General features: G+C 41.9%; 48 protein-coding genes, 2 pseudogenes and 1 riboswitch (1 of these 51 running past the window's edge). Of the genes and pseudogenes, 39 read left to right on the forward strand and 11 right to left on the reverse strand.

Annotation, left to right across the window (positions count from 1 at the left end; genetic code table 11):
* Nucleotides 1–214: 214 nt before the first annotated feature.
* Nucleotides 215–1,198, reverse strand: coding sequence for a LacI family DNA-binding transcriptional regulator (locus tag AS888_RS01085; RefSeq protein WP_061140367.1), 984 nt, complete (start codon nt 1,196–1,198; stop codon nt 215–217).
* 307 nt (nt 1,199–1,505) lie between these two features.
* Between AS888_RS01085 and AS888_RS01090 the strand changes: the two genes are divergently transcribed.
* The 7 genes from AS888_RS01090 to AS888_RS01120 all read left to right on the forward strand — a co-directional run bounded on the left by AS888_RS01090 (nt 1,506) and on the right by AS888_RS01120 (nt 10,173).
* Entirely contained in the window at nt 1,506–2,804 is a 1,299-nt protein-coding gene (locus AS888_RS01090) for an ABC transporter substrate-binding protein (protein WP_061140500.1), read from the forward strand.
* A 10-nt stretch (nt 2,805–2,814) separates the two neighbouring features.
* Nucleotides 2,815–3,759, forward strand: a complete 945-nt coding sequence (locus AS888_RS01095; protein WP_061140368.1) for a carbohydrate ABC transporter permease — start codon at nt 2,815–2,817, stop codon at nt 3,757–3,759.
* Complete coding sequence (locus AS888_RS01100) at nt 3,759–4,607, forward strand: carbohydrate ABC transporter permease (RefSeq protein WP_061140369.1); 849 nt, start codon at nt 3,759–3,761, stop codon at nt 4,605–4,607. The genes AS888_RS01095 and AS888_RS01100 overlap by 1 nt, the downstream gene beginning before the upstream one ends.
* A gap of 112 nt (nt 4,608–4,719) precedes the next feature.
* Entirely contained in the window at nt 4,720–5,973 is a 1,254-nt protein-coding gene (locus AS888_RS01105; protein ID WP_061140370.1) for an MFS transporter, read from the forward strand.
* Between the two features lie 13 nt (nt 5,974–5,986).
* Nucleotides 5,987–7,459 (forward strand): glycoside hydrolase family 32 protein, encoded by a 1,473-nt coding sequence (locus AS888_RS01110; RefSeq protein ID WP_061140371.1) that lies wholly within the window; start codon nt 5,987–5,989, stop codon nt 7,457–7,459.
* Between the two features lie 54 nt (nt 7,460–7,513).
* Nucleotides 7,514–8,509 (forward strand): carbohydrate kinase family protein, encoded by a 996-nt coding sequence (locus AS888_RS01115; protein WP_061140372.1) that lies wholly within the window; start codon nt 7,514–7,516, stop codon nt 8,507–8,509.
* Between the two features lie 236 nt (nt 8,510–8,745).
* Complete coding sequence (locus AS888_RS01120; RefSeq protein WP_061140501.1) at nt 8,746–10,173, forward strand: aldehyde dehydrogenase family protein; 1,428 nt, start codon at nt 8,746–8,748, stop codon at nt 10,171–10,173.
* Nucleotides 10,174–10,390: 217 nt separating this feature from the next.
* Here AS888_RS01120 and AS888_RS01125 read toward each other — a convergent pair whose 3' ends face one another.
* Together AS888_RS01125 and AS888_RS01130 are read right to left on the reverse strand one after the other, a co-directional pair.
* A complete protein-coding gene (locus tag AS888_RS01125) occupies nt 10,391–10,594 on the reverse strand; it encodes an alpha/beta-type small acid-soluble spore protein (RefSeq protein WP_061140373.1) in 204 nt (67 codons plus the stop codon).
* A 349-nt stretch (nt 10,595–10,943) separates the two neighbouring features.
* Nucleotides 10,944–11,579: a 2OG-Fe(II) oxygenase gene (locus AS888_RS01130; protein ID WP_061140374.1), complete on the reverse strand. Its 636-nt coding sequence runs from the start codon at nt 11,577–11,579 to the stop codon at nt 10,944–10,946.
* Between the two features lie 334 nt (nt 11,580–11,913).
* Here AS888_RS01130 and AS888_RS01135 point away from each other — a divergent pair, with 334 nt between their 5' ends.
* Both AS888_RS01135 and AS888_RS01140 read left to right on the forward strand, forming a co-directional pair.
* Nucleotides 11,914–13,134, forward strand: a complete 1,221-nt coding sequence (locus AS888_RS01135) for a styrene monooxygenase/indole monooxygenase family protein (RefSeq protein ID WP_185113005.1) — start codon at nt 11,914–11,916, stop codon at nt 13,132–13,134.
* A 71-nt stretch (nt 13,135–13,205) separates the two neighbouring features.
* A complete protein-coding gene (locus AS888_RS01140; RefSeq protein ID WP_061140375.1) occupies nt 13,206–13,709 on the forward strand; it encodes a DinB family protein in 504 nt (167 codons plus the stop codon).
* A 104-nt stretch (nt 13,710–13,813) separates the two neighbouring features.
* Here the strand turns inward: AS888_RS01140 and AS888_RS01145 are convergent, their stop codons facing one another.
* Nucleotides 13,814–14,212, reverse strand: a complete 399-nt coding sequence (locus tag AS888_RS01145; RefSeq protein WP_061140376.1) for a DoxX family protein — start codon at nt 14,210–14,212, stop codon at nt 13,814–13,816.
* A 163-nt stretch (nt 14,213–14,375) separates the two neighbouring features.
* Between AS888_RS01145 and AS888_RS01150 the strand changes: the two genes are divergently transcribed.
* On the forward strand, nt 14,376–14,957 hold the full coding sequence (locus AS888_RS01150; protein WP_081092257.1) for a hypothetical protein: 582 nt from the start codon (nt 14,376–14,378) through the stop codon (nt 14,955–14,957).
* 268 nt (nt 14,958–15,225) lie between these two features.
* Here the strand turns inward: AS888_RS01150 and AS888_RS01155 are convergent, their stop codons facing one another.
* Nucleotides 15,226–16,719, reverse strand: a complete 1,494-nt coding sequence (locus tag AS888_RS01155; RefSeq protein WP_061140378.1) for a DHA2 family efflux MFS transporter permease subunit — start codon at nt 16,717–16,719, stop codon at nt 15,226–15,228.
* A 909-nt stretch (nt 16,720–17,628) separates the two neighbouring features.
* Here AS888_RS01155 and AS888_RS01160 point away from each other — a divergent pair.
* The 7 genes and pseudogenes from AS888_RS01160 to AS888_RS01190 all read left to right on the forward strand — a co-directional run bounded on the left by AS888_RS01160 (nt 17,629) and on the right by AS888_RS01190 (nt 24,885).
* Nucleotides 17,629–18,173 (forward strand): annotated as a pseudogene (locus AS888_RS01160) (TetR/AcrR family transcriptional regulator).
* Between the two features lie 18 nt (nt 18,174–18,191).
* The gene (locus AS888_RS01165; RefSeq protein WP_061140379.1) at nt 18,192–18,653 is read left to right on the forward strand and encodes a GNAT family N-acetyltransferase; all 462 of its coding nucleotides are present in this window, start codon (nt 18,192–18,194) and stop codon (nt 18,651–18,653) included.
* A gap of 646 nt (nt 18,654–19,299) precedes the next feature.
* Nucleotides 19,300–19,620 carry a PadR family transcriptional regulator gene (locus AS888_RS01170; RefSeq protein WP_061140380.1) on the forward strand — a complete coding sequence of 107 codons (321 nt, stop codon included), beginning with the start codon at nt 19,300–19,302 and terminating at the stop codon, nt 19,618–19,620.
* A 68-nt stretch (nt 19,621–19,688) separates the two neighbouring features.
* Nucleotides 19,689–20,042: a DUF1048 domain-containing protein gene (locus AS888_RS01175; RefSeq protein WP_061140381.1), complete on the forward strand. Its 354-nt coding sequence runs from the start codon at nt 19,689–19,691 to the stop codon at nt 20,040–20,042.
* 194 nt (nt 20,043–20,236) lie between these two features.
* Complete coding sequence (locus AS888_RS01180; protein ID WP_061140382.1) at nt 20,237–20,998, forward strand: ABC transporter ATP-binding protein; 762 nt, start codon at nt 20,237–20,239, stop codon at nt 20,996–20,998.
* Nucleotides 20,999–21,748: an ABC transporter permease gene (locus tag AS888_RS01185; protein WP_061140383.1), complete on the forward strand. Its 750-nt coding sequence runs from the start codon at nt 20,999–21,001 to the stop codon at nt 21,746–21,748.
* A gap of 779 nt (nt 21,749–22,527) precedes the next feature.
* Nucleotides 22,528–24,885, forward strand: coding sequence for a universal stress protein (locus tag AS888_RS01190; RefSeq protein WP_061140503.1), 2,358 nt, complete (start codon nt 22,528–22,530; stop codon nt 24,883–24,885).
* A 151-nt stretch (nt 24,886–25,036) separates the two neighbouring features.
* On the opposite strand, the gene AS888_RS01195 is transcribed toward AS888_RS01190, so the two are convergent.
* A complete protein-coding gene (locus AS888_RS01195) occupies nt 25,037–25,411 on the reverse strand; it encodes a Na-translocating system protein MpsC family protein (protein WP_061140384.1) in 375 nt (124 codons plus the stop codon).
* A 280-nt stretch (nt 25,412–25,691) separates the two neighbouring features.
* Nucleotides 25,692–25,832, forward strand: a riboswitch (cyclic di-AMP (ydaO/yuaA leader).
* 392 nt (nt 25,833–26,224) lie between these two features.
* Between AS888_RS01195 and AS888_RS01200 the strand changes: the two genes are divergently transcribed.
* The 8 genes from AS888_RS01200 (at nt 26,225) to AS888_RS01230 (ending at nt 35,942) form a co-directional block, all read left to right on the forward strand.
* Nucleotides 26,225–26,608: a hypothetical protein gene (locus AS888_RS01200; protein WP_061140385.1), complete on the forward strand. Its 384-nt coding sequence runs from the start codon at nt 26,225–26,227 to the stop codon at nt 26,606–26,608.
* Nucleotides 26,609–26,776: 168 nt separating this feature from the next.
* Nucleotides 26,777–26,851, forward strand: coding sequence for a potassium-transporting ATPase subunit F (locus tag AS888_RS27095; protein ID WP_397250522.1), 75 nt, complete (start codon nt 26,777–26,779; stop codon nt 26,849–26,851).
* A gap of 25 nt (nt 26,852–26,876) precedes the next feature.
* Complete coding sequence (gene kdpA, locus AS888_RS01205; RefSeq protein ID WP_061140386.1) at nt 26,877–28,550, forward strand: potassium-transporting ATPase subunit KdpA; 1,674 nt, start codon at nt 26,877–26,879, stop codon at nt 28,548–28,550.
* Nucleotides 28,551–28,573: 23 nt separating this feature from the next.
* The gene (kdpB, locus tag AS888_RS01210) at nt 28,574–30,613 is read left to right on the forward strand and encodes a potassium-transporting ATPase subunit KdpB (protein ID WP_061140387.1); all 2,040 of its coding nucleotides are present in this window, start codon (nt 28,574–28,576) and stop codon (nt 30,611–30,613) included.
* A 24-nt stretch (nt 30,614–30,637) separates the two neighbouring features.
* Nucleotides 30,638–31,195: a potassium-transporting ATPase subunit KdpC gene (gene kdpC, locus AS888_RS01215; RefSeq protein WP_061140388.1), complete on the forward strand. Its 558-nt coding sequence runs from the start codon at nt 30,638–30,640 to the stop codon at nt 31,193–31,195.
* Between the two features lie 230 nt (nt 31,196–31,425).
* Nucleotides 31,426–33,600 (forward strand): DNA topoisomerase III, encoded by a 2,175-nt coding sequence (locus tag AS888_RS01220; RefSeq protein ID WP_061140389.1) that lies wholly within the window; start codon nt 31,426–31,428, stop codon nt 33,598–33,600.
* Nucleotides 33,601–33,703: 103 nt separating this feature from the next.
* A complete protein-coding gene (gene mntR / locus AS888_RS01225) occupies nt 33,704–34,132 on the forward strand; it encodes a transcriptional regulator MntR (protein ID WP_061140390.1) in 429 nt (142 codons plus the stop codon).
* 463 nt (nt 34,133–34,595) lie between these two features.
* Nucleotides 34,596–35,942: an FAD-binding oxidoreductase gene (locus AS888_RS01230; protein ID WP_061140391.1), complete on the forward strand. Its 1,347-nt coding sequence runs from the start codon at nt 34,596–34,598 to the stop codon at nt 35,940–35,942.
* Nucleotides 35,943–36,317: 375 nt separating this feature from the next.
* On the opposite strand, the gene AS888_RS01235 is transcribed toward AS888_RS01230, so the two are convergent.
* From AS888_RS01235 to AS888_RS01245, 3 genes are all read right to left on the reverse strand, one after another.
* A complete protein-coding gene (locus AS888_RS01235; protein WP_061140392.1) occupies nt 36,318–37,613 on the reverse strand; it encodes a hypothetical protein in 1,296 nt (431 codons plus the stop codon).
* A 228-nt stretch (nt 37,614–37,841) separates the two neighbouring features.
* Nucleotides 37,842–39,161, reverse strand: coding sequence for an argininosuccinate lyase (gene argH, locus AS888_RS01240; RefSeq protein ID WP_061140393.1), 1,320 nt, complete (start codon nt 39,159–39,161; stop codon nt 37,842–37,844).
* Between the two features lie 32 nt (nt 39,162–39,193).
* A complete protein-coding gene (locus tag AS888_RS01245; RefSeq protein ID WP_061140394.1) occupies nt 39,194–40,765 on the reverse strand; it encodes an APC family permease in 1,572 nt (523 codons plus the stop codon).
* A 919-nt stretch (nt 40,766–41,684) separates the two neighbouring features.
* Here AS888_RS01245 and AS888_RS01255 point away from each other — a divergent pair.
* The 6 genes and pseudogenes from AS888_RS01255 to AS888_RS01280 all read left to right on the forward strand — a co-directional run bounded on the left by AS888_RS01255 (nt 41,685) and on the right by AS888_RS01280 (nt 47,288).
* Nucleotides 41,685–42,728: a LacI family DNA-binding transcriptional regulator gene (locus tag AS888_RS01255; RefSeq protein ID WP_061140396.1), complete on the forward strand. Its 1,044-nt coding sequence runs from the start codon at nt 41,685–41,687 to the stop codon at nt 42,726–42,728.
* Nucleotides 42,729–43,081: 353 nt separating this feature from the next.
* Complete coding sequence (locus tag AS888_RS01260; protein ID WP_061140397.1) at nt 43,082–43,819, forward strand: class I SAM-dependent methyltransferase; 738 nt, start codon at nt 43,082–43,084, stop codon at nt 43,817–43,819.
* A gap of 403 nt (nt 43,820–44,222) precedes the next feature.
* Nucleotides 44,223–45,047, forward strand: coding sequence for an SAM-dependent methyltransferase (locus AS888_RS01265; RefSeq protein ID WP_061140398.1), 825 nt, complete (start codon nt 44,223–44,225; stop codon nt 45,045–45,047).
* Nucleotides 45,048–45,264: 217 nt separating this feature from the next.
* Nucleotides 45,265–45,465, forward strand: a pseudogene (locus AS888_RS24800) (zinc-binding dehydrogenase); the annotation flags it as partial.
* Nucleotides 45,466–45,897: 432 nt separating this feature from the next.
* Nucleotides 45,898–46,593: a class I SAM-dependent methyltransferase gene (locus AS888_RS01275; protein WP_061140400.1), complete on the forward strand. Its 696-nt coding sequence runs from the start codon at nt 45,898–45,900 to the stop codon at nt 46,591–46,593.
* A complete protein-coding gene (locus AS888_RS01280) occupies nt 46,593–47,288 on the forward strand; it encodes an AIM24 family protein (protein ID WP_061140401.1) in 696 nt (231 codons plus the stop codon). Before AS888_RS01275 ends, AS888_RS01280 begins: the two co-directional genes overlap by 1 nt.
* A 115-nt stretch (nt 47,289–47,403) precedes the next feature.
* Here the strand turns inward: AS888_RS01280 and metA are convergent, their stop codons facing one another.
* Nucleotides 47,404–48,312 (reverse strand): homoserine O-acetyltransferase MetA, encoded by a 909-nt coding sequence (gene metA / locus AS888_RS01285; RefSeq protein ID WP_061140402.1) that lies wholly within the window; start codon nt 48,310–48,312, stop codon nt 47,404–47,406.
* Nucleotides 48,313–48,474: 162 nt separating this feature from the next.
* On the opposite strand from metA, the gene AS888_RS01290 reads away from it, so the two are divergent.
* The 7 genes from AS888_RS01290 to ilvD all read left to right on the forward strand — a co-directional run bounded on the left by AS888_RS01290 (nt 48,475) and on the right by ilvD (nt 56,342).
* Nucleotides 48,475–49,008, forward strand: coding sequence for a longin-like domain-containing protein (locus tag AS888_RS01290; protein ID WP_061140403.1), 534 nt, complete (start codon nt 48,475–48,477; stop codon nt 49,006–49,008).
* An 84-nt stretch (nt 49,009–49,092) separates the two neighbouring features.
* On the forward strand, nt 49,093–49,569 hold the full coding sequence (locus AS888_RS01295; protein WP_061140404.1) for a glutathione peroxidase: 477 nt from the start codon (nt 49,093–49,095) through the stop codon (nt 49,567–49,569).
* A 112-nt stretch (nt 49,570–49,681) separates the two neighbouring features.
* Nucleotides 49,682–50,527 (forward strand): DegV family protein, encoded by an 846-nt coding sequence (locus tag AS888_RS01300; protein WP_061140405.1) that lies wholly within the window; start codon nt 49,682–49,684, stop codon nt 50,525–50,527.
* A 53-nt stretch (nt 50,528–50,580) separates the two neighbouring features.
* Nucleotides 50,581–51,225: an HD domain-containing protein gene (locus AS888_RS01305; RefSeq protein ID WP_061140406.1), complete on the forward strand. Its 645-nt coding sequence runs from the start codon at nt 50,581–50,583 to the stop codon at nt 51,223–51,225.
* Entirely contained in the window at nt 51,222–53,099 is a 1,878-nt protein-coding gene (locus tag AS888_RS01310; protein WP_061140407.1) for an ABC-F family ATP-binding cassette domain-containing protein, read from the forward strand. The genes AS888_RS01305 and AS888_RS01310 overlap by 4 nt, the downstream gene beginning before the upstream one ends.
* A 129-nt stretch (nt 53,100–53,228) precedes the next feature.
* The gene (locus tag AS888_RS01315; RefSeq protein ID WP_061140408.1) at nt 53,229–54,368 is read left to right on the forward strand and encodes a conserved virulence factor C family protein; all 1,140 of its coding nucleotides are present in this window, start codon (nt 53,229–53,231) and stop codon (nt 54,366–54,368) included.
* A gap of 288 nt (nt 54,369–54,656) precedes the next feature.
* Nucleotides 54,657–56,342: a dihydroxy-acid dehydratase gene (gene ilvD, locus AS888_RS01320; RefSeq protein ID WP_061140409.1), complete on the forward strand. Its 1,686-nt coding sequence runs from the start codon at nt 54,657–54,659 to the stop codon at nt 56,340–56,342.
* Nucleotides 56,343–56,612: 270 nt separating this feature from the next.
* On the opposite strand, the gene AS888_RS01325 is transcribed toward ilvD, so the two are convergent.
* Complete coding sequence (locus AS888_RS01325; protein ID WP_397250525.1) at nt 56,613–57,047, reverse strand: hypothetical protein; 435 nt, start codon at nt 57,045–57,047, stop codon at nt 56,613–56,615.
* Between the two features lie 283 nt (nt 57,048–57,330).
* On the opposite strand from AS888_RS01325, the gene AS888_RS01330 reads away from it, so the two are divergent.
* Nucleotides 57,331–57,671: the 5' portion of a BrxA/BrxB family bacilliredoxin gene (locus AS888_RS01330; RefSeq protein ID WP_061140411.1), read on the forward strand. It continues 100 nt past the right edge of the window; the window shows 341 of its 441 coding nt (coding positions 1–341); its start codon is at nt 57,331–57,333; its stop codon lies off the right edge, out of view.

The following is a 57,671-nucleotide window of genomic DNA, read 5'->3' on the forward strand; positions in this document are numbered from 1 at the left end:
TGGCCACTTGGACATGGCAAGGTCCTAAAACGGCTTAACATAGTGGCTCGAAGAGCCCAAATCTCGTAACCTTTGGTCAAAATTTCAAAGGAATTTCAAAGGAATTTCAAAAGGGGTTCGGAATTGTTTAATTCCGAACCCCTTTTGTCTACAAACTGAAAGCCTGTATCCAATTTGGATCAGGCTTTTGCTAATGTAAGGCTTTCATAATTTTTTACGTGCTTCCACCTTCGATAAGAGTGACGGGGAGGCATGTTTCCAGCGGCAGATCGTTGAACTCCCCTTCAATTTCTTTTAATAAAATATCGATGGCCGTCTTTGCGATTAAATCAATCGGCTGTTGGATCGTTGTCAATTCCGGTAATAAAATCTGACCTGTTTCCGTACCATCATATCCGACAACTTTCAATTGCGATGGTATGTCTTTTTTGCGTTTTTTAGCTTCAGCCATTACGGAAGCCGCGATTAAATCATCGCTTGCAAAGATACCATCCACCTCGGGCTGTTCATCAAATAGCTTACAAATCAGCTCCCGGTGGATCATCTGGTCAAATGTATTGGAAACTTCATATGTAATGGGTGTTCTTCCATTTTTCATCATGATATCTTCGTACGCTTTTCTCCTTAAATTTGCGGGCGTTTCCAGTTCAATAGGGCCATTAATATGAATAATATGCTGGCAGCCCTTTTTCAATAATAGTTCGGTGGCCTGTTTTCCGCCGTCATAATTATCAGAGCCAACGACAGGAATCGTTTCTGATAGGTAATGGTCAACCGCAACGACAGGGAAATTTTCCCGATGATAATTCATGACCCCTCGGTTATAGGTTACGACGATTACCCCATCGACCTGATTTCGCAGCAGCATTTCAAGATATTTTTCCTCTTTGTCCATTCGGTTGACACTGTTGCAGAGCAATACCTTATAACCGAATGAAGCGCAAATGCTTTCTATGTGGAAGGAGAGTTCACCGAAAAATGGGTTACTCGTTTTGGGGACGATCAGACCTATGATATTGGTTCGTTTATTGAAAAGAGAACGAGCCAAGTCGTTAGGGATATAATTGATTTCCTTCATTGCCTTGTATACATTGTCTTTCGTTTTTTGACTGATGTAACCGCGATTATTCAAGACACGTGAAACCGTTGTTCTTGAAACACCTGCAGCTTCTGCTACATCATCAATGCTGGGCTTCATTTCCATTCCTCCCATCTTCTAAATTACCATTCATAATTGTACCTACATTTTTCTTGAAAAGTAACTGTATAAGCTTTATTTGCGTTTTGATAACAATGTCACTTGGTTTAAGAAGTATTTTTCAGCAAGCTGATTTTGGCTTGATTATCATATGGTTTCCAACTTCATCCTCTTTTTGAAGTTTACCATAAAATTTAAATTTTTCAAAAAAAACATGTCAACCGATTGACATATGGTACCGGTTGACATAAAATTCTAGTTGAAAGCGCTTTTATCGATGGATTCATAAGAAGGGGGAATGATGGTCATGAAAAAATTACTTTTTGTCGGGGTATCATTATTATTGATGTTTGCAGCGGTAGGTTGCAGTAATAGTGAAAGCGTGGATGGAGATGGGAAAAAGAAAATCACGATGTGGGTCCACGTTTCTGATGATAATGAAGAAGGAAAGGTATACAAAAAACGCGTGGAAGCGTTTAACAAGGAATATGCCTCTGATGATATAGAAGCTAAAATTGAATTCATTCCGCGCAGCGGAAATGGCGGGGGCTACGAAGATAAAGTGAATGCAGCCCTTACGACCAGCACCCTGCCGGATGTCATCACATTGGATGGGCCCAATACAGCCGCGTATGCCAAATCCGGTGTCATTTCGCCGTTGGATGAATATGTGAAAGACCAGGATGACTTGCTTCCAAGCATTAAGCAGCAGGGAACCTATCAAGGCAAGCTTTATGCGATCGGTGTGAGTGAATCATCCGTGGGCATTTACTACAACAAAAAAATGTTCCAAGAAGCCGGAATTGATTTGAAAACGCTGCCAACGGTCGATTCTCCTTGGACGTGGACCCAATTCCTTGAGCTTTGTAAAACGCTAACAGATAAATACAAAAAACCAGCGATAGATATGCAATTACAAGCGAAAGATGAAATGCTGACATACGCACTGACGCCCTTTGTTTGGTCAGCTGGGGGTGACCTTGTTTCGAAAGATGGCAAGAAGGTCGAGGGTGTCTTCAATCAAGCTCCTACCGTCGAAGCCATGGATTTCGTCCAAACGATGCTGAAGGAAGGATATACGACACGGACTCCGGTCAAACAAGCGTTTGAAACAGAAAAATATCCTATGAAATTCAGCGGTGTATGGACCGTAACCGATTTGAAGACCAACTTCCCGAAAGTGGAGTATGGCGTGATGCCTTATCCGGTCTCACCAACTACAAAGAAATTGGTTTCTCCTTCAGGCAGCTGGCAATTTGCGATGACGCAAACCTCGGAAAATAAAGAATGGTCGGCAAAATTGGTCGATTGGATGACGAATAAAGAATCCAATATCGAGCTGAGCCGTTCGATTGCAGCATTGCCCGTTCGGTATTCTTCGGAAAAAGTAATGACGAAAGAATTTTCCGAGCAAATGAATGTCTTCATGAAGCAATTAAAGGAAACAGGGCATGCACGCCCCGTGACACCAGCTTATCCGCAAGTGACGCGTGCCTTCCAGCAAGCGATCGATGATATCAGCTTCTATGATCAAAATCGTGATATTCAGAAAGTTCTGGATACACGTGCTGAAGAAATGCAATCAGCTGTCGATAAGGCCAATTAGAGGAGGAAATATGAGTAAAATGGGATGGAAAACGAACGGCTTGGCCTACACGTATCTGAAATCGGAGAAAGGTTTGAGGGCTCGGATCCACTGGAAGGATAATATGATCGCTTATGCGTTTTTGGGTCCCGCATTATTGATTTTGTCGATGTTTCTCGTAATACCGGTAATCATGGCAGTCTATTATGCATTTACCGATTATTATTTACTTACACCCGATATGCGTAAATTTGTGGGTCTGGATAACTTTTTCCATTTATTCAAAGACCCGATATTCCTTAAAAGTCTGTTGAATACACTCAAATTCGTAGTTTTCGTGATTCCATTGCAGGTAGGGTCAGCGCTCGGTATGGCCCTCCTGTTAAATAAACAACGAAGGGCCAATACGTTTTTTAAAGTAGCCTATTTCAGTCCCGTCGTCATGTCACTTGTGGTCATATCCGTTCTTTGGCTATATTTGCTGAATCCGAATGAAGGCATCATCAATAACGCACTTAGATACATCGGGATTTCAGCCCAACCATTTTTGACGAGTCCAAAGCAGGCAATATTTACGATCGTTGTTGTTTCGGCTTGGCAAGGGGCTGGATTTCAGATGCTGATTTTCCTGGCTGGATTGCAGAATATCCCAATGGATGTATACGAAGCGGCACAGATGGATGGCATGAACAAATGGCACAGATTCATTTATATCACCTTACCTTTATTGAAGCCGACTTCCGTGTTTATCTTCATCACCACGTTGATCGGGGCATTTAAACTGTTGGTCCAACCGATGGTCATGACACAAGGTGGGCCGATGAATTCCACCATGACGGTTGTCTATTACATTTATCAAACAGGGTTTACGGATCGGATGGTCGGTTATGCCAGCTCGATGGCGCTTTTGTTCGGTACCATCATTGGAATAGTTACGCTTGCGCAACGAAAATTGGTCAAGGAGGACGATGATTGATGCAAAGGAAATTCGGGCCCTTAACCATTCTTGAATACGTTTGCTTGGTTCTGTTAGCGGTACTATTCATTTTCCCGCTGATTTGGATGGTAGCATCCTCGATGAAACCAGAGGCGGAAGTTTACAATAATATGAATACATTGAAGGCCTTCCTGCCATCCTTTCATATCTCGGAATGGTTTGTATCCTACAGTCAGGTTCTGTCACGCTTTCATTTAATCGGTTACATCGGCAATAGTTTGTTTTATGGAGCGTGTGTGGCGATCGGTTCGATCATTATCAATGGGATGGCCGGGTATGCATTCGCTAAGCTCAAATTCAGCGGAAAAAAATGGTTGTTCGGGATCTTGTTGGCGCTTTTGATCGTACCATTCGAAACGATCTTAATCTCCCAATTCACCATAATTCACAAACTAGGGTTAGTGGACACACGTCTCGCCGTTATCTTGCCGGCATTGGCAGGAGCATTCAATATTTATTTGTTCAGGAACTTCTTCATGGCGATTCCGGAATCCGTTATCGAATCGGCTAAATTGGATGGTGCGAACAATTGGCAGGTCTTCTGGCGAATCATGCTGCCGATGTCAAAGCCGGCTGTCGCCACAGTTGGAACATTGGCGTTCATCGGAAGCTGGAATGATTATATCTGGCCGCTGATGGTCTTGACGGACAAGTCGAAATTCCCCATCCAGGTGGCGATAACGGCCATCAACAGTACCGATCCAGTTTACATCAATCAGGTCATGGCTGTATTGACGATATCCACGATTCCCTTGATTCTTATTTATATCGTGGCACAGCGATACATCTTGGAAGGCCTCGGGGGCTCGGGAACTGGCATTAAGTAGGCTTTGCCTGTGCTCAGACTAACAATCAGGAATGATTACGGCATTTCAAAGATAGCGGGAATGGATTGGTCCCGAGTTGGATTTTTAACTATTCGGTAAAAGGGGCTATCATATGGCAACTACAAGGAATGATTCAAAAAGGCTGTACTGGAAATTGAGTGCCTATTTTTTCTTTTTCTTTTTCACATGGTCTTCCAGTTACTCGTTATTTTCCATTTGGTTGGGACAGGAGATACACTTGGATGGGGCAGCGACAGGAATCATCTTCTCCATCAATGCTATTTTTGCCTTATGCATGCAGCCAATATATGGTTATATTTCCGACAGGATAGGTTTAAAGAAGAACATCTTGTTCTTCATCAGTATGTTGCTCATCTTTGTAGGACCGTTTTATATTTTCGTTTACGGGCCGCTCTTGCAATACCATCTTTTTTTAGGGGCAGCGGTTGGGGGAATTTACTTAGGCATATCGTTCCTGGCTGGAATTGGCGCGATTGAATCGTACATTGAAAAAGTCAGTCGGAAATATGAATTCGAATATGGAAAGTCGAGAATGTGGGGTTCATTGGGATGGGCATCAGCGACATTTTTTGCCGGTCAGCAATTCAACGTGAATCCGGATATCAATTTTTGGGTGGCATCGGCATCAGCGATCATATTGGTTGCCATCATCCTGTCTGTAAAGATAGAAATGACAGATTACGAGATGGACAAAGCGGATTCTGTAGCCTTGAAGGATGTTGGAGGACTTTTCTTACTGAAGGATTTTTGGTTTTTGATGATGTACGTTATGGGAGTGACCTGCGTCTACGCCGTGTATGATCAACAATTCCCACTTTATTACGCATCCTTATTCCCGACTGTTGCCATGGGGAACCAAGTATTTGGCTATCTGAATTCGTTCCAAGTATTGTTGGAGGCAGGCATGCTATTCGCTGCTCCATTCATCGTGAATAAAATCGGGGCAAAGAACAGTTTGATTTTAGCCGGGGCATTGATGTCCTTCAGAATCATTGGTTCAGGCCTTGTGGATGGCCCGATCGGAATTTCATCCATGAAATTAATTCATGCCCTGGAATTGCCGATCATGTTGATTGCCATTTTCAAATATTTAGCTGCTAACTTTGATACACGTTTATCCTCCATTTTATATTTGGTTGGATTTCATTTCACCTCCCAGGTAGGGGCATCGATCCTTTCACCGATCGCGGGGCAATTATACGATAGTATAGGCTTCCGCCAGGCATATATTATCATGGGAATCGTGGCATTATGCTTTACGTTCCTTTCCATATTCACTCTCTTGAACCCTAAAAAGAATACAAACTTCAATAATAATGAGAAGAATCTATCTCAAGTAGTCTAGGAGGATTTTTAATATGTTACAGAAAAGTAGAACGAACCGAGCGGAAGAGGCACTTAGCGAAGCAAAAGGAAAAATGAATGATCGCTATCGATTAGGCTACCATATCATGGCCCCTGCTAACTGGATAAATGATCCCAATGGTTTAATCTATTATAAAGGCGAATATCATGTGTTTTACCAACATAATCCTTTGGATGAAAATTGGGGACCCATGCACTGGGGGCACGTGAAAAGTAAGGACCTTGTCCATTGGGAGCACCTGCCTATTGCTTTAACTCCCGGAGACGCTTGTGATACCGATGGTTGTTTTTCCGGCAGTGCCGTAGATAACGATGGTGAATTAACGTTAGTTTATACAGGTCATCACTATACGGATAAAGAAAAAGACATCTTCTATCAAAATCAAAACATTGCCGTCAGTAAAGATGGAATTACTTTTGAAAAAGCAAGTGAAAATCCAGTCATTGACCATCCACCCGCAGATAGCGCGCATCACTTCCGAGATCCAAAGGTCTGGAAGCATGATGACACATGGTATATGGTTTTAGGCAACGCGACTCAAGATAAAGTAGGAAGGGTAATCCTATACCGCTCGCCTGACCTTCGTCATTGGGATTACAGAGGAGTGCTTGCACAAAGTGACGGTACGCTTGGGTATATGTGGGAATGTCCTGATTTTTTCGAATTGAATGGTAAACATATTTTAATGATTTCACCCCAAGGAATCGAAGCGGAAGGGGACGCCTATAATAACCTTTTTCAAACCGGATATTTGGTAGGGGACTATGATTATGATACAAACGAGTTTAGTCATGGTCCTTTTACCGAATTAGATCATGGACATGACTTTTATGCTGTTCAAACTTTATTGGATGATGAAGGACGTAGGGTTGCGATTGGATGGATGGATATGTGGGAGTCAAACATGCCGACCAAAGCAGATGGATGGTGTGGTGCCTTGACATTGCCGCGCGAAATCACGCTAGGTGACCAATTGGAAATATTGATGAATCCAGTTGAAGAGATTACCTTATTGCGAGAAACCGAACACAATGAATGTAAAAAACGACCGATTTTGGAGAATTACTTGATTGATACAAAAGAAGACCTGATCGAGGTGAAAGCCGTTTTCGATTTAACGGATGCTAACGCCCGATCTGTCGGTTTGAAGGTTCGCGGAGTCGAGCAGGAGGAGCTTATTCTAAGCTATGATGTAGAAGAAGGGCAGCTAACACTTGATTGCTCCAAGTTTGGAAAAATGAAAGACGGTGTTAGAAAGGCACCTCTAAATGCGAAAGACTTACTCTCTTTGCGGATATTCCTTGACCGATCGTCGATCGAAGTATTTGCCAACAATGGACAAACAAGCATGACAAGCCGTATCTATCCGAAAGAAGAGAGGCTTGGCATCGAGCTATTTACAGTGAATGGTGCTGTGCAAATCGACGAATTAACTTACTGGACGCTACAAGACACATGGAAATGAAAAATACCGGGAACAAGTGACTAAACACTTGTTCCTTAGTTCGGAGGAAATGCATTGAAAAAAATATTTTGTATCGGTGAGGCATTAATTGATTTCATTCCTGTTCAAAAACAAAAATCATTAAAAACTGTGTCTTGTTTTGAACGTGTCGCAGGCGGAGCTCCGATGAATGTGGCCATCGCGATTGCAAAGTATGGAGGGAATTCCGTCATGCTTTCCAAAATCGCCAATGATCATTTTGGCGACCATTTACTGGACGTGCTACAAGAAAACGACGTAGATACCTCGTATATCGTGCGAAGTGATGAAGGGGAAACTGGATTGGCCTATGTATCGATCGATGCGGCAGGAGAAAGAAGCTTTAGTTTTTACCGGAAAAATGCAGCGGATTTATTGCTGTCTCCTGAAGAAGTGAAAGACGAATGGTTTAATGGAGGTGACTTTCTTCACTTTTGCTCTGTTGATTTGGTTGAGAGCCCGATGAAGCAAACGCATAGGAAAGTCATCAATGCTTTTCGCGAAATTGGCGGCATCGTTAGCTTTGACCTTAACGTACGGCTTCCGTTATGGCCTGATGAAGCAAGCTGCCGCCAAACGATCCAAGACTTTTTGCCTCTTGCTGATATCGTTAAAGTATCCGAGGAAGAACTAACTTTCGTAACGGATACGAATATGGAAAAAGCGGCGATTGACACTCTTTTTGTCGGGAACGTGAACGTCGTCATTTTTACTAAAGGCAGTAAAGGCGCGAGCATCTATTTAAAGAATGGCGAGTTATACGAAGACCCAGGATTTTCCGTGACTGTTTCAGATACAACAGGGGCGGGTGATGCATTCATGGGTGGATTTTTATCGGAGCTGGTTTCTTTGGATATTACAAACGGAAATCTTCGTCAGCGAGTCAGGGAACACCATCAGCGATTACTTACATTTGCCAATGCAAGTGGGGCACTGACGGCCTCCGTCAAAGGAGCGATACAGGAAGCTCCCGGTAAACGTCATGTATTGACTTTCATTGCCACTCAACGTACCAAAAACGAATCTCGATGACAATCGAGGGTTGCAAGCCTGCAAGCAGACTCATCTTTTTTTGTCTGTCCCGTTCGGGAGAAACCGAACGGTTTTTTTTACGTGAGCTCCCTCTGGCGTAGGTTATGTGTCGGTTAAAGGAGTCAAGAAGAAGTGGAGACAAAATGAATTCAAGTATTTTTTTAGTGTTTACTGAAAAAAAATTAGGGAAAATAATTGATATGAATAAAATCCAACAAGATAAAGGAGCTGGAAAGATGCGTAATTATACACAACAGTACATTAATGGTGAGTGGGTTGATTCCACAGGATCGGAAACGATTGATGTTATCAATCCAGCTACGGAAGAAGTCATCGGCAAGATCATTTCGGGAACAAAGGAGGATGTCGATCGCGCTGTCGAAGCGGCTCGTGCAGCATTTCCTGCATTTTCTAGAATGTCGAGAGAAGAGAGGATCAAGCTTCTGGAGAATATCGCAAAAGAATATGAAAATCGGAAGGATGATCTTGTCAGCGTCATGACAGAAGAGTTAGGCTCCCCTGTTACACGAAGTGAACAAGTGCAGTATGAGATGGGCTTGCAGCATTTTAAAAAAGCGGCTGAAAACCTGAAAACATTCGAATTCACCGAACAGCGTGGAGACACACTCATTCAAAAAGAGGCAATTGGTGTTGCTGGGCTCATCACACCTTGGAATTTTCCTGCCAACCAAGTTTGTACGAAATTGGCGAGTGCATTTGCGGCAGGAAGCACAGTCGTCCTCAAACCGGCTGCCTTGACGCCACTGACGGCAATCATTCTCGCGGAAATATTTGAAAGTGCTGGCATGCCAAAAGGTGCATTCAATTTAGTGAATGGCTCTGGTTCCACCATTGGGGAAGCGATCAGCTCCCACCCTGGTATTGATTTTGTCTCGTTTACTGGTTCTGGAAGCGTTGGTTCGAAAATCATGGAAAACGCCGCTCAGGATATAAAGAAAGTATCACTCGAACTTGGCGGGAAATCACCATTAGTGATTTTAAAAGACGCCAATGTAAAAGAAGCGGCACGAACGGCTGTCTTGAATGTCGCGATGAATACAGGACAGGTTTGTACGGCTGCCACGAGGACCATCATTCCCAAATCGATGCATGATGAGTTCATTAAAGCGATAAAAGAGGTGCTCCCGGAATTTCCTGTAGGAGATCCGCAAGATAAGGCCACCTTCATGGGACCGCAAGTATCGGAGGGACAATGGAAAACGGTCCAATCCTATATTGAAAAAGGTAAGGATGAAGGCGCGGTCCTTGTTGCTGGTGGCACGGGAAAACCAGAAGGACTTGATAAAGGTTACTTCACGAAGATTACGGTTTTCACTGATGTGAAAAGTGATATGACCATAGCAAAAGAAGAAATATTCGGTCCTGTCATGTCGATTCTTACGTACGAAACCATTGATGAAGCGATTGAGATCGCCAATGATACGATATATGGTTTAGCAGGATATGTTTTTGGTGAGGATGCTGCCGAATTGAGAAAAGTGGCTTCAAATATTCGTGCTGGGCAAATCACGGTCAACAATGCCAAAATAGACTATTCAGCGCCATTTGGCGGATTCAAGCAATCAGGCATCGGTCGTGAATGGGGAGATTACGGAATGGAAGAATTTCTTGAGCCAAAAGCCATTCTAGGCATGCCTTCTTGAAGTGGCATTTGTGGCCCTGCCCTCGATAAATTAGCTTCTCACATAAGATTGTAAGCGGCGGCCTTTTCTCGGTATTCACCCGGGGAAAGGTCGTTCTTATTCTTTAGAAACGTTCCGTAAGAATGGACGCCCCGATAGGATGTTTTAAAGAGGAATAAATAAACAAAATAAATAGGGATAGCATCAATACTATCCCTAACAGTACATATAATTTCGATTAACGAGTTCTTCCGCCTAATTGCTGCTCAGCCATTTGCACTAAACGTTTCGTGATTTCTCCACCAACAGAGCCATTTGCGCGGGATGTTGTATCAGGACCAAGGTTAACGCCAAATTCACTTGCGATTTCGTATTTCATTTGTTCTAGAGCTTGTTCTGCACCACTAACTACCAATTGATTGCTGTTGTTGTTCTTAGCCATGTTTTCAGCTCCTAATAATTTAATGTGTTGCTAGTCATAGGTTTCGATATTGTAAACAGTTATATACATCAAAATGAAAAAAAATTTCCGAAGATTTAATCGAATATATGGCAGGCTCCTGCAGTCTATATGCATATAAGATAAGGTCGATTGTAGCGAGTAATGTTAATTTCAATTTGTCCTTGGGGATGATAGCTTCATTGATCTTGATATCCTCGGGAGATTTTTCAAAGCGAAAGGCAGTAAAAAAGGACCCCTTGGGTCCTTTTCAATCTCAGCAGGCGTGCAAAACGGTTATATGATGAGGGATGGGTTCGTATCGCCTTTAAAATGGCAATCGATCAAAACGTTATTTTTTTTGTTTTCTCATCCATTGAGTCGCCACCCATTTTTCATCGGCGATAACCGGTGCGCCGCCGTGTAACGTCCGTTCGTTCAATTCATGGTCATTATAGAAATACTCGAAATAGACCGCCATTCCCTTATGCGGTGATATGGACAAATTCAGTTTAGGGAAAAATGTTTCTCCCCCATGCTCCACATCATTTAAATACATGACAAGTGTGCTGATTCGATTATTCTTAGTCTCTTTACTTGTGAAAAAATCAAAGTGAGCTTTATATTCTTGACCAGGAGTATATTTAAGGATTTGAATGCCATCCCCATGTTCACGAGGGATATTCATGATGGTCGATATTCTTTTTTCAATCTTGGCGATGGTGTCATTTTCATTTTCTTGAAAAAACATGCTGCTGCTTGTCCTCATCTCATTTACTTCGCGAGCATTTCCAATTTTGGAACGATGCAATTTGTCTTTTGACAGCCGGATCAGTTCGTCACATTCCCCGTCGCTCAAAACATTTCCCAATATTAGAATTAACGGTTCTTCCATTCTAGCAATGATATTGATTACTCTATCTTCTATTTTGATTTTATTACCAATGTGGTTAAAGATGGTCTGTTCTTTACTGGTATCAATTGTCAACTTTCATCGACTCCTCAAAAGGTATAATTAACAGAATAATATATTTTTTCTGTAATTTTTTTTAATCTAGCTAATTATAGCATAAATTGCCTGTCATAAACCTTTTTGCCTATTCAGGAATTGGGCACCTTCGTCGCAAGGAAGCCCCAGTATTACCGATCAATGGATGGATACGTTACATAGGCAGCCTGTTATATCTCGTTCATTGTCACTAAAGTACCATTTACATGAAAAACAGCCTCCAATAAAATAAATGGTGAGCTGGAAATGTTAGCCAAGGAAAGTCCATAAACCTGTTTAAATCCTCCCCCAAAGGCAGCATTCACAAAAGCACATGGTTGATAAAAAAATAGCGCCGGATAAGGAAGTGGTAGCGTTGAAAAAGAGCATCTGCATCATTGGCAGTGGGATTGCCGGGCTGCACCTGGCTTATGCACTAAAGGACGAATTCGATATCACCGTCATTGAACGCCGTACACCAGAGGAAATCAAAGAAGGACGCATCATGTCCACACAGGTTCATTTTGGATCGACAAGGATACGCGAAGGACGCTTCAATATGCCGAACTGGGGAGAACAATCAGAGATCGAAAGCATCCATATTACAATCGGAAATCAAAAACTATTTGCCGGGATGTTGCAGAAACCGGCATTATCTATTGATCAACGCTTGCATTACGCTCGTTCAATGAAAGACCTTGCAAAAAAAGGGGTTTCCTTCCGTCTGGAAAAGGTGGACAAGGAAAATGTCGAAGCGTTGGTTGAAGGGTTTGATTTAATCATTGATTGTACCGGGAAAAATGGAGCTCTATTTCCGTTTCCAATTGAATCGGAGCTGTCTCCTTTTCTAGCTCCGCAGCGAAAATGCATTGTAGGCTATTTCACAGGCATAAAAGCAAATGACCCTCCGGGGATAGGAGTAACGGTTCTTCCTGGAGTGGGTGAAATGTTTGAAATTCCTGCAATAACCGAACAGGGCCCTGTAACGATTTTATTCATCATGGCAATTCCGAACACTGAGCTGGATGTATGTAAAGGGGTGAAGAATGCCTCGGAATTCACTCATGCAATGAGCGGGGCAGTCCAACAATTCTTTCCTGACGTTTATGAACGCCTTGATCCGGAAAAATTTAAGTTATGTGACAGAAATGGCTTTCTTCTAACAGCGGTAACGCCCGTTATACGAAAGCCATATCTCATGGTTCATGATAAGCTGGTTGTTGGCTGCGGGGACAGCGTGTTTTTAAACGATCCGATTACGGGTCAAGGCTGTAATCTCTCTTCTTTTTGTGCGGAGCAATTGTATGAAGCCCTCATTGAATGGAAACATTCCAAGTGGGACGGGGAATTGGGCGAGTCTTATTGGAAACGTACGAAACCATTTGTAAAAGAAGTAACGGCATGGACAAATGCCATGACTGAGCCATTGCCTGAGCATGTAGTTCAATTGCTGCTGCAGGGTTCACAGGACCAGGTCAAAGCAAATGAAGTTGCTCAATGGTTCGCGGATCCGACTAAAGCCTTTGAAGCGTTTTTTTCAAGACTGAACGTTTAGTTTGAAGTGCAGGAACGTATGTTTTATAATGTAGGCCAAGCGATCCCATATCTTTGAAAGGGAGGAATACTATGTATCGTTCAATAAAGGATTTTAGCAGAGAGTGGAATAAAGAAGCCATTCTGACTCAACATGTAATGGATAGCCTGACAGATGACGCCTTAAAACAACAAGTGTATCCTGAAGGCCGTACTTTAGGAAGAATTGCGTGGCACGTAACAACGAATATCCCGGATTATCTAACTCATTTTGGATTCAAGATCGACAGGAAAGAGGATGGAGAATGCGTTCCTGCTTCAGCCAAAGAAATTGCTGCGGCATTTAAGGAGATAAGCTCCCATGCAGCCCAAGTCATTGAACAGGATTGGACAGATGAATCACTCGAACAAATGCAAACAGCGTTCGGAAGACAGGAATCGAATGCTGAGATTTTAATGGGGTTAATCAAGCATATCATCCATCATCGCGGGCAAATGACGGTACTAATGCGCCAAGCAGGAATAAAACCTCCTGGAGTTTATGGACCGCCAAAGGAAGATTGGATCCATCTAGGCGTGGAAAATCCACCACTTTAATGCCATGAAAGTTTTTTATTAAATCACCGATCAGAAGTAGGATTGAAGGAAATAGCCAAAGAAAAAGCACCGTTCACGCCGCTTTTTCTTTGGCTAAAGTGTCGTCAGGTCGTGATGCTATCGTTAGTAAGCACTGAAGCGGCTTTGCTTCTTTTGTGATGAAAAATATAAGACCCAGCTATCAAAATAAATCCGATGACGAAAAAAAGCCAACTACTTACGGGATCGCCGACAACGATGGTTGAGTACATGGCACCCGTCAAATCGAATGTCATTCCGGCATAAGCCCATTCCTTGATTCGAGGAAAGCCTGGAACAAGGATTGCCACAATACCTAATAGTTTTGCGATTCCAAGAAACGGCAGGAGGTAGGCAGGATAACCCAAATGCTTAAATAACGCGACTGCATCAGGAGCAGACAAGATATCGGGAATGGAACCAATGCCCATTAAGGCCACGAGCAGCCCGGTGAAAACCCAGTATAGGCTATTTGTTTTTTTCATTTACTACTTTCCTCCCCTTGTTTGATATTTAATCATATTCCCTTTCCGTTTTTTTAATCCACACTTTATATTGAAGCTTGGAGTTCCAGGAAGACTTTAATCAAAATAAGCTGAGGATAAAGCTTCAAGGAACATTAATTTAAAAATGTTGGGAGGCTGGCATGTGATCGCGTTTATCATAAGGGTAGCAGTGATACTATTGATGTTGATATTGACAATGGTATTCATCGCTAAAAAAATACCAAGAAAAATGCGCCACAAGCAAAAACAATGGTGGGTCATTGCACATATCCTTTTTGTTATTGTGTATTTCTGTGGCATTGCGGGTCAATTAGTCGTTCTATTTTCGATGGCTTCCTTTTCAGAAAAAGGGTCCATTCATGCGGGACTTAAATTCATCCGTTATTTTGACGATTATTTAACGATTCCAGGCGCGATGGGCTCCTTCGTTACAGGAGTTTGGATCGCACTACGTACCAATTGGGGAGGACTTACAGCCTATTATTGGATCATGGCCAAGTGGATCGGTAACATCTTCGCGATTTTATTAGGGTCAACGATCACTGGTAATGTCGTACATAATCTATTCCCAAAAATTCTTTCCAGTGATGTGGAGCCCTCACAAAACCCCCTTTATTTTCAGAGTCGGCAAATCTTGTTTTTAGGTATGGGGATCAGCTTAACGATTTTAACTTTTTTAGTCGTGATTTCTTATCTGAAACCGTGGGGAAAAAGAAAGAAATAAAGCGGTGGACCCATAGGATATATCCTGGACAGGGAAAAAAGAACGAACCTTCTCCAATAAATTAATCTCTAAAATAGGCCCACTGGTGAACAACAGAAAAACCTGCCTGGTTTCCGGACCAGGCAGGTTTTTTCCTTTGGGAACAAGACAGGTGTACCCACGTTTCGTTTATTTCTTTTTCGTACAAGGACTTAGAGCCCATTAAAGAGTGGACACCTGATAAAAGTGCCCCTTCCTTTTAAACCGAAAATTTTAAAACCTCATTGATTCAAGTTGCATGTTTTTTTGAGAGACGATTCGTGATGGTATCTTCCTGCGGTGAAGTTCGCCGTATGTAAAAGGCGAGTATGAAAGCAACTATTGTTAACCATGTTGCGATCATGAATGCGTCATTTACTCCCATTACGTTTCCTTGTTTGATCGCCATGGCCATTTGGCGTTTATTTTCTGGTGAGATGTGTTGTTGAGTTAAGATCCCTTGTACATGTTTCGTTCCCTGATTGGTCATGATGGATACAAAGAAAGCCATGCCAACAGCACCTGCAACCATCCTCAATGTATTGACCATGGCTGTTCCATATTTATTCAGGCTAAGTGCCAATTCATTCAATCCGGCTGTGAAGATGGGCATCATCAATAACGACATGCCGAGCATTCTTATCGTATATACCGCCACCACATATGAAAAGGATGTATCCGTTTCAAGACGGGTTAAAAGGAAGGTGGTGATGATGGTAATGGCAAGCCCGCTTACCGCCAGCCATCTCGCGCCAAACCGATCAAACAACTTCCCTGTGATAGGGGACATGATTCCCATTAAAATGCCGCCGGGCAACAGCATGAGGCCAGATTCCAGGGGAGTGAAGCCACGGATATTCTGCATATAGATCGGCATGATGATCATACCGGAAAACATTCCCATGGTCGCGATAACGTTGATGATTGTCGTTAATGTGAACATCCGGTAACGAAATATCCTGAATTCCAAGATAGGATGCGTTACAGTGAATTGCCTCCAGACAAATAAACCTAAACTCATTCCTCCAATAAGGAACATAGTCAGGACTTCGAAACTGCCCCAACCCTTGGTACCCCCTGTTGCAAATCCGTATAAAACCCCGCCGAATCCGAGAGTCGATAAAATCACGCCAATCTTATCGAGTTTTGGCCTGCTAGTTTCACCCACTTTCTTAATGATGAAAAGGGCAAAGATAAAGTCAAGGAGAGCAAATGGGAAAATGATGAAAAACAGAACGCGCCAGGAATAATTTTGTACAATCCATCCTGATAACGTAGGCCCTATGGCTGGGGCGAAATTCATCGCGATTCCAAATATACCCATTGCAAAGCCGCGTTTGTTTGGGGGAAATAAAGTGAAAATAACGTTTGTAATCAAGGGGAATAATATACCTGCGCCTGCAGCTTGAACGACACGTCCGATCAGTAAGACGGAGAAGGTAGGGGCAATTCCGCATAATAAAGTGCCTAGCGCAAACAGTCCCATCGAAGCAAGATATAATTGTCTCGTGTTGAATCGTTCCATTAAGAAAGCCGTAATCGGGATGACAATCCCATTCACCAACAAGAAGATCGTTGTAAGCCAATTGGCGGTTGCGGCTGATATTTGAAAATGATTCATCAATTGAGGCAACGCGATATTGATCAAAGTCTGATTCAAGAAAGCGACGAGAGCACCAGCAAGCATCACCGCAAACATGGGGCCTGTTCGAATTTTAGTAAAGGTTTTTTTGTCTTGATTCATTCTTAGAGCACGTCCTTTTGGATAAGTTGAAACATAACTGCTATGTTTTTGTAGGTATGGAAACACATCACTATACTGAGTTCATGTTCCTCTCTTTCAAAATGAAAACCAACTTGTTTTCACCAATATACATCATTTTAAGATATTAAGCTAAATCCACGACTTTAAGCAATGTTTTTTTCTAAAACCAGTGATATGTCCGATAGAATCAAAAGCAACTGGGGGCTTTGTTAACTTACGACTCCAGAGGTCGATGGGGCGAAGCTTCAAGACGCCATTCAACAAACCTGGAAATCATATTTGAACAATGGTTTCCTTTTTCGTTTAAGAACACTCTGGCGGACCAGAGCTTGAACGATATAAGGCGAAACAGCAACAAGCCGATTATGGACAGATTCAAGCCAGCATATATGTTCCAATCATCGAGCAAGGCTAAAGGGGCCTTGCCCTGAATTGACCTCGATCTTTAGATTTTCATCTAGCAGATCGGGGGTGCCGTTATTGGACGGGAGAAGATTACAGGTGCTTATAGAAAGCTTCCACTTTTTCAACATCTTGATGAGCAGGTTCTGGTTGTGGATAAATCATAATGACTTTCGCCTTCGACAATGGACTAATCCTTTTTTCTGAAGCTGCCCGATTATAGAGCTCGTGACCATCTATATACTACGAACCGAACCCGCCCGTTACACTGCCTATGAGTATAGGTACAGGTGCGCGTTAACAGCTCTTCGGCTACATGAAAAGCATCAAAGCCTCTCACTGATTTCATATACGCATAAGGGTTTTAATGCACTTGTGTGTAGTTATGATAAAATAGTTATCGAACCTATTTTATGCGCACTAGTATAACAGCGTATGAATTCATTTTTCTCGAGTGTGTATAGGTTACTAAAAGGAGCCTTCTGTATGAATAAAATAGATAGACGAATAGTCAAGTCACAAGCAGCCATTCAACCGGCATTTCTGGAAATGCTGATAAATCAAGGATTTAACGATATTACCGTGAAGAATATTACGGAAAAAGCTAAAATTGGCAGAATAACATTTTACTTGCATTACATGGATAAGTTTGATCTATTGAATAAGATTGTGGATGTCCATTTAAAACGGTTGAGAGTAATATGTTATCAAAAACAAAGCAAAGGATTCATAGAAGGTACGATTATCTGGTTCGAGTATTTTCAGGATCATAAATCTTTTTTTGCCTCCATTTTCAGAAGTAATGGCCCCTTATCATTTCGAAAAAAAATATTGTCATTCATCATGGGTGAGGTGGATAAAAAGCTTAATGCAAATGCAGCTTTGAACCAGAATATCAATAAAAATATCGTTTGAAATATTTAGGAACAGCTGTCATGGGTGTAATGGAATCTTATGTGTTGGAAGAAATTGATGGTGATATGGAATCTTTGGCCAAGCAAGTGGGCAAGATGCTCAAAAGAAATATATAAATAGGTGAGGGGATTGTTATGAAAATAAGTCAAACGAAGGACTTCCAATTGGTGGCTAAATTAAATGAATATGTGCACGGTTTACACTCGAATTTATATCCTGCCCATTTTAAGGAATATAATCATGAGAATGTGAAGGCTGGTTTCAAAAGCCTCTTTCAAAACGAACGTTTCATTTTCCTGCTGGTGGAAGATGATGGCGAAGCGGTAGGCTATGCATGGATAGAGACAAGGGAATATCCCGAAAATCCATTTAAAAAAGCTTATAAGTCCGTTTATGTACATCAAATCAGCATAGTCGATACGAAAAGGAATAAGGGATATGGGTCAAGCCTTATGAAACGGATAGAAGAAATTGCCATCGAGAAGGGAATAGATGTATTGGAATTGGATTATTGGTCAGGGAACAGTGTGGCAAAGCAGTTTTATCAAAACCAAGATTTTACAAAATACAGGGAATTTGTGCATAAACAGTTGTGACGATATTGTCAAGCATTGGGTGTATAGAAAGGATTCAACGTAGCTATGATAAATTAAACAACCAAAAACTTTTCCGATAGTGACTGAAACATTAAAATATTAGAATGCATGGTATGTATGGGGGGGGACCTTCTTAATAAATGAAGGAGGCTCTTCTGCTTGAGCTAACGGATGCGTTGCCTTTTAAACAGCTATCGAGGGCAGGATAGTACAAAAACCGATATTCGTGTAAAATTTTTTTCGGAAGGAATTGGTCATTCGAGTACGTGAAGACCTCACATCAGCGACCTGGAAACCTATATTTACAGCTGCTATGTGGTAATGAATGGCGATGTAATCATGGAAAAAACAAAAGAGGAAGTAAAAGGTCCCCCAAAAAAGCTGTATACAATGGAGATAGCCCGTAAAAAAATAATCAGAGTATCGTGTTGACAGTGCATCTACTGAGTGATACGATATACATGTAGTAAGTCACACTAGATACCAACGCGACTGAATCGTTAGGCTGCAAATAAATCGATTTTACCATGCACATGTATACTCATTACTGAATAGCATATCATTAGAAAAGCTATACAGTGAAAAATTTTCCTCGGTACTGAGTTATACTTAATATAAGTCAGACTAAGTAGAGGAGGCTCTGAACATGGAAAATTTAACTGAAATGCTGAAGGGGTCGCTGGAAGGCTGCGTGCTCGAAATCATCAGCCGCCACGAAACTTATGGCTACGAGATTACCCGCCGCCTCAACGAGCTTGGGTTCACTGAAGTCGTGGAAGGGACGGTCTACACCATCCTCGTTCGCTTAGAAAAGAAAAAACTGGTGAACATAGAAAAGAAACCGTCAGATATGGGACCGCCCCGCAAGTTTTATTCACTTAATGATGCCGGCCGCGAGGAACTTGAATTGTTTTGGGAAAAATGGGCTTTTGTTTCCTCAAAAATCAACGTCTTAAAGTCAATTTAGCATCATATAGTATTCCGTACGATATTAAGGTGATTTGTTCAGCTTTATAAAATAGGAGGAAAAATAACATGATGGAAATGTTCAAAAAAATGATTGGTGATAAAAGAGAATACAAGGTGATGATGGCGCGGGTCGATGCCCTTCCGGAGGATTACCAGTTTGTATTTAAGAAAATTCAAGCCTACATGTGGAATTTCTCAGCTGGTAACGGGATGGATATGCTTCGCATGCAGTATGAATTAATCGATTTGTTCGAAGCTGGTGCAGCAGAAGGCAGGCAGGTACTGGAAATAACAGGGGATGACGTGGCGTCCTTTGCCGACGAACTAGTGGCAAACGCTAAAACCTATGTCGCCAAATATCGTGAAGATTTAAATGCGACTATCGTTAATCGATTGGGAAAAAATAAATTTAATAAATGATATGGACTGAATAGCTGATTGAGAATGTGTATTGCCTTTGCTATTCAGTTATATTTTCAATCAGTAGTAAGTCATACAGATTATCAGTCACACTAAATAGAGGAGCATAGGCAAACTAGCTCCGCAGGACGCGTTACGGATGATTACGGATATCTCTGGCGGTCTTGCCGAGCTGATTATAAGGAGGAAAAAGTATGGAACATGCAGTGATTTCTGTAAAAGGGCTAAAAAAATCCTTTAAAGGCAAGGAAGTCTTAAAGGGGGTCGACCTTGAGGTGCAGCGTGGAGAAATTTTCGCATTGCTGGGCTCAAATGGAGCGGGCAAGACGACGACGGTCAATATTCTCTCGACACTATTGAAGGGCGATGGCGGCGAAGTAGATATTTGCGGTCATGATGTCCAGCGTCAACCGGATCATGTTCGCCAAAGCATCAGCCTGACAGGACAGTTCTCAGCTTTAGACGGTATGCTCACAGGGCGGGAAAACCTGATGATGATAGCCAAATTGCGGGGGATTTCCAATCCTGCCCTTGTCGCCGACGATTTGCTTGCAAGATTCAGCCTGACCGATGCGGCCAACCGCCGCGCGGACAAATATTCCGGCGGGATGAAGCGCCGGCTTGACATTGCCATGAGCCTGATCGGGACGCCTGCAGTCATTTTCCTCGACGAACCGACGACAGGGCTTGACCCCGAAGCGCGTATAGAAGTCTGGGATACTGTCAAGGAGCTTGCTGGCGGCGGCACGACCATCTTACTCACGACCCAATATCTGGAGGAAGCCGAACAATTGGCCGATCGCATCGCCATCCTTCATGGCGGAAAAATCATCTCGACCGGCACCCTTACCGAACTCAAAGAGATGTTCCCGCCAGCGAAAGTGGAGTATATCGAGAAGCAGCCGACATTGGAGGAAATTTTCCTCGCGATCATCGGCAAAAAGGAGGAGATGTAAATGAAACGTAAAACAGGGGTATTGCTAGGGCGTTTAATGCGTAACATCATGCGCAGCCCGGATACGATCATCACGGTCGCAATTACGCCGATCATGATGATGCTGCTATTTGTCTATGTATTTGGCGGCGCCATTAAGGCCGGCACGGATAACTATGTCAATTATCTATTGCCGGGAATCTTGCTGATGGCCATCGCCTCAGGCGTCGCTTACACTTCCGTGCGTCTGTTTACGGATGTAAAGAGCGGGCTGATGGCGCGTTTCCTTACCATGCCCATAAAGCGCTCGTCAATATTGTGGGCACACGTGTTGACCTCGCTTGTTTCCAATGCGCTTACCATCGTGGTGGTCATCCTCGTTGCACTCTTGATGGGCTTCCGGTCCAACGCCGGAATTCTCGATTGGCTCGCGGTAGCCGGGATACTCGGGCTGTTTACATTGGCGCTGACATGGCTGGCGATCATTCCCGGACTGACAGCGGGGTCCATGGAAGGGGCTACAGCCTACTCGTACCCGCTGATTTTCCTCCCGTTTATCAGTTCGGCTTTTGTCCCCACCGAAACCATGCCGAAAATTGTCCGTGCGTTCGCTGAGAACCAGCCCGTGACATCAATCGTGAATTCGATACGTGCCCTTTTGTATGAAGGATCTGTTGGTAACGGAATCTGGATCGCGATTGCCTGGTGCGTCGGCACCATGGTCGTCGCTTATTTCTTCGCCAGTATAGTATTTAAACGTCAGGTAGGGTAAGTGAACCATAAAGAAACGATCCGACTTACAAAACAATGGCATTTGTGTTACATGCACGTGCTATCATCTGGAAGGCCGCTTTCATGGCGGCCAAACTGCATTGTTAACATTAGTATCCATGGATTACATTTTCGCTAAAATGTAATCCATGGTTTTTTCGATATAATAGCAATTTCCTAAATTCTCTGCGAGAAGGCTATAAATCTAACAGGTTCTCATTTTTTGCTTGTGCAACGAATGGAAGTGGTTATATGCATATGAAAAAAAGGGGAATCCAGCAAAATCAAATTTTTCAATACATGGATTTACAACTAGCCTTGGTAAACGTAGAATAGACGGAAATAGTGCCAGCTGTCAGTTGAATTTTCACCTTGGTAAATGAGAAAGGAGCAATTTCGCTTGCTGGGCGCTTAGTATACCTATGGGACTTTATCCTTGCTTTGTTAGTAAGACGAGATAACATTCATGAATCTATTTTCTTATTTGGGTTAGAGTAATGATGCACTTGTGTTCACATGGAATAAAAGGAACCGAGGTCTTTTTTTTTACCATTTATTCGTGTGAACGAAAATGATGCAAATAGAAACGGTCGGGCTCTTAAGTAACAAAGGGCCTGTAGGTGCAGGGCGGTCTTCTGGAGGTATTCCTGTATGGCGGATACTGCACCAACATTGTAGTGTTCTGCACTAAAAAATGAAATGATGTATTGGAAGGTTCTGAGAATGAAAGGTGGTAAAGCTTTTTTTTCACATAGTTTGAAGGAAAAGGAGCGAAAAAAAATGGGAGAGAAGTTTCGCAGAAAATCACCAGAAGAATTTTTACAATCCATTCATAAAGTTCACCGTGGCCGCTTGAAAATCATTCTGGGGGCAGTGTCCGGATCTGGGAAGACTTATCATATGCTATTGGAAGGAAATGCATTAAAGAGAAAGGCGATTGATGTAGTAGTAGGGACAGTAAGTGCATCCGATCGCCCCAGAACCATTGAACAAATAGGGGCGTTAGAAAGAATTGCACCCATTGAGTGGATGGAGGGGGGGATCCTTAAACAAGATTTGGATATTGATTCCATCATTGAACGGAATGCTGAAGTTGTTCTTGTGGACGCCTTGGCCCATCGCAACCGTCCAGATGCCTCAAATAAGACTAGATTAGATGATGTGCTAACGTTAATGAGCTACAACATAAGTGTCATCACAACGATTAACATCTATGAATTGGAGGGTGTGAAGGAGGTAGCTGAAAAGCTTTTGGGAGTGAGGGTTCAAGTGGACCAGTGCGTTCCAGATAATACGCTTGCAATGGCAGACGAGGTGAAGCTTCTGGACGTTACCCCGGAACAAATTCTTAATCGCCTTCATGATGACTTAATCGAACAAAAAAAAGAAGCGAAAGGAAAAAGGGGGAAATTATTCAGACGAGATAATTTGGCCGTATTACGGGAGCTTTCCCTCCGTTTTTTAGCTGGAGAGGTTAATGACGAATTAGATGATTACCGTGAACAACAAGGATTGATAGGGCCATCTGGTGCTTCTGAGCGAGTCCTTGTTTCCGTCCAATACCATTGGAATGGATCCATTCTCATACGGCGCGGGCAACAAATGGCAAAACGCCTGGGCGGGGAGTTATATGTGGTGTGTCTTTATTCTCCCATTAAGAAATTGTCAAAGGAGGAGGGAACCTTCAGGAGATCTATTAAAAAGCTGGTACATAAAATAGGTGGGGAATTTGAAGAACGTCCCCTTGCAGGAGAGGATGTAGCTGGGGAAATAGTAGATTATGCAACTGAGAAAAATGTTACAAGAATCGTAATGGGTCAATCGAAACGAAGCCTTTGGGAGGAAATCATTCACGGATCGATCATTAATAAGATACTTCAAAAAAGCCGAAATATTGATGTTTTTATCGTCGCTGACCGAACGGGGAAAAATGGTGAAAGGGTGATCCCGGCCAAGTGGAATGAACATAATCGGAATCCATATCGCCGCCTGTCAAATGAAGAGGTAATAGATCATATTGATAAGATCCGCCAGGGGCAATTGAACGTGTATATCGGGGCTGCGCCAGGTGTTGGCAAAACTTATACGATGCTCCGTGAGGCAAACGAACTAAAAAGGAAGGGGATAGATATTGTAATTGGGTTTCTTGAAACGCATGGAAGAGAGGATACGTTTGAACAAATCGGCACATTAGAACTAATTCCGAGAAGGAAAATACAATATAAAAATGTAGTGCTGGAAGAAATGGATACAGACGCGATTTTAAAAAGGAAACCTGAGGTTGTTCTTGTTGACGAATTGGCTCATACAAACGTACCTGGAAGTATGTATAAAAAACGTCACCAGGATGTCGAAACAATTTTGAAAGCGGGCATTTCCGTTATATCCACTATGAACATTCAACATCTGGAAAGCTTAAACGATAGTGTCGAACAAATTACTGGAGTCCGCGTTCGTGAAACAGTACCGGATCATATCCTGCATATCGCAAAAGAGATTGAACTTATTGACATGTCACCAATTGGCTTGCAGCAACGAATGCTGGAAGGGAATATTTATGCTAAAGATAAAATTGATCAAGCTCTAAGCAATTTTTTCAAAACGGGCAATTTGATAGCTCTGCGTGAATTAGCTTTACGTGAGGTAGCTGATGATGTGGACGAAAGGCTTGAGTCATGGGAAAGAAAGCGGACCTTAAGGGGACCTTGGAGAAAGCAGGAGGTTATTTTTGTTTGTGTTAATTTGCGTCCGGATAGTGAACGTTTAATTCGGCGGGGCTTCCGTATTGCCTATCGGTTAAAAGCACACTGGTTCGTCGCTTACGTTAAGGATCATTCGCCTCTAAAAGAGGAGGAGGAAAAAACATTGGAAAAACTAAAAATATTGACGGAACGGCTTGGGGGGGATTTCAACATGTATGAAACGCATCATCGACGAAAAGTAGTTGGGGAGGTGGTTAAACGATTATATGAAAAAAATGCGACACAGGTTATAATCGGACAATCTGCCCGGAAAAGGCTGGAAGAAATCATGAAAGGATCGGTTGTACAAAAATTGCTTCGTGCGGTTCGCCATTTGGATGTATTGGTGGTTGCCGATCATAAACCAGAAATGGTTGAAAAACTTAAAGAACCTTAATAATGCAATTACGGAAATCGAATTCCTTAATTAGGGAGGGATGTAACCTGTGTGGGAATACACATAGTATTAACAACAAACCCAGTTGATTATCATTCTGGGTTTGTTTGAATTGGTAATTTGGGGTGTTGCGGAAGAGGAAGGGTCAAAATTATGCCTTGGATTCTAAGAATTTTTCAAGGTCTCTATCTACAATGAACACTTCCAGTCTTTCCTCCGTTTTCGTGCTGATATCACTATGGCTGGAAAGAACGTTGCAATTCGTCAGCCGATTCACGATCTCCTCAAAATCCTTACTGTACATTTCCCTTAACACCTGCCTCATTTCTTTGACTAGCCTCCGCCCGGTATCTTGGGAAACAAGGTGTTTTTCTTCCACAGTCAGCACTCCCTTAAAACGGGTAATGACCATATCCTGTACAATGTATGTTTTCGCTTCTTGAGGACCTCGGCCCATAAGCTCTCGCTGAAATGTTATAAAGGCTGCACTTATTTCTGCCTCTAGTTTCTTTTTGGAATTCACCATATTGTCTCCCCTGCTTTTCTCCCAATTTATGCAACTTATCATAATGTCCGGCCTGAGTCTTGTCAATAACATTCGAAAAAATGATTCTTAACTTGAAATAGTAAGATTTATAAAGAAAATAAGTTTTTTTAAACGAGAAAATTAGTGTTATCATAAGGAAACATTAGGAAAAATGAGAATATTATAGAATAAGTGGGCAAACTGGTCTTATTCGCCCCAAAATGCCAATTTACAAGTGGCAGGTAACGAGCTTAGAATAACAACATATTCAACACCAACAATTGAAACACGGCTTAGTCCTGAGTGATCAGGAACGGAGGAACCAATTTTTTGGGGTTAATTCTGCTTATGCAGAAAGGATGAGAGACTCTTTCGCCATCCTACCCGTCAGCTAACTTCGTCGGCTAAAGCGAAGGAGGTCATGAGACCGCCTTAATCATGGGGCTTTTTTGTTGTGAAAACGGCAATGAGCAACATGAATGATAAAGTAGGTCTTTTTAATTTGCCTATTTTCATATGAAAAAGGATCATGGAAGACAGAACGCAAAGAAAGCACATGCTGACTGGGCGTTAAGTAGACCAATGAGTACTTTTTCTCCAATTATATTTGTTTGCTAATGCAGCGTATCCAATAACCGGTGCGTGAATCATTTTTGATTTGCGCGCGGATATGGATAGCTCCTGCATGGCTGCATATATGGGGGAAAAGTAAGCATTGGTCTATTTTTTATGTTTTCAACTGGCAGGCTACACTTCCCCAGATAGTATGCAGCTTGAAACTAGGTCACAAAAAGTACTAATGAGGTGGATTGCATGAGAAAAGTGCTGATTGTTGGAAAAGGGGATTTATACAAATCTGTAAAGGGAAGTATAGGAGCCACCCACACGGATACAAGTAACTTGGAAATTGTAGATTATGATGAAGAATGGTTGATGCCGACAAGAGAACTGGAGGATTGTGATGGATTAATGGTTGATAAATCAAACCGGTATAGCTGTATTTATTTGTTCCCAAATTGTCTACTTGATGGAATCAATCTTGTGAGGATTTTTTCAGGGCTCAAACATTTTAGGCTGTTTGTTGTCACTCATCATCATCGAAATTCCAGTCTATATAAAAAAATGGGAGCCGATTTTGTCATCGTCAGTAAACCAGACGGTTACAGCTATGACTGGCTGCTAACAAGCGGAACCTAATAACTTTAAGGGGGTGAGCCATTTTAATTGTTTAATATATTCATCGCTTGGAAGGAGAGATGATGATGGATCTTTTTTCGGTGTCACTTACAACTTTTTCATTCTTGCTGTTTTTTGGATTTCTCCATTTTTGTAACAAAGTTATCGAAAAAAAAGGAGAGTAGTAGCATGCTTTTATTCATTATTGTTGGAGCACTTTCGTTGTACTTGGTTCATGCTTTAATTTATCCGGAAAAATATTAATCGCTACAAAACGGAGGAAATGCAAATGGATTATTTTCAAATCGGTCTGGTATTGGCACTCGTTATTATTATTGCCATACCGCTGGCGAAATACTTAGTTAATGTTTATTCCCTTGAAACAACAAAACAAGATCGAATGTTTGGGGGAATAGAACGGGGCATTTTTAAACTATCTGGTATCCATACGGGTGATATGAACTGGCAGCAATATGCTAAGGCCCTACTTTTGAGTAATATGGTCATGTTTATTAGTTCGTACTTGATCCTTCGCTTTCAAGGCGTATTACCAGGTAATCCAAGTAATATAGCCAATATGGATCCGTTATTGGCATTCAATACTGCTGCAAGTTTCCTTACCAATACTAATTTGCAGCACTACAGCGGGGAATCGGGACTTTCTTATTTATCGCAAATGGTCGTCATCATATTTTTGATGTTCACGACACCGGCTACCGGCCTTTCGCTCTGTATGGCCTTTTTCAGAGGTCTGACCGGGCAGCGCAGTATGGGGAATTTTTATGTGGATTTAATTCGTTCCATCACCAGGATGCTTCTGCCGTTATCTATTTTAATCGGGCTTGTCCTAGTATCCCAAGGGGTGCCGCAAACCCTTGATCCCACAGCCGTTGCCACTACATTGGAAGATGCGACACAGAATATTGCACGCGGACCTGTAGCGGCATTGGAGTCGATTAAACATTTAGGGACAAATGGCGGTGGATTCTTTGGTGTCAACTCGGCACATCCCTATGAGAATCCTAATGGTTTCACCAATATCTTAGAGATTCTATCTATGTTCCTGATACCTGTAGCACTCCCATTAACGTTTGGGTATATGGCAAAAAACAAAAAACTGGGGTGGATTCTTTTTACGGCAATGGGATTAATGTTCCTTGTGTTTTTAGGTGTTACGTATTTCAGTGAACAAAATGGAAATCCATCATTAGAAAAAATGGGAATATCTCAAGAGAATGGAAGTATGGAGGGCAAGGAGGTTCGGTTTGGAATCGCTCAGAGTGCCCTTTTCACAGCCGTAACGACAGCTGCTACGACAGGTACGGTCAATAATATGCATGATACGCTTACTCCGCTTGGCGGATTAGTGCCATTGGCAGAAATGATGTTGAACTGTGTGTTCGGCGGTGATGGAGTAGGTACGGTCAATATCCTTATGTACGCAATAATGGCAGTTTTCATTGCTGGATTGATGGTTGGACGTACGCCGGAGTTTTTAGGGAAGAAAATTGAAGGCAGGGAAATGAAACTAATAGCCATTGCCATCCTTTTGCATCCATTATTCATCTTAGTTCCGTCAGCCATTGCTTTAGCTACACAAATGGGCACTTCGGTTATTTCTAATCCGGGTTTTCATGGAATTTCGCAGGTTGTTTATGAGTTTACCTCCTCGGCCGCCAATAATGGCTCCGGTTTTGAAGGTTTAGGGGATAACACTCCATTTTGGAATATATCCACCGGAATGGTCATGCTGTTTGGCCGCTACTTTTCCATGATTGCACTAATCGCTGTCGCAGGATCTTTACTTACTAAGAAACGAGTTCCCGAGACGATTGGAACGTTCAAGACGGATAATGGCACTTTCCTGGTCATTCTCTTGGCAACGGTTTCGGTTATAGGGGCATTGACGTTCTTCCCGGTCATTGCACTCGGACCAGTAGCCGAATGGCTGACAATTAGATAAACGAAGAAAAGGAGTATTCTAAAATGAGTACAAAGCGTAATGGGACTCTCAATAAGGAAATTGTCTGGAAAGCTATAAAAGATGCCTTTAAAAAGTTAGATCCAAGAATAATGGCTCGAAATCCTGTCATGTCTGTAGTTGAAATAGGATTTGTTATCACTCTTTTACTATCCATACTCCCAAACTTTTTTGGAGGAACATCGGATAGAGGTTATAACATTGCCGTAAGCGTAATACTGCTGGTTACAATACTCTTTGCTAACTTTTCCGAAGCATTAGCAGAGGGGCGGGGTAAAGCGCAAGCTGATAGTTTGAAAAAGACGAAACAGGATACTAAGGCAAAATTATTCCAAAAAGATGGTTATATAAAGATAGTGGATGCCACAGAACTCCGCAAAGGTGATATTGTCTTGGTGGAAACCAATGATTTAATTCCAACCGACGGTGATGTCATTGAAGGAGTAGCAGCTGTAGATGAGTCCGCAATCACTGGGGAATCAGCTCCCGTAATCAAGGAATCAGGTGGGGACTTCTGTTCGGTGACTGGAGGAACGAAAGTCATCAGTGACTTTATCAAAATTGTCGTCACTTCGGACCCAGGTGAATCCTTTCTTGATCGAATGATCCATCTCGTTGAAGGAGCTAAAAGACAAAAAACCCCTAATGAAATTGCATTGAGCACCCTGCTAGTCAGTTTGACCCTTATCTTTTTGCTTGTTTGCACGACACTAGTACCAATTGCTTCTTATATTAAAGTCACATTACCCATCACCACCTTAGTGGCATTACTGGTCTGTTTAATCCCAACGACTATTGGGGGCCTATTGTCTGCCATTGGGATAGCGGGTATGGATAGGGTTACTCAATTTAACGTCATTGCCATGTCGGGAAAAGCTGTCGAAGCAGCTGGTGACATTAATACCATCATCCTCGATAAAACAGGAACCATCACCCATGGGAACCGCATGGCTTCAGCTTTTTTACCGGTTAAGGGGATAAGCCAAGCTAAGTTAAATAAAGTGGCTGTTCATTCATCATTACACGATGAAACGCCTGAAGGCCGATCTGTCATCGAACTTGCTAAAAAAGCAGGTTTATCTGATAAAGAATTAGATAAAGCCGGGACAGTTGGAATTGAGTTCACGGCTGAAACCAGGATGAGTGGTACAGACTTTTCTGATGGTAGAAAAATCAGAAAAGGTGCTGCTGATTCAATTAGACAATATATACAGCAGCAAGGTGGAAAAGTTCCTGGCGATTTAGAAAGCATTACGAATGAAGTCGCAACTGCTGGCGGTACTCCACTTGTTGTTACAGAAGGGAACTGTGTACTGGGTGTCATTTACTTGAAGGATACAGTAAAACCAGGCATGAGGGAACGCTTTGATGAATTGCGGAAAATGGGCATAAAAACCGTTATGTGTACCGGTGATAATCCATTGACAGCTAGTACCATTGCAAAAGAAGCGGGAGTAGATGATTTTATTGCTGAAGCGAAGCCTGAAGATAAAATTTCGGTCATTAAACAGGAACAAGCACAAGGCAAACTTGTGGCGATGACGGGAGATGGGACGAATGATGCTCCTGCATTGGCACAGGCAGACGTTGGATTGGCGATGAATACAGGAACCATCGCAGCGAAGGAAGCGGCGAATATGGTGGATTTGGATTCTGACCCTACAAAAATAATCGAAGTAGTGGCAATCGGGAAACAGTTACTCATGACACGGGGCGCTTTGACAACCTTCAGTATTGCTAATGATGTGGCCAAATACTTTGCAATTATTCCAGCTATGTTCATGTTGGCCATTCCTCAGATGAAGGCTTTAAACATCATGAATCTGGCTACACCACAAAGTGCCATTTTATCAGCTTTAATTTTTAATGCTATCATTATCCCCCTTCTCATCCCATTGGCAATGAAGGGTGTGAAATATGTTCCTATGAGTGCTTCAAAATTACTTAAAAAGAACTTGTTCATATACGGCTTGGGCGGCGTGATCGTTCCTTTCATAGGAATTAAACTTATCGATATACTGCTGGTCATGCTACAAGTAGCTTAAAATTAAAAGTAAGGGTGAGAATTCATGTTGAAAAATATTCGCTTAAGTTTAGTGCTCCTTGTTATGTGTGGAATCGCCTATCCGTTACTAATGACAGGTGTTGCTCAAGTTATAATGCCTGCAAAAGCAGATGGCAGTTTAATAAAAAACGAATCAGGAAAAATCATAGGTTCTGAACTAATTGGTCAATCTTTTAAAGAGCCGGGCTACTTTCATGGTCGTGTTTCTTCTATAGAATATGATGCGACAGGATCAGGTACACCCAATTATGCCCCATCCAATGAGGACATGATCAAGCGCACAAAAAAAGATTTGGCAACATTTCTAAAAGATAACCCTACTGTCAAACAAGAGGAGATACCTGCTGATTTACTGACCAATTCCGGTTCGGGCCTTGATCCAAATATTTCATCCCAAGGGGCGAAAATTCAGGTATCACGCATTGCTAAAGAGCGAGGTGTATCTGAAAAAAGTATATATAATCTTGTTGATAAACATACTGAAGGACGGTCATTAGGAGTATTCGGGGACCCCCGGGTGAATGTATTAACGTTGAATATAGCATTGGACCAACTAAAATAGTGTAGAAAAGGAGGGTTCAAGGAACTCTCTTTTTCTACTTCTTTTGGCTGGATCGGGGTATATAATGAACCTTTCGACCAGATAGCTTTTCCGATATCCGGTTGGAGTTTTATGAATGTTCAATCATCATTTTCCTATGGTTTAATCCGAACTCATCTATAGCCGATTGAAATAATTAAGGTATAATAAATAGGGAAAGATATTTTGTTACGGATTAGGTGAAGATGAACATGAAGCTAATCATAGCGGAGAAACCGGATCAAGGTTCAACGTTGGCAGCTCAATTTAAAACGAAGAAGCAACAGGGATATATAGAAATCATGGCGAATGAACTTTTTCCCGATGGTGCTTATGTGACATGGGCAGTCGGGCATTTGTGTCAACTCGTATCGCCGGAGACATATCATGCAAATTGGAAGAAATGGTCGCTGGATACGTTACCGATGATTCCAGAGAGGTTTCAATATGAAGTGACCAGGCAAAAGGCTAAGCAATTCAATGTCGTGAAGACGTTGCTTAGGAAGCAGGATGTCGATGAAATCATCCATGCCGGCGATGCAGGGCGTGAAGGAGAATTGATTGTACGCAATATCGTGAATTTATGCAGCATCCATAAGCCGATGAAGCGTTTATGGATTTCCTCTTTGACCCCGAAAGCCATTTATGAAGGATTCCAGAACCTGATCAGCGAAGAAAAAACAAGACCGCTTTATCATGAAGCCTATACAAGGGCATGTGCAGACTGGGTTGTTGGCATGAATGCATCCAGGGCGTATAGCATTTTATTGAAGCAGAAGGGTGTATCGGATGTTTTCTCAGCTGGACGGGTTCAAACTCCCACCCTCGCTTTGATCGTGAAGCGTGAAATGGAGATTGAACAGTTCAAGTCTGAACCGTTCTGGGAAGTGTTCGCTGACTTCAAGATGGATGGTAATAAATACCAGGGTAAATGGCAGCAGAACAACGATTCAAGAATAAAATCAAAAGAACTTGCTGAAAAGATTGCCGCTTTCTGTAAGGACAAGGAAGCGGAAATAGCCGAAATGGCTACAGAAAGAAAGGAATTTCAGCCTCCTTTGCTGTTCAATCTATCGTCATTGCAGGCAACCGTGAATAAGATTTATAAATATTCACCAAAGCAGACTCTCGATATCGTTCAAAGCTTATATCAAAAAGGAATCGTCTCATATCCACGTTCCGACTCCAACTATGTGACAGAGGGGGAGGCCGCGACATTCCCTGATATCTTGCAAAAGCTAAGCGGCTTTTCGGAATATGAATCCCTTTTCCCCTTGCCGCAGCCGAGCATCATGAATAATAAACGGTATGTAAATGAAAAGAAAGTGACGGATCACTATGCCATAATTCCGACGGAGCAGGTTACCGATCCAAAGCGTCTTTCCGCTGAAGAACGCAATATTTATGACTTGGTGGTCAGGAGGCTGATTGCCGCCCATTATGAAAAGGCGATTTTTGATTATACAACCATTAAGACGCTTGTCGATAGGCGTGCCGAATTCATTTCAAAGGGCAAGCAACAGATCCAAGAAGGATGGCGCAAGGTCATTTTCCAAAATGACAAAGAAGATGATGATGTCCTATTGCCGCAGGTTTCAAAAGGGGATTCCGGAAAGGTCGCCAAGATTAAGGTGAAGGAAGGAAAAACGCAGCCGCCAAAGCGCTATACGGAGGGCCAGCTGATCACCTTGATGAAAACGGCAGGAAAACATCTGGATAATGAAGAGTTGGAAAAAGTCCTGATGAAAACGGAAGGCCTTGGCACCGAAGCAACACGAGCAGGCATCATTACCATGCTTAAAGACCGTAAATACATTGATGTCAAAAAGAACCAGGTATTTGCAACCGATAAAGGAAAAGTGCTGATTACAGCCATTGGGGAGAAAATCCTCGCCTCGCCAGAGATGACAGCCAAATGGGAACAGCGATTAAGGGAAATTGGTGAAGGGAAGGCTTCAGCCGGAGCCTTTATGGAAGCCGTTAAAAAAATGTCGGCAAAAATCATCAGTGATGCTGTGGAGTCGTCGGAAAGCTGGGATTTTCAAGGGCTGGATATCGAATCGATTCAAAGGAGCGGCCCTAAAAAGAGGAGTTCGGCATCCGTAGGCAATTGTAAGCTATGCGGTTCCAAAGTTGTCGATAAAGGCGAATTTTATGGATGTGTGAGTTATCAAAAAACGAAGTGTAACTTTACGATCTCGAAAAAAATCCTTAATAAGAAAATTAGCCAAGCCAATATCAAAAAGCTGCTGGCGAGCGGGGAAACGGACTTGATAAGCGGGTTTAAAAAAGGCGAAAAGACCTTTGATGCGATTTTATCATGGTCCGAATCGGAAAAGAAAATCAATTTTACATTCCCGGCAGGACAAGCCGTCAAGCAAAATTAATCAAAAACTGCATGTAATGGCCCCCTGGGACGATAACGGCTTGTTTCAGGGACGTATATATAGTAATATTTTTAGATATGCTTTTGAAATGGGAGGATTCCGAATGCCTACACCAAGCATGGAGGATTACATAGAACAAATTTATTTACTTATTGAAGAAAAAGGGTATGCAAGGGTTTCCGATATTGCTGAAAATCTTTCCGTCCATCCATCTTCTGTGACAAAAATGGTTCAAAAACTCGATCAAGAAAAATATTTGATCTATGAAAAGTATCGTGGCCTCGTTTTAACGGCTAACGGGAAAAAAGTCGGGAAAAGGCTTGTATATCGTCATGAACTCTTGGAACAGATGCTAAGATTGATCGGGGTTAAGGAAGAAAATATTTATCATGATGTTGAAGGAATTGAACACCACCTTAGTTGGAATGCCATCGATAGGATTGGTGACCTTGTGGAATTTTTTGAGGAAGTTCCTGAGCGTGTCGAGGAACTACGAAAGATACAAAAAAGAAATGAAGAGAATCCAAAATAAGTTGCCGATGGCAGCTTTCAAAAAGCAGACAAACTCGATGAAAATCGAATTTGTCTGCTTTTTTTTATGTCTGTACAATGTGGACGTTGATTTTAACAGGAGGAACTCGCTTATGAAGAGGCGGTCCGTTACCGCCTGCGTGTTCTCTCGTAGACACGCTTTTCCCGCAGTAATCTTGAACACCCGCTCCAATCAACTTTGTTTTCACTCATAGATTAAACCATAAAGTCATTATCGTTCTACATTGGAATAGCCCAAATGATTTTCCCTGTTGAGTAACAAAAATACAGGCTGCCATAGTCTGTTCTTATTCAAGGGGCAAGTTTAAGAATGAAGATAAGTAGTAATTATCCGGGAAGGAGGGTGGAAGAAGGAAATCCTGATCTCTAACTTTTCTTCATAGTATCAATTCTCCATTCATACAATTGATAATCTACAAAAGTTTTGAATGGGAGTGGAATGCATGGGATCTAAAGAGTTAACAGGACGAGTGATTTTCATGGGAGACCCTGGCTATAAAGAAGCCATCAAGAATTGGAACCCTTATGTTGATACTCTTCCTTTGGTCTTTGTTTTTGCACAAAATACCGTTGATGTAAGTAATGCCATTAAATGGGCACGTAAGAATAAAGCACCCGTGCGTGTGAGAAGTGGCCGTCATGCCCTTGATAAGGACCTCTCAGTCGTGAAGGGGGGAATTGTCATTGATGTAAGTGATATGCAAAAGGTGCATGTAAATAAAAAAAAGGCAATGGCCACCGTTCAAACAGGAATTCATGTAGGGCCGCTTGTAAAAGGATTAGCTAAAAAAGGGTTTATGGCTCCGTTTGGAGACAGTCCAACCGTTGGCATCGGAGGAATTACGATGGGCGGTGGATTTGGAGTGCTCTCACGATCGATTGGTCTTATAAGTGATAACCTCCTTGCATTGAAAACAGTGGATGCAGAAGGCAGGATCATTCTTGCAAATAAGGAGAAAAACAAGGATTTGTTTTGGGCTTCCAGGGGAGGAGGGGGAGGTAATTTTGGGTATAATACCGAGTACACATTTAAAGTTCGCCGTGCCCCTAAAACTGCAACCGTCTTCAATATCATTTGGCCGTGGGAACAATTGGAGACAGTATGTCGTGCTTGGCAAAAATGGGCGCCGTTCGTAGATGAACGATTAGGGTGTATTCTTGAGATTTTCAGCAAAGTAAATGGATTGTGTCATGCCGAAGGAATTTTCCTCGGTTCAAAAACTGAGCTCATTAAATTATTGAAACCTTTAATGAATTCTGGAACACCAACGCAAATCGTTATCGAAACATTATCTTATCCGGACGCTATAGATTTCTTGGACCCTGACGAACCAATCCCTGGTAGATCTGATCAGTATGTTAAATTCTCCTCGGCTTGGGGACTTAATCTTTGGCCGGAAAAGCCAATTTCAATCATGAAGAAGTTTTTGGAGGAAGCGACTGGGACAGAATCCAATTTCTTTTTTATCAATTGGGGTGGGGCTTTAAGCAGAGTACCTAGCGATCAAACAGCCTTCTTTTGGCGTAATCCATTGTTTTATGTGGAATGGAATGCTAGTTGGGAAAAAAAATCACAAGAATCTATGAATCTTGAATCGGTTGAAAGGGTGCGTAAGTTAATAAAACCATATGTACAGGGTTCCTATGTTAATGTTCCAGACCAAAATATTAAAAATTTTGGAAAAGCATATTACGGCTCGAACTTTGCAAAACTTCAAAAAATAAAGGAGAAATATGATCCGAAAAATTTATTTCATTTTCCCCAGAGCATACCGCCATCCAACAAATGAGGTGTAGTTCTTTTATGGGGAAATTTACAATTGATTAAACTAGCCTATACGTTAGTTGAGATCAGGGTGCTGCCAGCTTTTTTTTCTTCATGAACTAAAGCGCAAGGAGAGATGTGACATTGAAAGCAGAATACTCCTTCCGCAAAGGGGGCAGAAAGCCTTAATTGAAAAGGCTTTTATTTTGTTATACCGAATTCGAATAATGGGGTAAGGAAGATAAATATAAAATACCCTTACGAGGAGCTATTCAACAGCTCCTTTTTGGGTGGAGGGAGTGTGAACCATGATTTCTCAATACCGATATGCCATATTAAAAATTCATTATTGCGAAAGTGGAGGGCGTTGACCTATAAAGCAAACCCGAAAAAGGCCTACTTATTTTAGACGATAAATTTTACTTGGCCTTCCGCGAGAAGAAGAAGACTCTTCACCAATGATTTCTGCTAAATTAACTTCACATAAATTTACTACAATACGCCGTGCATTACTTTCATCCCAATAAAGATGCGTCGTTAAATCTTTTATTGTAAAATCGTTCAATTTCAATCTTTTAACTAAAGCATATAATTTATTATAGTTTTTCACACTGATTTTGGCTTTTTTTAGTTTTTCCATAAAATCCTTGTCGTCTATCCGGTAAGAAAAACGTAATTCCTTTTCTTCCCCCACGGATTGGATCATTGTTCCGTCCTCTTGTACGATAACGATGCCCTTCTCTGACTTTTCTTTTGAAAGCTGGATGGCACGCTGAGCGTTTATTTCTGCTGAGTGAAGGGTTTGGCCATATCCAATTCCTACGGTCACGGTAGCATTGGATTCGTTAGACAACAAAAAGACAGTATCTTTTAAATCTTTTATTTTGGATTCAATTGTACCTCGTGTACTAAAGATAAAATAACGGCCGTTTCCCTTCTCAACTAATGAACCCTCTAGCAGTTCGCAAAACCTAAGAAGGGTTTCTTTTAATTTTATTTCTAAGAATTGTAGATGGTACGAGCTTTTAGCTTTCTCAAATATTTTCTCGAAATGTTCGATTTCAATGATTTGGACACCGATTTGGGTGTCTCTAAAGTAAAAAGTTCTCGATTTTTCTGCAAGGATTCTTAATGATTGGCGAATTTCCATATCGGTTGTAGATATACGATAGGTCGGAACTCCTGCTTCTTTTAAATTTAGATATACGGCCTCGAAACAAGTCAGTGCACCTTCCGTTTTTCCCGATTTCCATAGGTCAAGATGGAATGCGATCAATTCTTCCGTAGTTGAATTAATATCGAAATTTTTAATATACATTTCTTTTGGTGTGATATCAATTTGTTTTAACGCCTGCTCTAAGTGGGTTGTCGTTATTTCATCGATACTTACTTTACTTAAAAACTCCTTTTGAAAATATCCCATATGCAAAAGACTTTTATAGATGCCAGATTCAGTATGATCGATATACACTAGATTTTCCCCTAGGCCTACCGTGTTTTTCGCGACCATATATGAAATTTGACCTGAAAAAAACCAAACATCCACATCTTTATTGAATGTCGAAACGATTTTTTCAGTTTCTCTGAAATCCTCATAGGGATAGGCTTTAAATTCCATGATCGACGCATATTCTTTACCCAAGTCAATAATGCGCTCAACAGATGAATAAGGACCGACTACTCCAATTTTATACATATTTTTCTCCTTGGTTCCCTAAATTTACTTACTTTTAATAGTATCTTTAAATTAAAGGGAATTAAAGTTTAATCCTTCGTCATTTGGAAAATGTTTTTAACACGTGATTCCAAAAGGAACTTGATTATATGTTTTAAGAAGAATATAAAATGCGATCTAAAAAAGAGTCATAGGCATGGAACGTATTAATATTCCATGCCTATGGCTCCTCGATTGGAAGGTACTAGATCATTTTAATAAGTTCACCTTAATGCCTTTATTTAATATATTTTGATAGTCGATAAAGTCATATAAGTCTTCATCAATTAATGGATTCACACTCTTCAATTCGTCCAGTGTCAACTCTTCTATTGGTTTATTAGTATCTTCACAATATATGACGATGGAGCCGACGATACTGTGGGCATCCCTGAATGCAACACCTTTGCTAACTAAATAATCGGCGACTTCCGTTGCATTGAGAAAGCCATATTTTACAGCTTTTTTCATATTTTCAGTATTCACCTTCATCGTGGAAATCATCTTGGACATGATCTCCAGACAAGACAAAACAGTATCCAACGCATCAAAAAATGGTTCTTTATCTTCCTGCATATCTTTATTATAAGCCAATGGCAACCCTTTCATCGTTGTTAAAAGGGAAGTAAGAGAACCGTATACCCTTCCTGTTTTTCCTCTTATTAGCTCTGCTGCGTCAGGATTTTTCTTTTGAGGCATAATACTGCTGCCTGTAGAATATGCATCATCGATACTAATGAATTTAAACTCTTGACTACTCCATAAAATCAGTTCTTCACTTAATCTGCTAACATGCATCATGATGATGGAAAAACCAGACATTAATTCTAACAGGTAATCCCTATCGCTAACACCATCGAGGAAATTGTTCATGGGTTTTGAAAATCCCAACTCCTCTGCTGTCATTTCCCTGTCTATCGTATGAGTCGTACCAGCCAAAGCTCCGCATCCAAGTGGACTTTCGTTCATCATTTCAATTGCATTATGAATTCTTTTTCTATCCCTATCCAGCATGCTAAAGTAGGCCATTAAATGGTGCTTAAGAGTTACGACTTGCGCTCGCTGAAGATGGGTGTATCCTGGCATGATCACATTGTTTGCTTTTGCCTTTTGTTCCAGGCTATGTTGAAGATCTTCTATATGCTCGATCACCTCTAATGCCTTATTTTTAGCGTAAAGCCTGATATCTAAAGCAACTTGATCATTACGACTTCTTGCTGTATGGAGTTTTTTTGCTGTTTCACCAATTCGTTCTGTTAAGGTTGCTTCAACAAAACTATGAATATCCTCAAAATCCCCTTCGATCAACAATGTTCCGTTCTCGATATCTTCCAATATCGAAAGAAGAGACTTTCTAATGCTTTCTCCTTCGCTCTGGGTAAGCAATTCACATTTCACAAGCATATTTACATGAGCAATACTTCCTTTAATATCTTCAGAATAAAGTCTTTTATCAACCTGAAGGGAACTATTAAAGTCCTCCATTAATTTGTTTTCTTCTTCTCTAAAACGACCGCCCCATAACTTCATGACCATTTCTCCTTTTGAAATATCAAATTTAGTTAACTATCCGTGTTATCCATATCTTGCAATTCTTGAATGTTCCCTTTGTTTCGCATATACCACACACCGTTATAAACAGCGAAGTAGTAAAAAACGAATCCAATTATTGCCACGATGTAAGACATGAATGGCTCTGGGATAATACCCTTGCCACCAAAATTTCCAATTGATGATACACCGACGAGCATCAAAATATAAATAACAAGATAGATTCCACCGATGATTTCTATCGATTTATGTTTACTGATAAAATGGGTGATCAAATATCCGACAATTCCAATCGCTAATCCCCAAATGGCTAGTTGAATCCTACTCCAATTTGTCCAATAAATAAGAAGAGTGGCAAAAACAAAAGCTAAAGGAGCAATGAAATTCATGCCGGGGATACCGTTGTCTTTGGTTAAACCAACCTTACGAAACACCATTACTGTGACGCATGCTGAAGCATATTTGAAAATACCGATTGATCCGACAATGGCTACAATGGCAGTCCAACTCTTTAAAGGAAATAAGAAAAGCAGCCCAATAAGAAAATTGAGGGTAAGTGCACGTGTTGGAACTCCAAATTTTTTATTGATCGTTCCGAAATAAGATGGGAGGAATCGACTTTTAGCCATCCCAAAGACATGTCTTGAAGTTCCAGCAGTATAGGCTAGCGCTGATCCGGTTGGTGAAATCATTGCGTCTGCTGTTATGGTCCAAGACAACCAAACCATATTCGCCATAAGTGCTAAATTCGCAAATGGAGAGTCGAATTTAATTCCGCTCCAACCATTAGCCAGCATTTCAGGAGGCACGGCCCCTATAAAAACGATTTGAAGTAAAGCATATAAAATGGCTGAGACTCCTAGCGATGTGATAAGAGCAAGCGGAATATTCCGCCTCGGGTTTACCACCTCGCCACTCATCATTACGACATTCCCAAATCCGGTATAAGCAAAAAATATACCGCTAGTTAAGATTGCGCTTAATCCTGCGCCATATCCATTGGGGGCAAATCCATGACTTGTATAATTCTCTTCATGAAAACCTGTCATAAAAAAAGCAATGATGGTTAAGACAGGTACTAAAAATTTAATAGTGGTAATAATGGTGTTGGTGACTGCAAATAATTTGACTCCAAAATAATTCACCACAACAAAAAATACCATTAGGACAGTCGCTGCTAGAATTCCCGTTGTCGTTAGTTGTTCCTTGGATATATCATATAGGCCTGGCCAGAATTCATTGGCATATTGAATGACTCCAGATGATTCAACGGGTGCAGTGGCACAGTAACCAAGCCAAATAGAGTAACTAGTCACTGTAGCAAGCAATCTTCCGTGGGAATAGAGGGGATAACGGCCTAACCCCCCGGTTTCTGGTCTTACCCTTGCTAATTCAGCATAAACAAGAGCAATTAGAGTGATGACGAATGCAGCAATGACCCAAGACATTATTGCAGCTGGTCCAGCCATTTTTGCTGTATTCCATGGTCCAAAAAGCCAACTCGATCCAATGATTCCTCCAAGAGATAGTGCAGTAAGTGACCAAAATCCCATTTTTTTCTTCAAATATTGCTCTTGATTCATGAAATTCCCTCTCTCTTAAATGGGGTATATTGATTTTCCCTGTAACTAGCATAATGATTCTAATACACATGAACGATGAATATTTTAATAAGGTACTCTAACTCCTTTCAAATTTATTCGTTAATACGCTGGAAACGAGCTATCCTTAATGGGTCGAACATCATTTTATTTAACCAGTGGGATCTTTTAGCTTAATCCATAAGCAATAACTCAGTTGGTATTTTTAAGGTAATAAAAGAGTAATTACCTTAAAATGATTTTATTTGATTTGCCCGCATTTCGCAATGCTAATTTTCGAAAATTCGAAAAACTAAACCGTGACATAGTTCATTCATTGAGTAAAGACATACATGATGCCCCATACAGGCAACAAGCCCTCGAAAGAGAACTAGCGAATGGCATGTTTTTCCCTTCACTTGGTACTGCTTTATCTTGCTTAGGTTAACGTCGGGTTTGGCGGGCGCTCATTCTAAAAAGCAGAAAATGAGCGAAAAGTTTCGTTCCAAGCTCTTCAAAGGGGGGCATGATGGTCATGAAACCCTCCTCCGGTAATGGATCTTTTAACAAAACTGATTCCTTCATGCAGGAAAAGGGTTGATTTACTCTTAAGGGGTTCGTAACAAAATTTTTATTTGAATGAAGGTATGTCACGCGTGCGTTTAGTGATTCGAGTGTTCAAAAAGTTTAGCCAGCGTGCATCGATGAAGAATTTTACGCAAAAGGGTGTGAAACTTTTTTATTTAATTTGCATAAAAAAGAGATTGAAATATTGAAATTTTTTGAATAAGATAAACGATATAAAGTATTTACATGTTATTCACACGAAAATAAAAGACACTTCCAGTTAGAGAAGATTTTATTGATTCATCTTTTTATATGAAGCCTATAAATGTTAAAGAGGGGAGAGGGGAAACAGCGCATGGCCATCACGATAAAAGAAGTGGCACAAAGGGCGAATGTTGCGCCATCAACGGTTTCTCGAGTGATTTCGAATGATCCTCGTATAAGCGAAAAAACAAAGGTGCGTGTTCGAAAGATAATGGAAAGGTTAGGATATCATCCAAACTTTATAGCTCGAAGTCTTGCCAAACGATCAACCAGAATCATTGGCCTGGTCCTACCAAGTTCGTCAAACGTTTTTTATCAAAATCTATTTTTCCCTGCCATTCTCCAGGGTCTTAGTGAAGGGGCTCAAAAAGAGCAGTACTCCCTGTTATTAAGCACTGGGAAAACGGAGGATGAAATCTACGAGGGAGTCGTGAAGATGGTTCAAGGGGGAATAGTGGATGGGGTCATCCTTTTGTATTCAAGGATGAATGATCATATTCTCACCTATTTACGAGATAGGGCCTTTCCGTTCGTCAGTATAGGAAAACCATATGATTTCATTGAAGAGATCACGTATGTAGATAACGACAATGTCTTGGCTGCCGAACAAGCAACAGATTACCTTATTCAATTAGGACATGAAAGAATTGGATTCATTGGCGACGATTTAACCTTTGTCAAGACTTTAGATCGTTTATTTGGATACGAACGTGCATTGAAAAGGGCTGGTATCGTCCTAAGCGGGGAATATATCATACATGAGGATTTTTCACATGAAGGTGGACAAGCCGCTGCGAAAAGAATCCTATCAATCGACGAACCACCAACTGCTTTGGTAATGAGTGATGATTTTTTGGCACTTGGCGTTGTGCATTCTCTACGGGAAATGGGCCTACGGACTCCTGAGGAAATATCAATCGTCAGCTTCAATCAGGTTCTTTTCCCTGAACCATCATTCCATGGATTGACTTCTGTAGATATAAATATTTTTGATTTAGGATATCAGGCAGCTAAAAGCATCATTCAGAAGCTGCAAACTGGAGATGCTCCGACTGGGTCTATCATTCCGCATCACTTTGTGGAGAGGCATTCATGCAAATCGATCAAGCGAACAGCGATGACGCTGACCTACTAAACAGAGCTGCGAAATGCGTTAGCATTATAAGAGGGCAGCCAGCTGGCTGCGTTTTTGAACGTGGGATTTTTCATTGATGATGCATTCCATTTCAAATAAGAAGATTTTTATCGCTTTCCTTTGTAGTCCATTCCTGGGAAACCTTGCATGACCGTTGAAAATTGCTTGCAGGTTGCTTCATCTGTTGCATGAAGCAACCTGGATTACATGTCGATGCATCTGTTATGATTTAGGTAGAGACTTATCAAAGATATTGAGGTGAAAGATATGGTAAGAAGAAGATGGATAGCCTCCTGAAATAGAGTGTTATTAATCTTAGGAGGCCATTTTAAAATATTGGAGATGCATATATAATGAAGCAAAACAAATACGATAATCCTGATTTCTTTTCTGCATATGAACAAATGCCGCGATCCATCAAAGGTCTTGAAGCTGCTGGAGAATGGCATGTATTAAAAAAGCTATTACCAGAACTGCGAAATAAAAGTATACTTGATTTGGGCTGCGGTTTCGGTTGGCATTGCCGATTTGCTCGCGAACAACAAGCAAGTTCTGTGATAGGTGTAGATATTTCTGCTAAAATGCTTCAAAAAGCCCGTGAAAAAACAGATGACCCTTTAATTTCATATATTGAAATGCCAATGGAAGACATCATTTTTTCGGACTCTACATTTGATGTAGTTATAAGTTCGTTGGCTTTTCACTACATTAAGTCGTATGAAGCAATCTGCAAAAAGGTCTATGATTGCCTAAAGCCTGGGGGGACTTTTGTTTTTTCAGTTGAACATCCAATCTTTACTTCGCGAAACGATCAAGATTGGTATTTCGATGAACAAGGAAATCGTCTTCATTGGCCAGTGGATAACTATCAATCAGAAGGGGGACGGGAAACAACCTTCTTAACTGATAACGTTGTAAAATACCATCGAACGATTTCGACATATATAAATGACTTGATTGGTGCGGGGTTCAGCATAAGCGCAGTAAAGGAACCTATGCCTTCTGATGAAATGGTAAAAACTGTTCCTGAAATGAAAGAGGAAAACCGAAGACCTATGTTCCTAATCATCTCGGCAGTAAAGGTTGAATGAACGAACAGTACCTTACCGCCATAAAAAGGCTGCCAATTGGCGGCCTTTTTAACGTATGATTCTTTAGACAATCTTACGAAATGTATATTTCATTAATGGTATCAATAAATTTATCCAAGGAGAATGAAATCCTGCGAATAAGTAAGTTTGTAAATTAACCATGTGATTTTATTAATGAAATGGGTGATTGCAGTAATCTTGAAGATGATCTGGCAAGGAGACTGGAAGCTTGTGAAATGGCGGCAACAAGGTTCTCAAAATTGAAGTACTTCTGATTGAAATTTTCAGTATTGAATTTCAAGTCCCTTATCACTATTGAGCGAACTGGTGCTCTACATCAATAAGGATGGTTCCTGAGGAAGCCTTGCTGACCAATACACAACAAATGTGGGGTGAATGATATTTGAAGTCATTTCAATTAAATGAAAAAACAAGATCTTTTTTATCCAACTATCAACTATTTGAAGAAGATTTGATACAACAAGTTCAGTTGCAGCACCGAATGGAATTAGTCGAAGCTTTTGGGATCCAAAAAGGAATGCGTGTATTGGAATTAGGATGTGGTCAAGGAGATACAACCGTTGCAATCGCAGACGCAGTAGGAGAAAACGGAAGAGTTGTCGCATTAGATATTGCTGGTCCCGATTACGGAGCACCATTAACAGTAGGTCAAGCAACTGAACGTATTAAGAAATCTCCATTAGGAGAACGAATTGACTTCCATTTGGAAATGGATTTTGACCTTTTTGAAGCAACCATACCATTTGAAGTGGCGGTATTTTCCCATTGTTCATGGTATTTCAAGCAGCCGGAAGATTTATTGAATTATTTTAAAAAAATCCGAGGATTGGCAAAACATATATGCTTTGCAGAATGGGATCTCGATTTTACTTGCAGTACGCAACGTTCCCATTTTTTTGCAGTTTCCATCCAAGCCTTGCATTCAAGCTTCGTAAAGAATGATGGGAATATCCAAAACCTTTTTCATAAAACGCAAATTCAACGGCTGCTCCAACAAGCAAATTTTGAAGTGGTCAAACAACTTACAGTCGATGCAAGCTTATTGCAAGACGGACGATGGGAAAAAAGCTATGCAAATGCTATCCGTGAAGATTTTATTAAAGTGCCTCCGATGATCCAAACGTTGATAACTGGTTATTATGAATTGATGAACACTTCAGATGGCAATGATCATTCATTAAATAGTTTCATTATTTGTGCTGAGTAAACCATTATGAACCAGGGATAATAAGGATTTTTTTATCTTTTGTCTTCGTGAAAAAAGGAAACAAAAATGATTTTCTAAGAAGGTTTGATTGTCTATTTTATTGCATTGTTTGCGCAAACTCCATGATAAGGAAAAGTGCTCCATCAACCTCCCTTATGCTATTGGTGCTGGCAGATTTCACAGTAAACAAGTCAAAGGCGGACAATACAAGGAACCCGAAAAAAAACATCATGTTCAGTATTCATTTTTGTTTATGAAACCAAGCGGAGATCAATTGAGTGAGATAGCCAACTTTATTGAGTCTGGTAAAATCAAACCGATCATCGATAAGGTATTTCCATTTAATGATGCTCAAAAAGCGATGGAATATGCGGAGTCGGGAAGGGCTAAAGGAAAAATAATTTTAAAAATCAGGTAGCGTTTTCATTCAATAGCGCATGTTGCCTTTAACCATAAAAATCCATCTTGTAGAATGTTTGATCCCAATGGATTGTATTCACAATGGCTGTTTCGCATACTTTGTTGCTATTCACCAAGTAATACGGTGTGGTTAAATTTCCTGCCATGTTCGCTTATCCAGAGGACGGGCGGTGAGGTCTCGCCTGTACCGCTGCCCGCACGGGAGTCTCGCACTTCCGTTCAACCGTTTCGAATAATAACAACTTTCCTATCAATCTTTATTTTTAAGTTACTTATGATAACGCCTCTAAAAAAAGGTTTTATTGATGAGAAACAGAATAGTTATAATCAGGCCCTTGTATTTTGTGAGTCAGTGATGGGTGATAGCCTAGTTATGTTGTGTGTTTCTGAAATTATTTTAAGGTCTGGTGGCTGGAAGGGAGTTTTTTCGATGAATATACATACTTGGCATAAGGAATCGAAAAAGGAATGGGATGACTTTGCGCCTATGTGGGTGAAGAATTCGCAAGAAATGTGGGAGACGGGTAGCCGGAAAAATATTATTCCGTTTATTTCCGGCTATGTGCAATCGGGTCTGAAAGTGGCCGACATAGGCTGTGGAGATGGAGTGGGCTCATTAAAACTTGCAGAAGCGGGATTTGAAGTGATTGGCGTCGATTTATCAAGTGTCATGATAGAATTTGCAAAAGGGAAAACGGCCAATCATCCCAATCTATCATTTCTTCAAGGAGATTTTACTAACCTGCCATTCAAAGATGAAGAAATGGAGGCGGCAATGGTCATTAATTCGTTGGAATACACGGGTGAACCTTTAACCGTGATGAAGGAAATCTGGCGGATCATGAAGCCCGGGGGGCATGTTTGTTTCGGGATACTTGGTCCGACAGCGGAACCGCGGAAACATTTCAGTTATCAACGGTTATTAGGGGACGAAGTGATCATGAATACCATGCTGCCATGGGAATTCGAAAAAATGGCAACGGAAATGGGATGGAAAACGGTCGCTGATACCGGAGTAGCGAAAAGAGGGGTCGACTATACTAAACTAGGACATTTCTCGAAGGATTTAAAGCAAGCGGTATCGTTCATGTGGTTATTCCTCCTTCAAAAAGAGGTGGCAGAGTGATGGAGAAGTATCAAATCTATCAATTCGTCGAAAAGACGAAGCAGCAGGATAAAGGGCAGGGCTTATTCGAGTTAGAAACGGAACGAATTCTGGAAATCAACCTGGAAGAGCAAATCTGGGCAAAAATGGGGACGATGGTATCTTATCGGGGCCAGATTAAATTCGAACGGGAAGGAATCTTGGAGCATGGTTTAGGTAAGCTCTTCAAAAAAGCATTAACTGGCGAGGGTGCATCTTTAATGAAAGCGACCGGAACCGGCAAGCTATATGTCGCGGACCAGGGGAAGAAAATTTCAATTTTACAGTTGAATGGCGAATCCATCTGTGTCAACGGAAATGATTTACTCGCCTTTGAACCGGGCATTCAATGGGATATAAAAATGATGCGGCGCATTGCCGGTTTACTGGCGGGGGGGTTATTCAATGTCAGGCTCGAGGGAAAAGGGATGGTGGCATTCACTTCCCATTATGAACCGCTTACGTTAATTGTGGAACCAGGTAATCCGGTTTATACGGACCCGAACGCCACTGTTGCCTGGTCCGGGGATCTCCAGCCTGAATTCGTGACAGATGTTTCATTAAAGTCGTTTTTCGGACGGGGAAGCGGCGAATCCGTCCAAATGAAATTCAATGGTCGGGGTTTCGTGGTCGTCCAACCTTATGAAGAGGTTTATTTCGGCAATAAAGAGTCATGAAACAAAAAACCTGGGTAAAAACTCAGGTTTTTTTGTTTCCCAAGAGAGATATGAAAGGGGCTGCCCGAAGAAAAAACTACCTAGTAAAAGCATAACCAACCTTTCCCTTTCTCTTTCAATCCCACTCATAGGGAGTAGACTGGTAGACATAATAGTTGAGCCAATTAGAGAACATCAGGCTGCAATGGCTCTTCCAGCGGTGAAGCGGGACCTTCGAAGGGTCATCATCAGGAAAATAATTTTCAGGCAGCTGCGTATCGACCCCTCGTTCCCTATCGCGCCTATACTCGTCACCGAGGGTTTCGGCGTCATATTCGAAATGGCCGGTCACCATGATCCTTTTGCCATCGCTTGAAGCGGCAATCAAAACACCGGCTTGGTCGGATTGAGCCAAAATCTTCAATTCGGCAATGCTGATAAGCTTTTGATAGTCAATATCCGTATAGCGTGAATGAGGAGCCATGAAATAATCATCGAACCCGCGGACGAGATTTTCTTTTGGTTCAAGTACCTCATGCCTGTATATGCCAAAGCATTTCTCCGGCAGCTCGTATTTGCCTATCCCATAATGATGGTACAGGGCAGCTTGAGCTCCCCAACAGATATGTAAAGTGGATGTAACATTTTTTGAGGACCAGTCCATGATGCTTTGCAGTTCTTCCCAATAATTCACGTCAGAGAATTTCAGCTTCTCGACGGGGGCGCCTGTAATGATCATGCCGTCGAATCGCTTTGTCCTTATATCATCAAAGGATTTGTAAAACTGATCCAAGTGAAATTTGCTTGTGTTTTTTGATTCGTGAGTGCTCAAGCGCAGGAATGAAATATTTACTTGAATCGGAGTATTGCCAAGAAAGCGCAGTAACTGAGCCTCTGTTTTTTCTTTCTCAGGCATCAGGTTCAAGATCAATATATTCAATGGGCGGATTTCCTGCTTGGTAGCTCTCTCCTCATCCATCACAAAGATATTTTCCTGTTCTAAAATCTCCTTAGCCGGCAGTTGTTCCGGTATTCTGATTGGCATGTTTATCCTCCTTCACCAAAATCATAATATTTTAATTATATAGAAAATTAGCGAATAGAAAAGCTATTTTAATAATTTGTTGTAAATCGGAGAAGGAAATGGCCCGTTAATGATAAAATGGGATGACGATAATAAACGCAAGAAGTCGGAGGTGTATGGAGAGTGTTTGATCCTACAGCATTTGAAAACATGAAAGTGGTATTGGAAGGAGCGGTTTATGACCGTGATTTCGTTGGCGACATAACAGTCATAAGCCGTGATGATATCGTGAATCTCTCTACCATGTCCAGAACCTATAAGATTGGGCTGGAATTGAAGCAATACATGGCGCCCATTTCCATTAGCGGTGCAATCGAGATACACGCTGGAATCGAAAACCTAAGTGCAGAGTTACTTGAAGGCCATATTAATGAAACACATACCGGATGCACGGTCGATATTTTCATCTCCATCCCGGCAAAGCTTGATGAAGTGATAGCCCAAGAGCTTTTGAACCAGTTGGAAAGAATATGGGGAGATCAGAGAATCATAACTTTCAAGACCAGCAAAACGGTCCGTAAAAAGGAGAAGCCCGATTATTCTACTGTTTGCAAGGTTTCTTTCGGAAGACTTGTGAAAGAAGAACAAATGGAAGACTTGGAAGATATGGTGGAGTATTTGATACAATCCATACAAGCAGTGAAGATTCAGGAATAATGGGTAAAGAAGAATAGTAAAATTGGTAAATGCACCTCTATATACGGTAAAATGACAGCATCATACCATAGGGGGAGATCATACATGTCCATATATGAATTTAAGGTCAATAAAATAAATGGCGAAACCATCTCGCTTGAAGAATACAGAGGCAAAGTAATGATTATAGTGAATACCGCAAGCAAATGCGGTTTTTCGCCACAGTATGATGATTTGCAAAGCCTATATGTACAATATGAAGGACAGGGATTGGTCATCCTTGGGTTTCCGTGCAATCAGTTTTTGAACCAGGAGCCAGGAGATGATTTGGAAATCGATTCATATTGTAAACTGAATCATGGCGTCACCTTCCCGATGTTTGCAAAAGTGAATGTCAATGGAAAGGAAGCTCATCCATTATTCAGCTATCTGGCTGAAAATGCTCCAGGATTGATGGGGTCGAAATCGATAAAGTGGAATTTCACGAAGTTCTTGATCGATCGTGAAGGAAATATCATCAGTCGCTACGCACCCAAAACAAAACCATTGGAGCTTGAAAGCGATATAAAAAAATTATTATGAAAAATCAAATCGAGTTCATCAGAAAGAGCATGTTCTGTTGGGCTCTTTTTGTGCACCGCAGTTCCTTTTTCTAATGAATTAGTTGGAGTGGGATATAACTAGGGGGAAAACGATGGAGCGAATCGCATGGGTAACGGACAGTACGGGAACTTTAGACGAAGATTTATCAATGAATGAACATGTTTACGTCGTTCCGATGGTCGTCATCATCGATGGAAAGGAATATGAAGACGGTGTCGACCTTTTACCTGAAGAGCTATACCGGAGGATGCGGGAGGAAAAAATAAACGCAACGACTTCACAGCCATCGGTCGGCAGATTCCATGCATTGTATAAGGAACTGGAAAAAGATTATGATCGGATCATAGCTGTCCACCTTTCAGGTGAATTGAGCGGGACCGTTTCTGCAAGCAGGCAAGCTGGCCAAATGGTTACGATTCCCGTTGACGTATTTGATACGTTACTTATCTCCTTTCCGATGATCTTGATCTTGAAAAGGCTGATGCAATATATGAATGAAGGGCTTTCCATCGAAGAAGCCTTCGCGAAAACGAGGATGTATGCGGATAACCATGAAACCTATGTGGTAATCGGTTCTTTGGATCAGCTCCATCGCAGCGGGAGGCTAACGAACACACAATATATTCTTGGAAGTCTTTTGAGCTTCAAGCCGATCATTTCGATCGAGAACGGTTTGCTTCAGACTAAGTCGAAGCCTCGAAATCTAAAAAAAGCGGAAAAACTGATTTTCTCGGATCTTCACCGATCCGACGAAACGGGAAAAGTAAAAGAGTGCACCATCTTATATGGTGAGATGCTGGAAGAGGCCCTTAGATGGAAAAAACGGATTTCTGAAGAATGTCCCCACATCATTTCCCATATATCACCGCTTGGCAGTGCGATAGGCGTCCATACCGGGGAACAGACGATTGGACTGAGTTGGTTCCATGAAGATTAAAGCACAACTATACTGAGAACCATGGTAAAATGGAAAGGACATGGAGTGGTGATATGAAGCAAAAGATGATCGGTTTAACGGAGAAGTATGTTTATGATCAATTGAACTTAGATGCCAGCGGCCATGATTGGTTCCATATCGATCGTGTTCGGAAGCTGGCTTTACATATTGCAAAAGAAGAAAAAAGGGGGAATGCGTTCATCATTGAAATGGCCGCACTCCTTCATGATATCCCGGATGATAAGTTAAACGACGATGTTGATGCAGCGTGGGGCAAGCTGGACGATTGGTTGCAGGAATTAAAGCTGGATGAAGATCGTGTTAAGGCCATACAAGAGATCATCCGCACCATTTCGTATAGTTCCGGGCAGCTGAAGCTGCCTTCCATCGAGGCTGAAATCGTTCAGGATGCCGATCGCCTCGATGCAATTGGTGCCATCGGGATTGCCAGGACATTTGCTTTTGGGGGGAAGAAGGGACAGCCCATGTATGATCCCGAGCTGCCGGTAAGGGAAAATATGTCCAAGATGGAGTACAGGAAGGGGAAAAGTTCTTCCGTTCATCACTTTTATGAAAAATTACTGCGCTTGCAAGATAAGCTTAATACAAGTACGGCGAAGAAGATTGCTAGTGAAAGACATGAATATATGGTTGGATATTTAAAGGAATTTTATAAGGAATGGGATGTACGCTTATGAAAGTATTTAGCATGGAACATGTAATGAAAACGCAAGGGGAGAAACTCCTTTTTAAGGATGTTTCTTTTTCCATCACCGAAGGGGAAAAAATCGGGATCGTCGGTATCAATGGCACCGGTAAATCCACATTGTTGAATATCATTGCCGGATTGGAAGATAGTGATCTGGGAACGAAGGATCACCCGAATGATTACACGATTTCTTATCTTTCGCAAGATCCGCATTTTGATGAGAATTTGACGATCATGGAATATATGTACGAAAGCTCAACTCCGGTATTCTCGTTGATAAAGGAGTATGAAAAAACGCTGATTCAACTCCAGCTGGACCCACAGAATGGGGCTGTACAGGATCGATTGCTGAAGCAGCAGCAGGATATGGACACACTTGGCGCATGGGATACCAGTGCCAATGCGAGAACGATACTGACCAAGCTTGGCCTTCCAGATCACTCAAGGAAGCTGGGGGAGCTGTCAGGCGGCCAAAAAAAACGTGCGGCCCTTGCAAAAACGCTGATCGAGACGCCTGACCTGCTGATCCTTGACGAGCCTACGAACCATCTTGACTTCGAAAGCATTACTTGGCTGGAAGAATACTTGGGGAAGTACCAGAAGTCGGTATTATTTGTCACCCATGATCGCTATTTCCTTGATCGTGTATCCAATAAAATTTGGGAAATTGCCCAAACGCAGCTTTTCGAATACAAAGGAAATTATGCAGATTATTTAGAGTCCAAAGCCATCCGTGAAGAGAACGAATCCGCCGAGAGGTCGAAAAAAGAAAGCTTATTCAAAAAAGAGCTGGCCTGGATCCGTAAAGGTGCAAAGGCACGTACAACGAAGCAAAAGGCTCGTATCCAGCGCTTTGAAACGTTGGAATCGGGTGTGAAGGATAAGCAAAAAACGGAGAGCCTGGAAATGGAATTGAGTGGCGCCCGACTTGGAAAGAAGGTACTGGAGCTGCAAGATGTCTCTAAATCCTTTGGAGATCAGTCCATTATCAGCCGGTTTTCCTTCCTCTTCAAGCCAGGAGATCGAATTGGCATTGTCGGCAATAATGGCAGTGGGAAATCGACCCTGTTGAATATATTGGCCGGACGGGAGCCAATTGATGAAGGAAATGTGGAAATGGGGCAAACCGTTAAAATCGGCTACTATACCCAGGAAAGCGCCGATATGGATGAGAACCTCCGCATGATCGAGTATATTCGCGAAACGGCCGATTCGATCGCCCTTAAAGATGGAAGCTTCATTTCCGCCGCACAGATGCTTGAAAGGTTCCTCTTTCCGATGGGATCTCATGGAACACCGATCCGCAAGCTTTCCGGTGGCGAAAAAAGGCGATTATATCTCCTGAATATATTGATGGGGGCACCTAATGTGCTGCTATTGGATGAACCGACGAATGACCTGGACACGCAAACCTTAACGGTACTTGAAGATTATCTAGAAACGTTTTCAGGTGTCGTCATCACCGTATCACATGATCGGTATTTCCTGGATAAGACGTGCCATCAGCTTCTTGTTTTCAAGAATAAAGGGGAAATCGATTTCTATTATGGGAATTACTCTGAGTTCTTGGAAGAAAAGACGGAAGAGGCGGCACCGGTAAAAACGCCTGAGCCTCTGCCGAACCGGACAGAAAAGAAAAAGAAAAAGCTGACCTATGCCGAAAGTAAGGAATGGGAAGAGATAGAGGGGAACATGGAGCAAGTCGAGCTGCGCCTGAAAGACATCACGACAGACATGTCATCAGCAGGGAGCGATTTTGAACAAGTCCGCCTTCTGCTTGAAGAAGAAAAGGAATTAACGGAAAAACTGGAGCATATGCTGGAAAGATGGACGTATCTAGCGGAAAAATTGGAAGAAGAATAAGCGGGGACTGGCCCAAGGGAGAAAGCTTGGGTCAGTCTTTTTTTTCGTCAACCCCAATTGCATGAGAAACTGGAGCCGTTGTGATAATATCTAGTACATGGAAACGTTTTGTAAAAGGAGAGATACACATTGAAAATTAAATCAATAGAACCGACACCAAGTCCAAATACAATGAAAATCAATCTGACAGAGGAGCTTTCAGCTGGTAAAAGCAATAATTATAAGAAGGATCAAGCTGAGCAGGCCCCACAGTTAATCAAGGATTTATTCACGATCGATGGGGTCAAGGGTGTCTATCATGTTGCGGACTTCCTGGCGATCGAGCGCAATGCGAAATATGATTGGAAAGATATTTTGGTCCAGATCCGTCAGGTATTCGGGGAAAAAACCGAGGAACAAAACGAGGAAACGATCTTAAATGAACATTATGGTGAAGTGACTGTTGCCATTCAACAATTCAAAGGGATTCCGATGCAGATCAAAGCCAGTGATAGCCAGCAGGAAAAACGTTTTGCATTGCCTGAGTACTTCCTGAAGGGCATTGCTGCTGCACAAAAAGAAGATGATAACGTGGTCTTGCTTCGAAAATGGAAGGATTACGGGATAAGATATGGAGATATGGAAGATATCGTCAAGGAAGTATCGGACGAGCTAATCGCGGCTTATCCGGAAGAACGGATTAAACAGCTTGCAGCGGCAGCTGATCTACTGACCGATAAAAAAGAAGCATTCGTGAAACGTCCAAAAATAAAATTGACGGCCGAAATGCTGAATGATGAAAGCTGGGAAAAACGGTATCAGGCGTTAGAACAAATGGAAGATCCAACCGTCGATGATATTCCGGTATTGGATATGGCCCTTGCCGATAGCAAAGTCTCCATCAGAAGGCTAGCGGTTGTCTATTTAGGCATGATCGAAGACAGACAAGTGCTTCCAAGCCTGTATAAGGCATTGAAGGATAAGAGTGCTGCCGTAAGACGGACGGCTGGTGACTGTTTATCCGACCTGGGCTTTGAAGAAGCGATGGGGGAAATGTCACAATCACTATCGGATAAAAATAAATTGGTCAGATGGAGGGCGGCGATGTTTTTATACGAAGCTGGTGATGAATCGACTCTCCAGTCCTTAAAGAAAGCAGAGCAGGATCCCGAATTCGAAGTCGCCCTGCAAATCAAGATGGCGATCGCCCGGATTGAAAATGGAGAAGAAGCAAAAGGCTCGGTGTGGAAGCAGATGACAGAATCAAGACAACCGAACGATGAAAGATAATCAAAAAAATAAGAAGGTCCATAAAAGGTAAAGGCATGCGGGTGATATCCCCATGCTTTTTCTTTTTTGCTCCAGGCATTTTTGACTAGCATGTAGGAACGATTTTTGTTACGATATCGAATTTATATCAATAATAACGGGTTCTATTATTTTAGAAAAATGATTTATATAAAAATTTAAACAATGAATGGTTGCAATTGCATGTAAATATGTTAGAATTTTTAGAGTATACTAAAAATTATATTATCTGAATTATCAAATATTTAGTGGAAATTGGGGGTACAACAAATGTCTACATCAAACAAGAGAAGTGACATGATAACAAAAGGAGTCGATCGTGCTCCTCACAGAAGTCTGTTGCGTGCAGCGGGAGTTAAGGAAGAAGATTTCGGGAAACCGTTCATTGCGGTTTGTAATTCCTATATTGATATCGTTCCAGGACATGTCCATCTTCAGGAATTCGGAAAAATAGTGAAGGAGGCCATTCGTGAGGCTGGCGGAGTTCCTTTTGAATTCAATACGATCGGAGTCGACGACGGAATTGCAATGGGCCACATCGGTATGCGCTATTCCTTGCCTAGCCGGGAAATCATCGCCGATTCGGTTGAAACGGTTGTATCGGCACATTGGTTTGACGGAATGGTCTGCATTCCAAACTGTGACAAGATAACGCCGGGAATGATGATGGGCGCCCTTCGAGTCAATATCCCGACCATTTTCGTAAGCGGAGGGCCAATGAAAGCAGGTAAAGACAAAAACGGGAAATCTCTTTCCTTGACATCTGTTTTCGAAGGAGTGGGCGCTTATCAAGCGGGTAATATCAATGAAGAGGATCTGCAGGAAATCGAGCAAGTGGCATGCCCGACTTGCGGATCATGTTCGGGAATGTTCACGGCAAACTCCATGAACTGTCTCGCTGAAGGTCTTGGACTTGCACTTCCGGGAAATGGCACGATATTGGCGGTCGCCGAGGAACGGAAAGAGTTCGTCAAGAAGTCGGCAAAGCAATTGATGGAAATCATCAAGCAGGATATCAAGCCTCGTGATATCGTGACGATCGATGCCATTGATAACGCTTTTGCATTGGATATGGCAATGGGCGGATCGACTAACACCGTTCTCCATACACTTGCCTTGGCACACGAAGCAGGATTCGAATATCCAATGGAACGCATCAATGAAATTGCCAATCGGGTACCGCACTTAGCGAAAATTGCCCCGGCATCGGACTATCATATCGAAGATGTACATAATGCCGGTGGTGTAAGTGCCATCATCAACGAGCTGCTCAATAAACCAGGTGCCTTCAATGGAGATTGCCTTTCCGTTTCAGGTAAAACACTCCGTGAAAATGTTGCCGGTTGTGAAATCTTGGACAAAGATGTTCTCCATCCTTTGGATAACCCGCATTCCGAGCGAGGTGGTCTTGCCGTATTGTTTGGGAACCTTGCTCCACAAGGTTCGATCATCAAGGTGGGTGCCGTTGACGCATCGGTTGGTGGTTATCACAGGGGACCTGCCATATGCTTCGATTCCCAAGAAGATGCACTATCCGGAATCATAACTGGAAAGGTGAAAGAAGGGGATGTAGTGGTCATCCGCTATGAGGGACCGAAAGGGGGACCTGGCATGCCGGAAATGTTGGCCCCCACTTCCCAAATCGTCGGAAGGGGACTTGGAGCCAAGGTCGGTTTGATCACGGATGGGCGTTTTTCCGGAGCGTCCCGCGGCATCAGTATCGGCCATATATCTCCTGAGGCAGCTGAGGGAGGCCCGATCGCCTTTGTCGAAAATGGTGATATCATCGAGCTGGATTTGGAAAACAGAACGATCCAATTGGAGATTTCCGATGAGGAATTCGAAAAACGCAAAGCCAATTGGAAAGGCTTCGAGTCCAAAGTGAAAACAGGCTATTTAGCACGCTACTCCGCGCTTGTAACGAATGCAAGCTCAGGTGGCGTCATGAAAGTTTAATTTCAGGGTGTGCTCAAAAAGGCATTGACTATATTATTTTAAAATGAAGAGGACCTCATCAGGTCCTCTTCAATTACTTTAGAGCGTGTTTTTTGAACGTAAAACAAGTTGATTGAAGCGGATCAGTAAAACTTCCCTAAGGGGTGCCAGTCCAAGGAGACCCCACAGGTGTTAAAGTGCGGACCGTCTCTGGATAGCTAAGTGCCTGCAGTGGAAAGGAAGGTCGAAGTCCAACCTTTCCAAACCTCTTTCCGATCACCATCGATTCGTTCAATGACAATTCTTGATATCGCTTTTTAAGATCGCCGGTCCCAGTTTCGCGTTCCTTGAATTGAAAAGACGGACCTGTACCTTAGCTTTTTCCATTTCTGCTGTAATCTCATCAAATCTTCCAGCCCAGGTCGGACTTTCTTCTTCTTGAGAAGGATCGAGCATGAACTGCCAACTAATGACGCCGGGTATGAAAGCAAAGCCTTGATAGCCATCATAATTTCCGTAAGAAGAAGGGGGTGGAAGGTGCACACCAAGGATGCTTACATTAGTCCGTGCAGAACTTGGCGGCCGTAACTGAACCTTATAAATTAACACCGATCCCTTTGCATTAGCCAGTTTTTCATCCATCGGTTCCAGCACCATACTACAAGGCATCGTTATTGCCAGAGAATGGGGCGGGGCGATAACCGAGGTGGAGAAGAATAATATCATCACGAGCAATGCTTTCATATGTACACCTCTTCGGTTTATTTGGTGTTAATTTACCCTTATTGAGGTTTTACTATTAATGGGGTTGCAGCACTTTGAGGGGGTATTTTTGTCGCGGGCCTTCGTATAAATTTGGTTGGGCCGGCCCAGCTTGCTCCTTCCGGCTGAAAGAAGTATAAAGGCGGAGCAATGAATCCAATGAGAAGTAAGCGCTAATTTTGCATAATCACGCAATAATATAGTATGATTAAATTATTGGAAGAATTGTAATACAGGAGGTTTTTAGATGTCGATGGCCTATGATGAATATATGAAACAAATGGTGAAGCCGATGCGTGCGGAACTGGTGCAGGCAGGGTTCGAGGAGCTGGAAACGGCTGAAGCGGTTGAAAACTTCATGGAAGCTGCAGAAGGTACGACATTGGTCGTCGTTAATTCAGTTTGTGGCTGTGCCGCGGGATTAGCCCGTCCGGCTGCCACCCAGGCCGTACTACAGGCAGAAGAGGGTAAGCCCAATCATCTTGTGACGGTTTTTGCCGGTCAAGATAAGGATGCAACAGCTAAAATGAGGGAATATTTCACAGGAATAGAACCTTCTTCACCGTCCATGGCTCTTTTGAAGGGCAA

The sequence above is a fragment of the Peribacillus simplex genome (assembly GCF_001542915.1).
Classification (GTDB): Bacteria; Bacillota; Bacilli; order Bacillales; family DSM-1321; genus Peribacillus; species Peribacillus simplex_B.

Bases quoted from the DNA above. Each gene is read 5' to 3' on its own strand.
- AS888_RS01085 (WP_061140367.1), bottom strand. From the start codon at position 1,198: ATGAAGCCCAGCATTGATGATGTAGCAGAAGCTGCAGGTGTTTCAAGA.
- AS888_RS01090 (WP_061140500.1), top strand. From the start codon at position 1,506: ATGAAAAAATTACTTTTTGTCGGGGTATCATTATTATTGATGTTTGCA.
- AS888_RS01095 (WP_061140368.1), top strand. From the start codon at position 2,815: ATGAGTAAAATGGGATGGAAAACGAACGGCTTGGCCTACACGTATCTG.
- AS888_RS01100 (WP_061140369.1), top strand. From the start codon at position 3,759: ATGCAAAGGAAATTCGGGCCCTTAACCATTCTTGAATACGTTTGCTTG.
- AS888_RS01105 (WP_061140370.1), top strand. From the start codon at position 4,720: ATGGCAACTACAAGGAATGATTCAAAAAGGCTGTACTGGAAATTGAGT.
- AS888_RS01110 (WP_061140371.1), top strand. From the start codon at position 5,987: ATGTTACAGAAAAGTAGAACGAACCGAGCGGAAGAGGCACTTAGCGAA.
- AS888_RS01120 (WP_061140501.1), top strand. From the start codon at position 8,746: ATGCGTAATTATACACAACAGTACATTAATGGTGAGTGGGTTGATTCC.
- AS888_RS01125 (WP_061140373.1), bottom strand. From the start codon at position 10,594: ATGGCTAAGAACAACAACAGCAATCAATTGGTAGTTAGTGGTGCAGAA.
- AS888_RS01135 (WP_185113005.1), top strand. From the start codon at position 11,914: ATGGTTGATAAAAAAATAGCGCCGGATAAGGAAGTGGTAGCGTTGAAA.
- AS888_RS01140 (WP_061140375.1), top strand. From the start codon at position 13,206: ATGTATCGTTCAATAAAGGATTTTAGCAGAGAGTGGAATAAAGAAGCC.
- AS888_RS01145 (WP_061140376.1), bottom strand. From the start codon at position 14,212: ATGAAAAAAACAAATAGCCTATACTGGGTTTTCACCGGGCTGCTCGTG.
- AS888_RS01155 (WP_061140378.1), bottom strand. From the start codon at position 16,719: ATGAATCAAGACAAAAAAACCTTTACTAAAATTCGAACAGGCCCCATG.
- AS888_RS01165 (WP_061140379.1), top strand. From the start codon at position 18,192: ATGAAAATAAGTCAAACGAAGGACTTCCAATTGGTGGCTAAATTAAAT.
- AS888_RS01170 (WP_061140380.1), top strand. From the start codon at position 19,300: ATGGAAAATTTAACTGAAATGCTGAAGGGGTCGCTGGAAGGCTGCGTG.
- AS888_RS01175 (WP_061140381.1), top strand. From the start codon at position 19,689: ATGATGGAAATGTTCAAAAAAATGATTGGTGATAAAAGAGAATACAAG.
- AS888_RS01180 (WP_061140382.1), top strand. From the start codon at position 20,237: ATGGAACATGCAGTGATTTCTGTAAAAGGGCTAAAAAAATCCTTTAAA.
- AS888_RS01185 (WP_061140383.1), top strand. From the start codon at position 20,999: ATGAAACGTAAAACAGGGGTATTGCTAGGGCGTTTAATGCGTAACATC.
- AS888_RS01190 (WP_061140503.1), top strand. From the start codon at position 22,528: ATGGGAGAGAAGTTTCGCAGAAAATCACCAGAAGAATTTTTACAATCC.
- AS888_RS01195 (WP_061140384.1), bottom strand. From the start codon at position 25,411: ATGGTGAATTCCAAAAAGAAACTAGAGGCAGAAATAAGTGCAGCCTTT.
- AS888_RS01200 (WP_061140385.1), top strand. From the start codon at position 26,225: ATGAGAAAAGTGCTGATTGTTGGAAAAGGGGATTTATACAAATCTGTA.
- kdpA (WP_061140386.1), top strand. From the start codon at position 26,877: ATGGATTATTTTCAAATCGGTCTGGTATTGGCACTCGTTATTATTATT.
- kdpB (WP_061140387.1), top strand. From the start codon at position 28,574: ATGAGTACAAAGCGTAATGGGACTCTCAATAAGGAAATTGTCTGGAAA.
- kdpC (WP_061140388.1), top strand. From the start codon at position 30,638: ATGTTGAAAAATATTCGCTTAAGTTTAGTGCTCCTTGTTATGTGTGGA.
- AS888_RS01220 (WP_061140389.1), top strand. From the start codon at position 31,426: ATGAAGCTAATCATAGCGGAGAAACCGGATCAAGGTTCAACGTTGGCA.
- mntR (WP_061140390.1), top strand. From the start codon at position 33,704: ATGCCTACACCAAGCATGGAGGATTACATAGAACAAATTTATTTACTT.
- AS888_RS01230 (WP_061140391.1), top strand. From the start codon at position 34,596: ATGGGATCTAAAGAGTTAACAGGACGAGTGATTTTCATGGGAGACCCT.
- AS888_RS01235 (WP_061140392.1), bottom strand. From the start codon at position 37,613: ATGTATAAAATTGGAGTAGTCGGTCCTTATTCATCTGTTGAGCGCATT.
- argH (WP_061140393.1), bottom strand. From the start codon at position 39,161: ATGAAGTTATGGGGCGGTCGTTTTAGAGAAGAAGAAAACAAATTAATG.
- AS888_RS01245 (WP_061140394.1), bottom strand. From the start codon at position 40,765: ATGAATCAAGAGCAATATTTGAAGAAAAAAATGGGATTTTGGTCACTT.
- AS888_RS01255 (WP_061140396.1), top strand. From the start codon at position 41,685: ATGGCCATCACGATAAAAGAAGTGGCACAAAGGGCGAATGTTGCGCCA.
- AS888_RS01260 (WP_061140397.1), top strand. From the start codon at position 43,082: ATGAAGCAAAACAAATACGATAATCCTGATTTCTTTTCTGCATATGAA.
- AS888_RS01275 (WP_061140400.1), top strand. From the start codon at position 45,898: ATGAATATACATACTTGGCATAAGGAATCGAAAAAGGAATGGGATGAC.
- AS888_RS01280 (WP_061140401.1), top strand. From the start codon at position 46,593: ATGGAGAAGTATCAAATCTATCAATTCGTCGAAAAGACGAAGCAGCAG.
- metA (WP_061140402.1), bottom strand. From the start codon at position 48,312: ATGCCAATCAGAATACCGGAACAACTGCCGGCTAAGGAGATTTTAGAA.
- AS888_RS01295 (WP_061140404.1), top strand. From the start codon at position 49,093: ATGTCCATATATGAATTTAAGGTCAATAAAATAAATGGCGAAACCATC.
- AS888_RS01300 (WP_061140405.1), top strand. From the start codon at position 49,682: ATGGAGCGAATCGCATGGGTAACGGACAGTACGGGAACTTTAGACGAA.
- AS888_RS01305 (WP_061140406.1), top strand. From the start codon at position 50,581: ATGAAGCAAAAGATGATCGGTTTAACGGAGAAGTATGTTTATGATCAA.
- AS888_RS01310 (WP_061140407.1), top strand. From the start codon at position 51,222: ATGAAAGTATTTAGCATGGAACATGTAATGAAAACGCAAGGGGAGAAA.
- ilvD (WP_061140409.1), top strand. From the start codon at position 54,657: ATGTCTACATCAAACAAGAGAAGTGACATGATAACAAAAGGAGTCGAT.
- AS888_RS01325 (WP_397250525.1), bottom strand. From the start codon at position 57,047: ATGATATTATTCTTCTCCACCTCGGTTATCGCCCCGCCCCATTCTCTG.